The 57671-nt window shown below is 38.9% G+C and carries 51 protein-coding genes (1 of these 51 only partly in view); 31 read left to right on the top strand and 20 right to left on the bottom strand.

From position 1 onward, the window contains the following. Positions 1 to 69: 69 nt before the first annotated feature. From OK18_RS17105 to OK18_RS17150, 11 genes are all read left to right on the top strand, one after another. Positions 70 to 666 carry a Crp/Fnr family transcriptional regulator gene (locus OK18_RS17105; RefSeq protein ID WP_050021073.1) on the top strand — a complete coding sequence of 199 codons (597 nt, stop codon included), beginning with the start codon at positions 70 to 72 and terminating at the stop codon, positions 664 to 666. 469 nt (positions 667 to 1135) lie between these two features. Next, a complete protein-coding gene (locus OK18_RS17110) occupies positions 1136 to 1414 on the top strand; it encodes a hypothetical protein (RefSeq protein ID WP_050021072.1) in 279 nt (92 codons plus the stop codon). A gap of 126 nt (positions 1415 to 1540) precedes the next feature. Further along, complete coding sequence (locus tag OK18_RS17115; RefSeq protein ID WP_082129222.1) at positions 1541 to 2131, top strand: YciE/YciF ferroxidase family protein; 591 nt, start codon at positions 1541 to 1543, stop codon at positions 2129 to 2131. 62 nt (positions 2132 to 2193) lie between these two features. After that, positions 2194 to 2496 (top strand): hypothetical protein, encoded by a 303-nt coding sequence (locus tag OK18_RS17120; protein WP_053328796.1) that lies wholly within the window; start codon positions 2194 to 2196, stop codon positions 2494 to 2496. Positions 2497 to 2509: 13 nt separating this feature from the next. Continuing rightward, positions 2510 to 2890, top strand: coding sequence for a hypothetical protein (locus OK18_RS17125; protein WP_053328797.1), 381 nt, complete (start codon positions 2510 to 2512; stop codon positions 2888 to 2890). 51 nt (positions 2891 to 2941) lie between these two features. Beyond that, positions 2942 to 5083: a catalase gene (locus tag OK18_RS17130; protein WP_053329412.1), complete on the top strand. Its 2142-nt coding sequence runs from the start codon at positions 2942 to 2944 to the stop codon at positions 5081 to 5083. Between the two features lie 112 nt (positions 5084 to 5195). After that, positions 5196 to 5696: a CinA family protein gene (locus OK18_RS17135; RefSeq protein WP_050021070.1), complete on the top strand. Its 501-nt coding sequence runs from the start codon at positions 5196 to 5198 to the stop codon at positions 5694 to 5696. A 17-nt stretch (positions 5697 to 5713) separates the two neighbouring features. Further along, a complete protein-coding gene (locus OK18_RS17140) occupies positions 5714 to 6460 on the top strand; it encodes an SDR family oxidoreductase (protein WP_050021069.1) in 747 nt (248 codons plus the stop codon). Positions 6461 to 6483: 23 nt separating this feature from the next. After that, positions 6484 to 6642: a hypothetical protein gene (locus OK18_RS21330; RefSeq protein ID WP_156173320.1), complete on the top strand. Its 159-nt coding sequence runs from the start codon at positions 6484 to 6486 to the stop codon at positions 6640 to 6642. A 27-nt stretch (positions 6643 to 6669) separates the two neighbouring features. Continuing rightward, positions 6670 to 8199, top strand: a complete 1530-nt coding sequence (locus tag OK18_RS17145; protein WP_053328798.1) for an FAD-dependent oxidoreductase — start codon at positions 6670 to 6672, stop codon at positions 8197 to 8199. Positions 8200 to 8229: 30 nt separating this feature from the next. Beyond that, positions 8230 to 8886 carry a DUF6766 family protein gene (locus tag OK18_RS17150; protein WP_053328799.1) on the top strand — a complete coding sequence of 219 codons (657 nt, stop codon included), beginning with the start codon at positions 8230 to 8232 and terminating at the stop codon, positions 8884 to 8886. Positions 8887 to 8890: 4 nt separating this feature from the next. On the opposite strand, the gene OK18_RS17155 is transcribed toward OK18_RS17150, so the two are convergent. Continuing rightward, positions 8891 to 9685 carry a helix-turn-helix domain-containing protein gene (locus OK18_RS17155; protein WP_053328800.1) on the bottom strand — a complete coding sequence of 265 codons (795 nt, stop codon included), beginning with the start codon at positions 9683 to 9685 and terminating at the stop codon, positions 8891 to 8893. 139 nt (positions 9686 to 9824) lie between these two features. On the opposite strand from OK18_RS17155, the gene OK18_RS17160 reads away from it, so the two are divergent. Continuing rightward, entirely contained in the window at positions 9825 to 10904 is a 1080-nt protein-coding gene (locus OK18_RS17160; protein ID WP_394331961.1) for an Atu1372/SO_1960 family protein, read from the top strand. A gap of 187 nt (positions 10905 to 11091) precedes the next feature. On the opposite strand, the gene OK18_RS17165 is transcribed toward OK18_RS17160, so the two are convergent. From OK18_RS17165 to OK18_RS17195, 7 genes are all read right to left on the bottom strand, one after another. Continuing rightward, entirely contained in the window at positions 11092 to 11598 is a 507-nt protein-coding gene (locus OK18_RS17165) for a pyridoxamine 5'-phosphate oxidase family protein (protein ID WP_053328802.1), read from the bottom strand. 286 nt (positions 11599 to 11884) lie between these two features. Beyond that, positions 11885 to 12529, bottom strand: a complete 645-nt coding sequence (pdeM, locus tag OK18_RS17170; protein ID WP_157837433.1) for a ligase-associated DNA damage response endonuclease PdeM — start codon at positions 12527 to 12529, stop codon at positions 11885 to 11887. 46 nt (positions 12530 to 12575) lie between these two features. After that, complete coding sequence (locus tag OK18_RS17175; protein WP_053328804.1) at positions 12576 to 13178, bottom strand: 2,3-bisphosphoglycerate-dependent phosphoglycerate mutase; 603 nt, start codon at positions 13176 to 13178, stop codon at positions 12576 to 12578. Between the two features lie 120 nt (positions 13179 to 13298). Next, a complete protein-coding gene (locus OK18_RS17180; RefSeq protein WP_082129223.1) occupies positions 13299 to 15731 on the bottom strand; it encodes a ligase-associated DNA damage response DEXH box helicase in 2433 nt (810 codons plus the stop codon). 1 nt (position 15732) lies between these two features. Beyond that, entirely contained in the window at positions 15733 to 17313 is a 1581-nt protein-coding gene (locus OK18_RS17185; protein ID WP_053328805.1) for an ATP-dependent DNA ligase, read from the bottom strand. Further along, positions 17310 to 18332 carry a ligase-associated DNA damage response exonuclease gene (locus OK18_RS17190; RefSeq protein WP_053328806.1) on the bottom strand — a complete coding sequence of 341 codons (1023 nt, stop codon included), beginning with the start codon at positions 18330 to 18332 and terminating at the stop codon, positions 17310 to 17312. The genes OK18_RS17185 and OK18_RS17190 overlap by 4 nt, the downstream gene beginning before the upstream one ends. Positions 18333 to 18456: 124 nt before the next feature. Next, on the bottom strand, positions 18457 to 18912 hold the full coding sequence (locus tag OK18_RS17195; protein WP_050021061.1) for a PPC domain-containing DNA-binding protein: 456 nt from the start codon (positions 18910 to 18912) through the stop codon (positions 18457 to 18459). Between the two features lie 194 nt (positions 18913 to 19106). On the opposite strand from OK18_RS17195, the gene OK18_RS17200 reads away from it, so the two are divergent. Beyond that, the gene (locus tag OK18_RS17200) at positions 19107 to 19736 is read left to right on the top strand and encodes a chloramphenicol acetyltransferase (RefSeq protein ID WP_050021060.1); all 630 of its coding nucleotides are present in this window, start codon (positions 19107 to 19109) and stop codon (positions 19734 to 19736) included. Positions 19737 to 19759: 23 nt separating this feature from the next. Here OK18_RS17200 and OK18_RS17205 read toward each other — a convergent pair whose 3' ends face one another. Both OK18_RS17205 and OK18_RS17210 read right to left on the bottom strand, forming a co-directional pair. Beyond that, positions 19760 to 20491: an MBL fold metallo-hydrolase gene (locus tag OK18_RS17205; RefSeq protein ID WP_050021059.1), complete on the bottom strand. Its 732-nt coding sequence runs from the start codon at positions 20489 to 20491 to the stop codon at positions 19760 to 19762. An 83-nt stretch (positions 20492 to 20574) separates the two neighbouring features. Then, positions 20575 to 21333: an NUDIX hydrolase gene (locus OK18_RS17210; RefSeq protein ID WP_316932798.1), complete on the bottom strand. Its 759-nt coding sequence runs from the start codon at positions 21331 to 21333 to the stop codon at positions 20575 to 20577. Positions 21334 to 21570: 237 nt separating this feature from the next. On the opposite strand from OK18_RS17210, the gene OK18_RS17215 reads away from it, so the two are divergent. The 5 genes from OK18_RS17215 (at position 21571) to OK18_RS17235 (ending at position 25670) form a co-directional block, all read left to right on the top strand. After that, positions 21571 to 22755 (top strand): MFS transporter, encoded by a 1185-nt coding sequence (locus OK18_RS17215; RefSeq protein WP_053328807.1) that lies wholly within the window; start codon positions 21571 to 21573, stop codon positions 22753 to 22755. 145 nt (positions 22756 to 22900) lie between these two features. Next, on the top strand, positions 22901 to 23602 hold the full coding sequence (locus OK18_RS17220; RefSeq protein WP_053328808.1) for a DsbA family oxidoreductase: 702 nt from the start codon (positions 22901 to 22903) through the stop codon (positions 23600 to 23602). A gap of 141 nt (positions 23603 to 23743) precedes the next feature. After that, positions 23744 to 24325 carry a 5'-methylthioadenosine/S-adenosylhomocysteine nucleosidase family protein gene (locus tag OK18_RS17225; RefSeq protein WP_050021056.1) on the top strand — a complete coding sequence of 194 codons (582 nt, stop codon included), beginning with the start codon at positions 23744 to 23746 and terminating at the stop codon, positions 24323 to 24325. 4 nt (positions 24326 to 24329) lie between these two features. Beyond that, positions 24330 to 24851, top strand: a complete 522-nt coding sequence (locus OK18_RS17230) for a GNAT family N-acetyltransferase (RefSeq protein WP_053328809.1) — start codon at positions 24330 to 24332, stop codon at positions 24849 to 24851. Positions 24852 to 24857: 6 nt separating this feature from the next. After that, the gene (locus OK18_RS17235; protein ID WP_053328810.1) at positions 24858 to 25670 is read left to right on the top strand and encodes an alpha/beta hydrolase; all 813 of its coding nucleotides are present in this window, start codon (positions 24858 to 24860) and stop codon (positions 25668 to 25670) included. Between the two features lie 60 nt (positions 25671 to 25730). Here OK18_RS17235 and OK18_RS17240 read toward each other — a convergent pair whose 3' ends face one another. From OK18_RS17240 to OK18_RS17265, 6 genes are all read right to left on the bottom strand, one after another. Continuing rightward, complete coding sequence (locus OK18_RS17240) at positions 25731 to 27077, bottom strand: MATE family efflux transporter (protein ID WP_053328811.1); 1347 nt, start codon at positions 27075 to 27077, stop codon at positions 25731 to 25733. Then, positions 27053 to 28390 carry a lysine N(6)-hydroxylase/L-ornithine N(5)-oxygenase family protein gene (locus tag OK18_RS17245; RefSeq protein WP_050021052.1) on the bottom strand — a complete coding sequence of 446 codons (1338 nt, stop codon included), beginning with the start codon at positions 28388 to 28390 and terminating at the stop codon, positions 27053 to 27055. Before OK18_RS17245 ends, OK18_RS17240 begins: the two co-directional genes overlap by 25 nt. A 98-nt stretch (positions 28391 to 28488) precedes the next feature. Continuing rightward, the gene (locus tag OK18_RS17250; protein WP_053328812.1) at positions 28489 to 30912 is read right to left on the bottom strand and encodes a GNAT family N-acetyltransferase; all 2424 of its coding nucleotides are present in this window, start codon (positions 30910 to 30912) and stop codon (positions 28489 to 28491) included. After that, positions 30890 to 32407, bottom strand: coding sequence for a pyridoxal phosphate-dependent decarboxylase family protein (locus OK18_RS17255; protein ID WP_053328813.1), 1518 nt, complete (start codon positions 32405 to 32407; stop codon positions 30890 to 30892). The genes OK18_RS17250 and OK18_RS17255 overlap by 23 nt, the downstream gene beginning before the upstream one ends. 118 nt (positions 32408 to 32525) lie before the next feature. Continuing rightward, the gene (locus OK18_RS17260) at positions 32526 to 34757 is read right to left on the bottom strand and encodes a TonB-dependent receptor (RefSeq protein ID WP_053328814.1); all 2232 of its coding nucleotides are present in this window, start codon (positions 34755 to 34757) and stop codon (positions 32526 to 32528) included. 292 nt (positions 34758 to 35049) lie between these two features. After that, positions 35050 to 36537 carry an aminotransferase-like domain-containing protein gene (locus OK18_RS17265; RefSeq protein WP_053328815.1) on the bottom strand — a complete coding sequence of 496 codons (1488 nt, stop codon included), beginning with the start codon at positions 36535 to 36537 and terminating at the stop codon, positions 35050 to 35052. A 65-nt stretch (positions 36538 to 36602) separates the two neighbouring features. On the opposite strand from OK18_RS17265, the gene OK18_RS17270 reads away from it, so the two are divergent. From OK18_RS17270 to bioA, 5 genes are all read left to right on the top strand, one after another. Further along, positions 36603 to 37226 carry a hypothetical protein gene (locus tag OK18_RS17270; protein WP_053328816.1) on the top strand — a complete coding sequence of 208 codons (624 nt, stop codon included), beginning with the start codon at positions 36603 to 36605 and terminating at the stop codon, positions 37224 to 37226. Beyond that, entirely contained in the window at positions 37219 to 38319 is a 1101-nt protein-coding gene (locus OK18_RS17275; protein ID WP_053328817.1) for an aminotransferase class I/II-fold pyridoxal phosphate-dependent enzyme, read from the top strand. Before OK18_RS17270 ends, OK18_RS17275 begins: the two co-directional genes overlap by 8 nt. 92 nt (positions 38320 to 38411) lie before the next feature. Further along, positions 38412 to 39023: a dethiobiotin synthase gene (bioD, locus tag OK18_RS17280; protein ID WP_050021047.1), complete on the top strand. Its 612-nt coding sequence runs from the start codon at positions 38412 to 38414 to the stop codon at positions 39021 to 39023. Between the two features lie 2 nt (positions 39024 to 39025). Further along, the gene (bioB, locus tag OK18_RS17285) at positions 39026 to 40009 is read left to right on the top strand and encodes a biotin synthase BioB (RefSeq protein ID WP_053329414.1); all 984 of its coding nucleotides are present in this window, start codon (positions 39026 to 39028) and stop codon (positions 40007 to 40009) included. Between the two features lie 106 nt (positions 40010 to 40115). Beyond that, positions 40116 to 41408, top strand: coding sequence for an adenosylmethionine--8-amino-7-oxononanoate transaminase (bioA, locus tag OK18_RS17290; RefSeq protein WP_053328818.1), 1293 nt, complete (start codon positions 40116 to 40118; stop codon positions 41406 to 41408). 95 nt (positions 41409 to 41503) lie between these two features. Here bioA and OK18_RS17295 read toward each other — a convergent pair whose 3' ends face one another. Next, entirely contained in the window at positions 41504 to 42709 is a 1206-nt protein-coding gene (locus OK18_RS17295; RefSeq protein WP_228377642.1) for a CynX/NimT family MFS transporter, read from the bottom strand. 70 nt (positions 42710 to 42779) lie between these two features. On the opposite strand from OK18_RS17295, the gene OK18_RS17300 reads away from it, so the two are divergent. The 6 genes from OK18_RS17300 (at position 42780) to OK18_RS17325 (ending at position 51850) form a co-directional block, all read left to right on the top strand. Next, positions 42780 to 43562: a helix-turn-helix domain-containing protein gene (locus OK18_RS17300; protein WP_050021044.1), complete on the top strand. Its 783-nt coding sequence runs from the start codon at positions 42780 to 42782 to the stop codon at positions 43560 to 43562. Positions 43563 to 44060: 498 nt separating this feature from the next. After that, on the top strand, positions 44061 to 44669 hold the full coding sequence (locus OK18_RS17305; RefSeq protein WP_053328819.1) for a hypothetical protein: 609 nt from the start codon (positions 44061 to 44063) through the stop codon (positions 44667 to 44669). 153 nt (positions 44670 to 44822) lie between these two features. Further along, positions 44823 to 45152 (top strand): hypothetical protein, encoded by a 330-nt coding sequence (locus OK18_RS17310; protein WP_053328820.1) that lies wholly within the window; start codon positions 44823 to 44825, stop codon positions 45150 to 45152. A 144-nt stretch (positions 45153 to 45296) separates the two neighbouring features. Beyond that, positions 45297 to 49634: a CusA/CzcA family heavy metal efflux RND transporter gene (locus tag OK18_RS17315; protein WP_053328821.1), complete on the top strand. Its 4338-nt coding sequence runs from the start codon at positions 45297 to 45299 to the stop codon at positions 49632 to 49634. A 6-nt stretch (positions 49635 to 49640) separates the two neighbouring features. Beyond that, positions 49641 to 50792 (top strand): efflux RND transporter periplasmic adaptor subunit, encoded by a 1152-nt coding sequence (locus OK18_RS17320; protein ID WP_053328822.1) that lies wholly within the window; start codon positions 49641 to 49643, stop codon positions 50790 to 50792. 113 nt (positions 50793 to 50905) lie between these two features. Next, positions 50906 to 51850 (top strand): aldo/keto reductase, encoded by a 945-nt coding sequence (locus OK18_RS17325; protein ID WP_053328823.1) that lies wholly within the window; start codon positions 50906 to 50908, stop codon positions 51848 to 51850. A gap of 98 nt (positions 51851 to 51948) precedes the next feature. Here the strand turns inward: OK18_RS17325 and OK18_RS17330 are convergent, their stop codons facing one another. The 3 genes from OK18_RS17330 to OK18_RS17340 form a co-directional block, all read right to left on the bottom strand. Continuing rightward, positions 51949 to 53796, bottom strand: coding sequence for a chloride channel protein (locus tag OK18_RS17330; RefSeq protein WP_053328824.1), 1848 nt, complete (start codon positions 53794 to 53796; stop codon positions 51949 to 51951). Between the two features lie 214 nt (positions 53797 to 54010). After that, complete coding sequence (locus OK18_RS17335; RefSeq protein WP_053328825.1) at positions 54011 to 55009, bottom strand: SDR family oxidoreductase; 999 nt, start codon at positions 55007 to 55009, stop codon at positions 54011 to 54013. Positions 55010 to 55066: 57 nt separating this feature from the next. Then, positions 55067 to 56332, bottom strand: coding sequence for an NAD(P)/FAD-dependent oxidoreductase (locus OK18_RS17340; RefSeq protein WP_053329416.1), 1266 nt, complete (start codon positions 56330 to 56332; stop codon positions 55067 to 55069). Positions 56333 to 56540: 208 nt separating this feature from the next. On the opposite strand from OK18_RS17340, the gene OK18_RS17345 reads away from it, so the two are divergent. Then, a complete protein-coding gene (locus tag OK18_RS17345) occupies positions 56541 to 57536 on the top strand; it encodes an aldo/keto reductase (RefSeq protein ID WP_082129275.1) in 996 nt (331 codons plus the stop codon). 57 nt (positions 57537 to 57593) lie between these two features. Beyond that, a protein-coding gene (locus OK18_RS17350; RefSeq protein WP_053328827.1) for a response regulator transcription factor crosses the window boundary here: on the top strand, positions 57594 to 57671 show its start. Its footprint extends 597 nt past the window's final position; only the first 78 of its 675 coding nucleotides appear in the window; its start codon is at positions 57594 to 57596; the stop codon falls past the right edge of the window.

Raw genomic sequence — 57671 nt, forward strand, 5'->3', positions numbered from 1 at the left:
AAATCAGTTCCCCAATATTTTTGCTAAGATAAAATAAGAGAAGAAGAATAACATTTAAAAACAACTATTATGGTTATTAATGAAAGCATTTTGCACTCAGCGGGAGCAGAAATTAAAGAATACCACCCGACAGAAAACCTATTCTGTGAAGGTGATTCCCCTCATTACTACTATCAGATTATTACAGGAGAGGTAAAACTTAATAATTATGATGAAGAAGGGAAAGAGTTTATACAGAATATATTATCAAAAGGGCAGAGCTGTGGCGAGTCTATCCTTTTTATAGACAAGCCTTATCCGATGAATGCTGAAGCCATCACTGAATGTAGTGTTTTCAAGCTTTCTAAGTCAACTTTCTTTGCCCTTTTGAATGAATCGCCGGAACTGTGTATGGAAGTGAACAGCTTTCTTTCTGAAAGACTTTACTATAAATTTATAATGATGCAGAATATATCCTCCCAAAGCCCTTCTAAAAGGCTTAAGGGATTAATGGATTATCTTAAAAGCTTTCAAATAGATGAGAGGCCCTATTCATTCATGATTCCGTTAACAAGACAACAAATGGCCAGTCTTACCGGCCTTTGTGTGGAAACCGCGATACGGACCATCAAACACATGGAAAGAAACAAGATTGTTAAAATCGAAAATCGTAAAATTTTGTATTAAACAGTAAGTTTTAATCAATTTATGACTATTGGTATTGAGTATAACCTTCTACTCATTGTTACAGGGGACAGGACTTATAAAGTTTGTGAATTCTGAAGGTAATTATAGTCCGTTTATACGAACAGTCAAGCAGCAGGCTACCTGAGTTTTGAAAATTACATTTTTTTAAGAAACTTCTAATATATATGAAAAATATTCTTTTCATTTCAAGGAAAACAGTAAAATCAAATCATATTATAATAAAAAAAATGTAAGTTTTATATTAAATTTGATGTACTATGACTCAGATCATAAAAAAGTGATTTATTCAATAGTATATTTGATTAGTTAATTGTATGATACAATTCTAAAATCTTAGCAGAAGGGACCAAGCCCTTTTATTCAGTTTGAAATTATCGATTCCATTTGGTTGCCTTCTGCATAAACCCGGCAAGGCATCATTATATATTTAACTATAAAAAAACTAATTATGAACACTAGAAATTCAAAAAGACATTCATCTGAAAGCCTTAAAGAAGTTTATCAATTAGGGTATGACTATGGTTATGAGGATATTTGGGAAAACGAAGATTATGATATTTTTCCAGAATATGATATTCATATCAATGACGCTAGCCATCAAAGAGTAGACAAAGAAAGACAGGGGCAGCTATGGGAGAATCGGGGAAAATTTATTTCAGCGAGAAGCGGATTTCATGAGAACTCCCGAAGCCATCTGCCCGGTCATTTTAACGCAAACCGGACGTAAGATTCAACAATAACAAATAAGATCTTCCGAAATCGGAGGCAGACGTAATTCATAATTCTTTTTCCATGATTGCCTCTTTAATCACCATAAAGGGGCAGTCTTTTTCAACTTTAAACACCTCACATTATGATTAGTAAAACCACAAAAACAACCGGCACTACGGCTTCTCCGGTAAAAGAAATGACTGTAGATAATGCATCTGTAAAAAAAGATGAAATGAAAAATTCGTCTCTGCATAAGTTCTTCATCAGTGCCCTTAAAGATATCTATTACGCTGAAAATGCCATCCTGGAAGCATTGGAAAAAATGCAGGATGCTGCTACTACTGATGAATTGAAGGAAGCTTTTGAAGACCATCATCTTCAGACTCAAAAGCATGTAAAACGGCTTGAAAAGGTTTTCGGGCTTATTGATGAAAAACCTGAAAAAAAAGAATGTGAGGCCATAAAAGGAATCATTAAAGAAGGTGAAGAGGTTATCAAATCTACTGAAGAAGGTTCCATGACAAGAGATGCCGCACTTATTATTGCTGCTCAGAAAGTAGAACATTATGAAATAGCTACTTATGGTGGTCTTGCACAGCTGGCAATTACCATGGGACATGATAAAGCTGCTGAACTTCTTGAGAGAACCCTTCAGGAGGAAGAAGATACCGATGAAGAGCTCACAGAAATTGCAGAAAACTTCATCAATTTTGATGCAGAAAAAGAAGGTTAGATGCCCACTTATGCCATCGATCTTGTGAGGGTGGCCTACCTTAATCATGAACTCAAGTATATATGGATTGTCAGAAAATAATAAAAACCCTGAGACATAAAGATTTTATAAAAATCGATAATAAAGGGAATTGGTTTGAAGAAGGAGCCGCTATCTATGCAAAAGAAATAAAAGATAATATTTTTTTATTATTTGTTATCCTTAAAGGAATACATATTGAAAATATTCAGGCATTGATTGCTCACTTTGATTGTTTCAGCAGCATTGGACTGAAAGAGCCGGAACAGATTATGTTTTATCTTTCTATTAAGGATAAGCAAGACCTCCATTATTTTGATCAATATTTAAAAACTTCTGATAATTAATACTTTTTTGAATATGATATTTGAAAATGACACTTTGCAGAATTCCGCACTGAATGATAAAAATAACGCACTGGAAAATGAAACCTTGTTTCCGCTTATGATTAATTCCTACGGAGTAACTGCTTTTTTGATCAAATCACTGGAAAAGATCAAAAAGAATGCACAATGTGAAATTCTTAGAAAAGTAATTGACAGATACATGGAAGAATACATTCTTCATCTTCAGGAATTTCATGTCAAAAATACAATGAATATAACCGATGAAAACACTGAAATAAGAATTGAATCGCCTTCTTTTACTTTATATGCTAAAATGGCCTACTATAAAGTATTAAAAGAAGAAGAGTATATCCATAGACTCCTTCATCTACTGGAGAATGGTAAAAGAGATTAATTTTTATCTGACTGCTTGAAATATATAAACCAATCCAAAATTTATGAATATATGAAAACGAATGAACAAAATAATGAAAAAGCAGACCAGCTGAAGTGGCACACCACTTATAATGAGAATGAAAAGCTAACCACGAATCAGGGGCTGAAGATTAACAATAACCAGGACTCTTTAAAAGCAGGAGAAAGGGGCCCGACTTTGCTGGAAGATTTTATTCTGAGGGAAAAAATCACCCATTTTGACCATGAAAGAATTCCTGAGAGGGTGGTACATGCCAGAGGCTCGGGAGCACATGGTGTTTTTAAGCTTACCAAAAGCCTTAAAAATTATACCAAAGCTAAATTTTTAACGGAGGTAGGTAAGGAAACTCCTGTCTTTATAAGGTTTTCAACAGTTGCCGGAAGTAAAGGAAGTACAGATCTGGCAAGAGATGTGCGCGGGTTTGCGGTAAAATTTTATACAGAAGAAGGAAATTATGACCTGGTAGCGAATAATATGCCGGTATTCTTTATTCAGGATGCCATTAAGTTTCCTGATCTCGTTCATGCTGTAAAGCCGGAACCCGATAATGAAATTCCCCAGGCAGCTTCTGCACATGATACTTTTTGGGATTTTATTTCATTGATGCCGGAAAGCATGCATATGATCATGTGGCTGATGAGTGACAGGGCTATTCCGAGAAGTTTCAGGATGATGGAAGGGTTTGGGGTACATTCTTTTAAATTTATTAATGATGAAGGAAAAGTACACTTTGTTAAATTCCATTTCAAACCTAGGCTTGGAGTACATTCGGTAGCCTGGAATGAAGCTCAGACTATTTCGGGAGTGGATCCTGATTTCCATAAAAGAGATCTGTGGGAAGCCATTGAAAACGGAGACTATCCTGAATGGGATTTGGGAGTACAGCTGATTCCTGAAGAAGATGAAGATCGTTTTGATTTTGATCTTCTTGATCCTACAAAACTGGTTCCCGAAGAAGAGGTTCCCGTAGAACTTGTAGGGACATTAACATTAAACAGAAATCCGGATAATTTTTTCGCAGAAACGGAACAGATTGCTTTTCATCCGGGACATATTGTTCCGGGAATTGATTTCACCAATGATCCGCTATTGCAGGGAAGATTATTTTCATATACAGATACCCAATTATCCAGACTGGGATCTCCAAATTTCCACGAAATCCCGATCAACAGATCTATCAATACCGTCCACAATAATCAGCGGGATGGCCATATGAGGCAGCAGATTGTCAAAGGGAAAAGTAGCTATGATCCTAATTCTATAGGAATGGGCTGTCCTTTCCAGGCTATGATGTCTGAAGGAGGATTTACTTCCCACGAGGAAAGAGTCTCCGGGGCAAAAATCCGACAAAGGAGCAAAAGCTTTGTAGACCATTATTCTCAGGCCAAATTATTTTATAACAGCCAGTCAACTCCGGAAAAAATACATCTACAGAATGCATTGATTTTTGAGCTTTCAAAAGTAACGCATCCTAAAATAAGAGAAAGAGTAGTAGGACAGCTTGGGTATATCGATATGTTCTTGGCATGGAGGGTAGCTGAAAAACTGGGGGTTGAAGTAAAGCAGCTGGAGTGGCCTAACCAAAGCATACCTGCCGATGCTGATCCTATAGAACTCCAAAGCCAGGAAAGAGAGCCTAATACCAAGGTTTCGGATGCCTTAAGTATGAAAAATACGGTTAAAAATACCATTAAAACCCGGAAAATTGGATTTATCATGGCCAATGGCGTAGAAGCAGGCACCATTTATGATCTTAAAGAAAAACTGGAGAAAGAAGGAGCCAAAACTGAGATTATTGCTCCCAGCTTAGCCCCTGTACGTACAAATGATGGTACAGATCTTATCCCAAAACATTCTTTAACCAGTATAAGAAGTGTTTGTTTTGATGCCCTTTATATTTGTGCCGGTGAAGACGCTGTGAAAGAACTTATGGCTCCTGACAATAAGCAGCATGTGCTTCACTTTATCAATGAAGCCTATAAACATTGTAAAGCTATTTATTTTGGTGAAAATACGGAGCCTCTTTACCAGAGTTCAAATGTTGCTTTAAGAAAGCATGAGGATCCGGGAATTATTACCTGGGATGATCAAAATCCTGCAGATAAGTTCATTAATGCCATAGCCCAACATAGGGTTTGGGATCTTGAACTGGAAAGGAACACCCAATCATAACAACATATCCTTCACACCATTTATTATTGAAAATGATAAAAAAAGCTGTCTGGATGTATAAAACAGCAGCTTTTTTATCCATTTTCCATCAATCACCTTAAAATAGAATATTATGGAATTTCAAAAGAATCTTCTGGAATATATAAGTCAATCTTTGATGACTACAGATGAAACGATCTCAGTGGCTGAAAGTGTTACTTCAGGGTGCTTACAGCTGGCTTTTTCACAAATGCCAAATGCCTCATTATTCTATAAGGGAGGAATGACAGCCTATACTTTACCTGAAAAGGTAAGATTATTACATGTAAACAGAAAGGAAGCCGAGGAATGTGATTGTGTTTCAGAAAACATCGCTGAAACAATGGCATTGAACGTGGCTTCCCTTTATGAATCGGATTGGTCCATTGCAACCACAGGTTATTGTACCCCGATCCGGAATTCGGCGTATAAAATTTTTGCCTATTTCTCATTTTCGTATAAAGGAGAGATTATCCTTACCAAAAAATTAGAATTACATCCTAAAACACAAGCTTTAAATGCCCAGTTATACTACACGGAATTTATTCTGGGCTGTTTTAAAAGCGAGATCAACAGACTGCTGATATTAAAGTGATGTAAAAAAGAATACACATGGGAAAATTAGAAAACAAATCAGCACTGATTACCGGTGCTGACAGCGGAATCGGGAGAGCGGTAGCACTGCTTTTCGCATTAGAAGGAGCCGATATTGCTATTATATATCATAGTAGTGATGATGATGCTGAAAAAACGAAAGCTGAAATTGAAAACCTGGGCAGAAAGTGCATCCTTTTTCAAGGAGATATTAATGATTACGAATTTTGCGAAAAGACGGCTAAGGATGTAGTTTCGGAATTAGGGAAAATTGATATTCTTGTCAATAATGCAGGCGTTCAGTTTCCATCAGATAATATTGTAAACCTGGAAGAAAAGAACATCCGGAAAACCTTTGATTCCAATATTGTAGGAATGATCTTACTCACGAAAGTGGTTTTCCAGTATATGAAAGAAGGAAGCTGTGTAATTAATACCACTTCTGCGGTTGCCTATCAGGGGCATCCTGAACTGCTGGATTATTCAGCAACAAAAGGCGCTATTGTCGCTTTTACGCGCTCGTTGGCTTTACAGGCAAAACCTCAGAACATCAGGATTAATGCTGTAGCTCCGGGGCCTGTGGCAACCCCGCTTACGGAAGAAACATTCAATGAAAAAAAAGAAAATCCCAATCTGCCCCCTTTTGAAAGAAACGCTACTCCTGAAGAGATTGCCTCAAGCTTTTTATTTCTGGCAAGCGATGACGCTGTACAGATTACAGGGCAGGTCATTCATCCTAACGGGGGATTAATTGTAAATGGATAATAAAAATTTTAAAATACTTCAGTATGAAAACAACAGCATTTATTTTAGGTATTATGGGCTTATTCACTTTTGTTTCCTGCAGATGCAACCTTGATGAAGATGAATCTGAAAAAAAACCGGAGACTGAAGAAAATAACCGGAAGACTAAGGAGTCTGAAAATGATACTTTACGCATACGATAAGAAGTTTAACCTTATAATTATTTGATCATGTACAGAGATGGAGCAAGAAAAAGCATATGGCAGGAGGAAATCAAAAAAAAGTCGACAGAAACGGATCTTTACCGGATGTTTGATGTCGTGATAGTAGGCGGTGGGATTACAGGGGTATCCACAGCTTTGAAACTTCAGGAATCCGGAAAAAAATGCCTTATTCTGGAAGCTGCCAACATTGGATTCGGAACAACCGGCGGGACAACGGCCCATTTAAATGATTTTTTTGATACTACCTTTACACAAGCCATTAACCGTTTCGGTTTAGAAAATGCCAAGCTATATGCAGAATCCGGAAAGGATGCCATTGATATTATTGAGGATAATATCCGGAAATACAATATCCAATGTGATTTTGTCAGGAAGCCGGCTTATCTTTTTGCTTTGGATGAGAAACAGGAAAAACAATTGAAAGATATTGTAGAAGGAGCTTCCCGGGTAGGACATGAAATGATGTATGTAAGTGAAATCCCGTTTCCTGTTCCTTTTAAAGAAGCCGTGGTTATTCCGGGGCAGGGCAGCTTCCATCCCATCAAATATATTAAAGGATTATGTGATGCCTTTATTCAATTAGGAGGTTCCATTGTGGAAGAGTGTTTCTGTGAATCGCATGAGAAGAAAGATGACAGTATTATTCTAACAACTTCCAAAGGAGAAATTAAAGCAGAATATGTGATTTATGCTACCCATATTCCTCCTGGAGTTAATGTTCTGCATTTTACCAATGCTCCCTACAGAAGTTATGCCATTGCTTTCACTCTGAAAGATGAAAACTATCCATGGGAATTGGGGTATGATCTGGAAGATCCTTATCACTATTACAGAATACAGGATGTTGATGGACAAAAATTACTGATCGCAGGAGGTGAAGATCATAAAACGGGGCATTCTGACGATACCGGGGAATGTTTTTCAAGGCTTGAAAATTATGTCCGGGAGTATTTTAATGTTGAAACGGTGTATTACAGCTGGTCAAGTCAGTATTATGAGCCTGTGGATGGATTTCCTTACATTGGAAAGCTTCCGGGAAATGATGAAAAAATATATGTGGCTACAGGTTTCAGGGGAAACGGGATGATATTCGGAACACTTTCTTCGCAGATTTTTCATGATCTGATTATTAACGGAGAAAGTAAATATGAGAAAATATTCAATCCTTCAAGAATAAAACCTCTGGCCGGATTTACAGAATTTGTAAAAGAAAATGCGTCCGTAGCTTTTGATTTTATAAAAGATAAGACTTTTATAGAGAAGATTGAATCTTTTTCAGAAGTGAGGGAGGGAGAAGCGAAAGTAATACGGTATGAAGGTAACTCTTATGCCTTATATAAAGAAAATAACGGTATGCTCCATCTGCTGAGAAGTACCTGTCCGCATGCAGGCTGTGAAGTAAGATGGAACAGTGCTGAATTAAGCTGGGACTGTCCTTGTCATGGATCCCGGTTTAATGTTAACGGAAAAGTACTTACAGGCCCTACTACTAAAAAACTAGAGAAGATATTCCCTTACCAGAGCAATAAATCATGAGTCTGTCTATCAAACAAAAAATCACGAAAAATGTCACAACCTGGTTTTTTTTACCGCAACAGCCTGAGTCTGGTTTTGTTTGCTTTAATGATGCTTTCCCTTACAGGACAGTTCTTTACAGGGTGGACTACAGAAAATAAAGAACTTATTGAAAACGGTATGCCTCCTTTGCGGTTAGGAGAATACCTGTATAGCGGACATTTTATTCAGGCTACTTTTGAGAATTGGGAAAGTGAGTTTCTGCAGATGCTGTTATATGTTCTGTTAACGGTTTCTTTAAGACAAAAAGGTTCCAGCGAGTCCAAATCCCTGGAAAAGGAAGAAGATGTTGATAAAGAACCCCGCCCGCATCCTAAGGCCCCATGGCCGGTAAAAAAAGGAGGAATATGGCTTGCCATTTATAAACACTCATTGTCCCTGGCTTTTGGGCTTCTTTTTCTTATGAGTTTTACACTGCATTTTTATGGAAGTTTTAAAGATTTTAATAATGAGCAGCTGATGAAAAAGCAGTCTCCGGTAACGATGATGCAGTATATTTCAGAATCAAGATTCTGGTTTGAATCTTTCCAGAACTGGCAGAGCGAATTTCTGGCGGTTGTATCCCTGGTCATTTTGTCAATCTGGCTCCGGGAAAAAGGCTCCCCGGAATCAAAACCCGTGGATATGCCTCATGATGAAACTCCCTGACTTTTTATATTTTGGGTTTTGTTTTCATCACGGCAAAATAAGCGGCTGTAAAGGCAGACAAGCTCTGATATCCCACTTTATAAGCAATTTCGCTTAATGTATACTGCCGGGTGTCGATCAGCTCAATACTTTTCAGAATTCTTGTCAGCTGAAGATACTTCTGTAAAGTAATTCCGGTTTCATGTTTAAAAATCCGCTGAAGGCTCCTTACAGACATTTGTGCTTTTTCAGCCAAAGAATCGATATTTAAATGGTATTTAAAATTAGAGCTGATGTCCTGGCAAACCGGGATAAGCCTCTTATCGGCAGGAACAGGGATCTCCAGTCCGTTACTTTCTTTGCAGAAATTGGGAAGGCTTCTCAATATCGCTCTGAAAAAAATATCCTGTTCATCATTTTCAGCTAATACTTTATTCCATTTCGAGGCATATAACAGCATTTCTTTAAGAACCGGAGGCGCTGCAAAAACATGTACATCCTGATAAAAATCTTCCGGGAAAACAGTTTTGAATAAAAAGACCATAAGCTCAACCGTCTGGGCTTCGGATGTTATTTTATGAGCCTTTTCAGACGGAATCCAGATAACATGGTGCTGGGGCACAAGATGAATCTTATTCTCTATGTGGAAATATTGGTAGCCCTCTTCTACAAAAGTAAGCTGCGAGCGGGCATGAATATGTTCATTATCATCATGCTTCCAGTTTTTTTCACACCATACATAGGCTTCTTTGGGAATAGTATCCACAAAATAACTGTTGTTTTTCCTGGTTAGTCCACATTTGATATTGTCGTTTTGCATATGTTTTTTGGCAAATTTAATAAAAACGCCAATATTAATTTTGTATCCTTAAAATGATTAATTATAAACCTATTCTTATTTCCCAATGAAAAAAATATGTTCTTTTTTTGTTTTAACTTTATTAACTAACATTTCAGTTATGGCACAAAATAAATCTAAAATATTGGTCCTCATCCACTCGGATAATGGAGGAACTTACGAATTGGCAAAGGAAATCGCCAAAGGAATTGAAAGTGAAAATACTGCAGTTTCTTATATCAAGCTGGTTAAGTCTTCACAAAATCCGCTCTTAAAAGATTTGCCGGTGGCCACTGTGGATGAGCTCACAGGCTATGACGGAATTGCTTTTGGTTCGCCGGTTTATTTTGGAAATATCAGCACGGGAATGAGTGAATTTTTATCTAAAACCGTTCAGCTATGGACAGCTCATGCCCTGGAAGGAGTTCCTGCGACAGTTTTTATGTCAGCAGGAAGCGGGGCCGGGAAAGAACTGGCTCTTCAGGCGTTCTGGAACACCCTCGCGGTACACGGGATGGTTTTGGTATCCAATGGGATCCGTGGAACGGAAGAACTCAACAAAGCTATTCCACAAGGAAATTCTGTTCTGGGAGTAACCAGCATGGCGTCGCTTAAAGATGTCGAGAGACCTACAAAAGGAGAAAGGCACCTGGCAGAGCTGCAAGGGAAAAATTTTGCTAAAGTAACATTGGCTTTACAAGGTACACATCCTCCAAAAACAACAGTACTTCATGAGCATCATGTCAACTTCAATGATGTTTTAAAACAAAAAAACATTGTTCTTCCCCAAGTTCCCAAACCTGCCGGAAATTATCAGCCGTTTGTACGTTCCGGAAATCTTGTGTTTATCAATCAGGTAGCCTTAAAAGATGGCAAAATCTTTAATGCCGGGAAGCTAGGGGTAGATGTTAATGAACAGCAAGTGAAAGAGGCAACGAAAGTGACTATGCTAAATGTTTTATCCGTTTTAAATGAAGCTGTAGGGGGTAATTTGGGTAAAGTAAAACAGTGTGTACAGTTAACGGGGATTTTCAATACAAAAGATGACTATACCCAACATGCCAACCTTATGAATGTGGCGTCTGATCTCACAGTTGAAATCTTTGGAGAAAAAGGAAAGCATGCAAGAGCCACTTTGGGAGCTTCTTCTATTCCTGTCAATTCTTCTGTTGAGATTCAGGCTATTTTTGAAGTGGAGTAAGGTATAGAATAAATTAAATATGATTTAACATTGAGTCTAAATGCAAGGCTTTCGCAGGTTATATATGCATAAAACTGAAAAAGAGGCTATCTCAAGTATTCATTTTTCAGGATTCCTGCCTGACAAAATTTGTCAGGCAGAAGATTTTCAGAGTATTAGTTTACCTTTTGAGACAACCTCTTTGTTTTTATATTAACGCATTACCCTCCACACCATCTGAATTATCAGTTTTATTCCCGGTAATAGCAGATGTTATAAAGTTAAACAGGCTGACAAGTTTTCCAGCTTTGGTATCCCAGTAATAGGTTTCTTTAGGCTCCACCCGGATAATGGTAACATTGGGATCGTCTTTTCCATCAAACCATGCTTTTGCCAACGGAGACCATTTTTCCTCTATCGTTGCCTTATCTTTGTAAACAGAAGCTTCCCCGTACACTGACAGATATTGGGAGTTACTATTGTTCATAAAAAACAACTGAACCCTACGATCCTCTTTTATTTCAAAATTTTTGTTGCTTGTGCCACTGCTGATGAACCATAAATTACCGCTGTCATCAGTTTCCTGTAAGGTCATTGGTCTTGCATTGACAGGAATGGTTCCAAGTTCTGTACAGAACATACATATCCTTGCATTTTCCGACAATTCTTTGATCTTTCTGATCGCTTCCAGATGGGTGAGATTTTGTGTTGACATAATATAATATTTTAGTGATTGTAGAATGAATAAAAGAAAATTATAAAACCGCTATATTGAATAGCACTAAATAATTTCCATTAAAACATTCAAATACCTGACCAAAAGAAGATAAAAGCGAAGTGTTATTATTTAAATTTTTCTTAAAATTAAAAGCTATGGCTTTTGATAAGGGCAATGTAAACATTCACAACTCTAAAGTCAGAAACCTGAACTGTACAGAAATATTATAAGGACAGGAGCATCAGTTGCCTGGCTGAATGAAAAATAAAGTCAGCTTTAAATATTAAATTTCGTAGATTTCCGAGTCTGTGAAAACAAAATACTTACCCTTTTGAGGAATATTCTTCGTATCCAATCCTGTAAATTCGCTGAAAGCAGGCAGCAATAATTGGTTGGAACTTAGCACAAAACAGGGAAGCCTGATGTTTTTTACGGAAGATGGCAGAATAATCCCGGGATGGATATGTCCTGTTATCTGAAATCCCGATTGTGCAGGATCAAAATGATGGATAAAATGAAACTCATCCAGATGTAAAGAGGTGGTTTTATGGTTCAGACAAAGCTTCTTTTCCAGGGAATCAGTGAGCCTGTCATGATTTCCTTCTACGAGATAAAGTTTAAGGTCAGGATATTGATTTCTCCAGGCACAGAATTCATCCACATCAGAATTGTCCCCGGCATGAAGAAGGTCACCAACTACGATAAATTTTTGGGGTTGAAAATATTCGATAAGTACGGACAATCTTTCCAGATCGCTTTTCATGATATGATTGGCTAGTGCAATTCCGTTTTTTCTGAAATGGGCTGTCTTTCCGATATGAAGGTCAGAAAGAATCAAAGCTTTTTCTTTTTCCCAAAATACAGCACGCTGATTGGTTAAAATAAAAACATTCTGCTGAACGGAGATTTCTTTGGTTACAATATACACTGTTGATCGTTTAGTTAAAGGTTGTAAATCAGGACTTTTTTTTAAATTAATTGACACTTCTGCTTATATGAAAATTTTCATCAAACAGATAGGTGAGCGGAATTCCTGTGGCTATTTCTCTTTTCAGAATTTCTTCAGGGGATAAATGTTCAAGATACATGATCAATGCACGGAGACTGTTGCCATGGGCTACGATCAATACATTTTTTCCTTGTTTCAGTAAAGGTACGATTTCTCTTTCAAAATAAGGAACTACCCGGTTGTAGGTGTCTTTAAGGCTTTCACCTCCCGGAGGAATCACATCATATGATCTGCGCCAGATATATACCTGCTCATCCCCGTATTTCTGTGCTGTTTCAGCTTTGTTGAGTCCTTCCAGACTGCCATATGAGCGTTCGTTTAATGCCTTATCCCTGATCACCGGAATATCAGGATGTCCTATTTCATCCAGGATAACGGACAAAGTATGCTGCGCCCTGATTAATACGGAAGTGAAAGCAATATCTATTTTTTCACCTTTTAAAGCAATTCCTGCTTTTCTGGCTTCTTCAATTCCTGTTTCAGTAATATCGATATCATGCCATCCTGTAAACCGGTTTTCCAGATTCCAGAGTGACTGTCCGTGACGGACAAGGAATAATTTTTCCATTGTTTTACCTTTGTTAATGGTAGGTGTTATTTCAAACTAAGTTACGGCGATTATTTAACCAGATCAAGCAAATTATTGATAAAAAATATGAGATTTGTGTAGCTTTGGAGGCAGGGTTCATCACAGTTTCAGCATCCGTTTAATTCTTGCATCCAATCCTTCACTGGAAAGGGTTTGCCTGAGACTGTCTACCTTTATAGGAAAACTTAAAGGAGTAAAGGAACGGGAATGTTTTAAAACAATCTGAGACTTTTCAATTCTTTTGAATGCTTCTACTAAACGCTGTTCCTGGAGTTGCATATTGAAGACTTCTGTATAGGCCTGCTTAATGAGAAAATGCCCCGGATCATAATCCTCCAATACTTTAAAGATCAACCCTGCGGAGCTTTGTAAAGATTTATTGGAGCGCTGCTGTCCTGCATAATTTTGAATGACCATTCCGGAAATTATGGCAATATCCCTGAATTTTCTCCTGGCCATTTCTGCAGAATTAATGCTGGCAATCACATCGGTCATTAAATGATCCCTGGTCAGAATCTGCTGGAGATTTTCTTCTGTCAAAGGAATTTCTTTATCACTGAACAATTCAAATCCATAATCATTCATCGCCATTGAAAAGGAAATGGGAGCGAGTTTTGAGATCCGGTAAGCAATTAATGCTGCCATAACTTCATGCACTAAACGGCCCTCAAAAGGATACATGAATAAATGATAACCTTCGCGGTTTCTGATCAACTCTACCAGAAATTCATCTTCTTTAGGAATGTGTGAATTTTCTTCCTGGTTAACAAGCAACGGATGCAAAAATTTCAGCTCTTTTTCTGAAGCTTTAGGATTTAAAGCATGGGAAAGCTTCTCTCTTAAAAAATGCCCGAGATCCGAGCTTAAAGGTAATCTTCCTCCCAGGTAACTTGGTACGAGTGCTTTTCCCTTTGCTGACCTTACATAAACCGTCATATCTTTAATCATGGCCACTTCAAGAGTGCGCCCCGCAAGGATGAATTTTTCTTCTTTTTTTAATTTGGAAATAAAATATTCCTCGATCATTCCTATGTAACCTCCCGAAATAAACTTTACCTTCAGCATGGCATCGCTTACAATCACTCCCATATTCATCCGGTGAAGCATCGCAATTTTCCGGGAAGTCACTTTATACAACCCATCATCCATAATGACAATTTTATGGAATTCCTCATAGTTTTTCAGAACATTTCCACCAATGGTAAGGAATTCCAGGATACTTTTCCATTCTTCATCAAGAATTTCCCGGAATGCAAACGTATTTTTGATCCTTGTAAAAGTTTCATCAGGGTAGAAGCCATCTCCAACGGCTAACGTCATAAGGAACTGAACCAATACATCAAAGCATAAAACCTGTGGTTCCCTGGGTTCTACTACTTTTTTCTTTACGGCTTCTTTTAGAGCTGATACCTCAATCAGTTCCAGGGAATGGGTAGGAACGCAATAAATTTTGGATGTTTCAAAAGGGGAGTGCCCGCTCCGTCCTGCCCGTTGAAGAAATCTGGCTACCCCTTTAGCCGATCCGATCTGAATGACAGTATCAACAGGCTTGAAATCTATTCCTAAATCTAATGACGAAGTGGAAACAACAGCCTTTAGTTTTCCGGAGCTTAAATTTTCTTCAATCCAGATCCGTAAATGCGCGTCTATAGAGCTATGATGAATAGCTATCTGGCCTGCAAAGTCAGGATAAGCATCCAAAAGCAGCTGATACCACATCTCACTTTGGCTTCTGGTATTGGTAAAAACAATGGTAGATTTTGATTCCAGGATGATCGGAACGACTTTGTCTGCCAGTTTGTGGCCGAGATGTCCTGCCCAGGGTAAAAGTTCAACTTCATCGGGAAAAACAGGAATAATATCGATTTTCTTATGTTCTTTAGCCGTAATTTTTGTCTTTTTGACAGGGTAAGGAATTAATACCTCCATAGCCTCGTCAAGATTTCCGATTGTTGCCGTAATTCCCCATATTTTTAATCCGGGGACGTATTTTCTAAGTTGTGATATCCCCAATTCTACCATTACGCCCCGCTTTGAACCCAGTAATTCATGCCATTCGTCAACAACAATACATTTCATATTCCTGAAAAATGATTCATGGTTCTTTTGTGCCAGGAGAAGATGAAGGCTTTCGGGAGTTACCACCAGGATTTCAGGCATTTTTCTAACCTGCTGCTGTCTCACTTTTGGATCAGTATCGCCATTTCGTACTCCTACAGCCCAGTCCAGCCCGATTTCATCGATAGCTTCCTGCATGGCTTTGGCAATATCTTTGGAAAGAGAACGGAGTGGAGTGATCCAGATCATTTTCAGGCCCTTTTTATACTCTTCAGGATGATTCAGGAAATCCGAAATCAACGCTAAAAAGACCGAGAAGGTTTTTCCGAAACCTGTAGGAGCAATGACCATTCCGCTATATCCTTTTCCGAATTTCTGCCACGTATCTACCTGAAATCTGAAAGGAGACATACCTTTATCCGCCATCCATTGCTGAATGATTGCAAACCCGTTCGTATGTTCAAAAGCTGTCAAATTATGAGATTAATTTTTTGATTTCTTCAAGGTTGTCAATATCATTAACTGTTTTGTCTTTCCGCCAGCGGACAATCCTGGGAAACCGCAGGGCCACACCACTTTTATGACGGTTGCTTAAAGCGATTCCTTCAAAAGCAATTTCAAAAACAAGTTCTGCTTTTACGGTTCGTACAGGGCCAAACTTTTCCAGTGCATTTTTAGTAACAAACCGGCTCACTTCCATAATTTCTTTATCTGTCAGTCCGGAATAGGCTTTTGCAATAGTCACCAGAGCATCTCCGTTTTTGACTGCAAAAGTATAATCCGTATAGTAGGCACTTCGTCTGCCGCTTCCTTTCTGGGCATAGATTAAAACAGCATCAATGGTAAACGGATTGACTTTCCATTTCCACCAGTCACCCTTTTTCCTGCCGGAATGGTACGGGGAATTTTTTTGTTTCAGCATGAGTCCTTCACTATTGATTTCCCTAGAGCTTTCCCTGATCTGATGAAGATCATCCCACTTTTCAAAATTAATATTCCGGGAAAGTTTTATATTTTTAGGAGCTTCATTTAATAGCAGCTCTTCAAGCATCGCTCTTCTTGCAGAAACCGGTTTCTCCCTCAGGTCATGTCCTTCAAGTTCCAGAAGATCATAAACAAATACCTCAGCCGGAATTTCAGCAAGCATTTTCTTACTTAAAGTTTTCCTGTTTAATCTTTTTTGTAAATCACTAAAATTCAATATGATATTGTCTCTTACTGCAAGTATTTCTCCATCTAAAACAAAATCGCTTTTCATTGCACTTACAGCCTCTTTAATTTCAGGGAATTGTTCCGTTACCAGTTCTTCACCCCGTGACCAGATAAAGACTTCATCATTCCTCCTGATAATCTGCCCACGTATCCCGTCCCACTTATATTCGGCTTGCCATTCATCAGGCTCACCAAGGTCTTTAAGCTCTTTTTCCAACGGGTATGCCAGGCAGAAAGGATAGGGCTTAGAATTATCCGGATTGATATTTTCTGCTGAAATGAGATCATTAAAAGACACTTCACCGGGTTGCCATTTTCCCATCAGGCTGTGCATCAGGGTGCTGGATTCCTGTCCTGAAAATTTTGTAAGGGCATTGATTAATGTCTTTGCTGATACCCCGATACGAAAGCTGCCGCCTATAAGTTTATTAAAGATCAAACGCTCTGTATAATCCAAACCGTTCCACGATTTCAATACAAACTCTTTTTTCTGAATTTCAGCTTTATTTTTTAAATCAACAATAGCATTCATCCATTGTGCAAGGGTATATTCAATTTTTTCCTGTGGTGGAGGGAGGATGAGTGACAAGGTCTCTCCAAGATCTCCTACAGAAGAATAACTTTCCTGAAACAGCCAGAACGGGAGTTTTGTGATTTCAAGTGCCCATTCTTTCATAGAGTTGGTACCTACATTCCTCTTAGGTCTTTTTCCTGTAAAAAGAGCGATAAACCAGACTTTATCTTCATCCGGAGCTCGTTCCAGATAATCAATAATAGCCTCAATTTTGGCGTTCGTTCTATTGGTAGTCTCCAGGGCATTGATAAGCTCTGCAAAATGTTTCATGATTCAGGGTTTTCAATGATTTCTTTTTCTGATTCTTCTTCATCCTCACCAAATAGCGTTTCTACTACATCTGCATTCACTCCGATTTCGTTCAGGTATTTTGAAAATATTTCAGTCTGACCATGAGTAACATGTACTATTTCAGCTTCTGTTGCTTTTACAGTCTCCAGGAGCCCTTTCCAATCTGCATGATCACTCATAGCAAAACCGGCATCTGCACTCCGCCATCTCCGGGCACCCCGTACCTGCATCCAGCCGGAACATATTGCCGTTGCATGATCCGGAATTTTTTTGATAGTATTACTGTCCAGCAAAGCAGGAGGAACTATTACAATTTCATGTTCCATTTCCTTTGGACGTTCTTTAAAGTCAGCGACGGTATAATCCGGGAGATCAATGCCCACTGTTTCAAAAGCTTCATTGAGCTTTCCGATGGATTGATGAACATATATTTTTCCCAATCCTTCTACAGCTTTCATAATCCGTTGGGCTTTTCCCAGTGAATAGCCGATAAACACAGATGTTTTATTGTTCTCGCGGTTTTTCAGTACCCAGTTTTGGAGTTTTTTGTTGAGATCTTCAACTTCCAGCCAGTTATAGATAGGCAGAGCAAAAGTACTCTCCGTAACAAATTCATTGCATTTTACCAGTTCAAAAGGAGTGCTCAATCCATCATGCTGAACTTTATAGTCTCCGGAAATCACAGTAATATATCCTTTATATTCAAGCCTTATTTGTGCTGAACCAATAATGTGGCCCGCCGGATGAAGAGAAAGCTGAACACCGTTTACCATTATTATTTCACCATATTCCACACTCTGGCATTGGATGTCTGTTCCAATTCTCTGATGCAGAATAGGCTTGGTAAAATGGTGGCAGAGGTATTTTTTCATTCCCCACCGGGCATGATCTGCGTGGCCATGGGTAATGACTGCCATATCGACAGGCCTCCACGGGTCTATATAGAATTTTCCTTGGGGACAATAAATACCTTTATTAGTAAGTGTGATTAGTTTCAATGGTGTGATTTGTTTTAATTAGCCTTCAAAAACTTCACCAAATTACGATAAACTGTTGATTTTTTTTAAATTTTAGACAAAGTCGGCGATGATCAATTCGTTATAAATAAAGAACTTTTCTGAATTACTTTTCAAAATCATAGAGGTTGATCCCGGTTTCTTCATCTTTCACTTTTATAACTCTTGTATTTAACGGGTAAAAAATAAATTCAGCTGCTCCCCGGACTGTAGCGTCTAAAAGGTGACCTGCGAGGGCAGTGTAATCTTCTCGTCCCAGGGTAATATGCAAGTGAAGCAGTGGATTGCCTTCTATTTCAGAAACATTTCCGGAAATATTGGTCACTTCCATTTGCTCTTTGAAAGTTTTGTCTACATAATTTTTTGTAGAAGGATTAAAAAACCTTAAGGTTGCTTCACTTACGGCACCAATTCCTGTTACTTCACCTGCTGTAATGTGTTGATTTTTAATAAAATCCGTTAATGTCTCAACGATTTTGGATTTATTTCTGACACTTACGATATATGCAAACTCTACTTTTCTTGCGGACCAATTATTTCCTTTGAGGTTTTGTGTATTCATGATGAACGATTTATAGTTAAAAATAAGCCGTAAAACAGACCGAAACATTTACAGATGAAATCTCCGGTAAATGCATGCAATAATTATGCTTTATTACTGGTTTAAACAAAAAATACTGTGTCAATACAAAGTTTCTATGACCGGAACACCGGAAATTAATGAAAATTACGGAAATTTGCAGCAAATAAGAAGTAATGAAGATTGTAGACATTGAAAGCTGGAACAGGAAAGAACACTTTGAATTTTTTTCCGGTATGGCAAACCCATACTTTGGATTTACAACTGAAGTAGATTGTACAAAGGCCTATGATATTGCCAAAGAAAAAGGATATTCCTTTTTTGCGTATTACTTTCACAAGTCCATGGTGGCTGCTAATTCTGTAGATGAATTAAAGCTTAGGATTCTGGATGGCCAGGTAGTTCAGTTTGATACCGTTCATGCCGGAAGTACAATCGGAAGGCCGGATGGAACATTTGGCTTTTCATTTACCCATTTTTCGGCAGACTTTGAAGTTTTTAATACTTCTTTGCAGAAAGAAATACAGGAGGTACACGCATCTACGGGATTAAGGTTAAGCAACAACAGATTGGGCAAAGACCATATCAGGCATACAACAATTCCCTGGAACTCCTTTAGTGCTATTGTCCATCCTACTGATTTCAACACGAATGAATCCGTACCCAAAATATCCTTTGGAAAATTTAGTATCCGGGATGGAAGGAAATATCTTCCGGTTTCCATTGAAGCCCACCACGGGTTGGCAGACGGAATTCATCTCGCAAAATATGTGGAGGCATTTCAGAAAGAGCTCAACAGAGAATGATGAGCCAGATTTGAATTCTATTGTTAAAATTCAATAATCGCTTTATCAAGATCATGATAAAGCAGTATTTTCCAATGGTTTTCCCTGGCTTCTTTTTCCCACTGCAGCCTCAGTGACATTGCTTTTCTTCCGTCAAAATCAGTTTTATACGCCAGATGGTATTTTAAGTAAGAGGCCTGTGGAAGATCATCAGCCCCATAGAATACGGTTTCCCCGTCTTCTCTGATCCAGAAAACCTGCATGAAAGGCGTATGTCCTCCTGCCACTTCATAGGATATTTCGTCTGTGATCTGCCCTTGATCTTTCTCCATCCAAACAACATTGGGTAATTGAACCAGTTTTTCCAGTATATCAAAATCAAAAGAAGGATTTCCTTTATTTTCCATGGCAAAGTCCAGCTCTCTCCTCTGTATGTACATTTTTGCATTGGGAAAGGCAGCTTCAAAGCCATCAGTCGTAATTTTTACGGCTCCTTCAATATGGTCTTTATGCAGATGAGAGAACAGGATCTTCGTAATCCGGTCCGGATTTATTTTTTCCTTTTCAAGAATTCCGGAGATCACTGAAGTTCCATCATTATTTTTCCAGCCAATGCCTGCGTCCAAAAGAATATAATCGTTTCTGGTGATGATAAGGAAGGGCTGTACAGCCATTTTAATTCCTGTAACAGTTTCAAAGTTTTCTTCAGTTAAAAGAGTAAAATCTTTGGTTTTGCTTGTTGAGAAATTGCCTTCTTTGAGTGGAATGATTTTCATGCTGCAAATTTCTTTAATATTTCTAAAAATCAACCCATTTTTCATCAATATAAATGATCAACAAAAACAATCAGACAAAAGGTTTACCAGCTATTCAGGCCATCTTCCAGGGCTCTGGTATAATTGATCTGATCAAAAGAGTAGAGATCAGGGGACTTATGAGCACCGCCCCGTCTTTGTTCATCAAGTTTTCTCAGGACTCCTGAATTTTTGATCTTTTTATAAAAGTTTCCACGATTGAGTTTTTTACCTAGTATGGCTTCATATAATTTTTGCAGTTCAGGAAAGGTAAACTTCTCGGGCAGAAGATTGTAGCCAATGGGTTTATACGAAATCTTTTCACGTAAAGTAAGCAAAGCCTTTTCGATTATTTCCCTGTGATCCATGGCAAGCTCAATCTCCGGAAGCTGTTTTAAATAAATCCATTCGCAGGTTTCGCTGATTTCATCTGCAACAGGATAGATTTCGGAGGAATTGTACAGGGCATAGTAGCCCACAGAAATAAATCTTTGTTTCTGAAACAAGGTATCATCAAAATCTTCGAAGTAATATTCACTTCTGTTTTTCTTTCCGAATATTCCAAATTCTTCAAGAAAAACATTAGTTACTCCCGTTCTGGATTTTAATATTCTGATAACGGCTTCATCCAGGTCTTCATCTTTTCTTACATAGCCGCCCGGAAGCATCCATTGTTTTCTGTAATGCATTTTTGCCAGCAGCACTTTCAGTTCGTTCTGATCAAAGCCAAAAACGACCGGATCTGCAGAAATATGAGGGAGGTAAATTTCTTTTGCTTCAACAGATCTTTTGAGAATCTGTTCTTTAGAATCCATTTCATTCATAAAAAACTGTGTTATTACAAATGTAAAGAAAATGAAATAACAATTTGAAAAATACTTGATTGAGGTGTAGTAAAGAAAAAGATATTTTGTTGCCCGACATTAATTTTGTGTTACAGCCGGTTATTTTTTGTTAAAATGATTACCTTTGATTCCTTAAAATCAGTAGATTTTGAATAGAAGATTTATTGATATCAACTATTCAAAATACTTTTTATCCAATAAAATTTTAAATGTAACATGCAGGTGAATTCTTCCAACGGTATTTCCCGGACTGTAATCTGGTTGATGGCCATTATTTCAGGACTTGTAGTCGCAAACAATTATTACAACCAGCCTTTACTGGCTCTTATTTCCGAAGATCTTAAGGTTTCTGAAAGTGCGGCAAGCCGGATTTCCGTACTTACGCAGATTGGGTACGCGCTGGGATTATTGCTGATTGTACCGCTCGGGGATAAATTTTTCCGTAAGAAATTAATTCTGATAGACCTGTTTCTTGTCTTCGGTTCCCTGCTATGGATGACTTTTGCCGATCAGTTATGGATGCTGTATGCTGCCAGCTTGTTGATTGGAGCTACTTCTGTTATTCCACAGCTCTTCGTTCCCATTGCTGCCGAATTATCAACAGATAAGGAGAAATCCTCCAATATCGGATTGGTGATGTCCGGACTGTTGTTAGGGATTCTTCTTTCCCGTTTCATAGGAGGGATAGTAGGGGAAATCTGGGGATGGAGAGCTATGTTTGGTATTGCCGCAGGACTCATGGTCCTGGTATGGCTGGCAGTGTATAAAATGCTACCAGAGCTGCACCCTAATTTCAAAGGAACCTACAGAGAATTAATGCAATCTGTGATTCATCTTGCCAGGACTCAGCCTATTCTTCAACTGGCATCTTTCCGTGGGGCTATGGCTTTCGGATCCATGTGTGCTTTATTTACGACATTGGTATTTCATATGGAGAAGCCACCGTTTAACGCAGGATCTTCCGTAGTCGGAAGTTTTGGACTGGCAGGAGCTGTGGGGGCATTGGCAGCGGCAAAAGTGGGTGCACTTCAGAAATACTTAGACCTTAACAGGATTATCTTGTATTCTTTATTGATTGTGATAGGGAGCTGGGGCTTTACTTATTTTGCAGGAGAAACCTATTGGGGACTTATTGTAGGAGTTATCCTTGTGGATCTCGGGGTACAGTCAAGCCATATTATGAATCAAACCAATTATTTCCTGATTAAATCCAATGCTGTCAACAGGTTGAATACGGTGTATATGGTTTCTTATTTTATTGGAGGTTCACTGGGGACCTGGCTGGCTTCTATTGCATGGCAAAAGGCACAATGGCCAGGAGTATGTTTTGTAGGGGCAACTTTCGGGGTATTGGGGCTTATTGCACACATCGTGTTCTGTAACAAGGTAAACAAAGCATAATGGCCTTGATTTTTGCATATAAATAGGTAAATAATCATAACAAAACGAAGTAAAATAGGTGAGACACTTAATTGTAATAAAACTTGTTACATTAAATAAAATGCACTAAATTTGCAGGGTAAATTCGTTAATACAATATTCAATTATGAAAATAGAAATCTGGTCGGACATCATGTGTCCGTTTTGTTATATAGGAAAAAATAATTTTGAACAGGCCTTACAGCAGCTTCCTTTCAAAGAAGCTGTGGAAGTAGAGTGGAAGAGTTTTCAGCTGGACCCAGGTTTAGATCCTGAAGAAACGCAAAACACGATTCAATACTTTAAAGAAAAAAAAGGATTTCCCGAAGCTCAGGCCAGTCAGATGATCAGTCAGGTGACTCAAATGGGGAAAGGAGCGGGAATTGATTTTAATTTTGAGAAAGCATTAATCACGAATACGTTCAGCGCTCACAGACTGCTTCATCTGGCTAAAAAGTACAATTTATCGAATGAAATGGAAGAAGCATTGTTTATTGCTCATTTCATCGATGGTAAAAACGTGGGAGATACGGATGTCCTGGTTGCTCTTGCTGAAAATCTTGGAATTGACAAAGAGGAAGCCCGAAAGGTAGTTTCTTCAGAGGAATTAGATTATGAAGTGCATCAGGATATTCAGGAAGCCAGGAATAACGGTATTTCCGGAGTGCCTTTTTTTGTATTGAACGGGAAATATGCGGTTTCGGGGGCACAACCGGTAGAAGTATTTAAAGAGGCTCTCGAACAGACCTATAAAGAAACTGTAAATCCTTTTAAAGATTTGTCCGGTGGCAGTGGTGCCTCATGCGACGCTGACGGCTGCAGCATTTAATATAAAACCCCGAATATCTTGATTATTTGGGGTTTTTATTTTTTTTGACAACAGGAGTATTTTCAGTATAGGGCAAAATATTACAGGAAACTGTTATATCTTTGTTATACACTAAACAAGCTATATAAATCTAATTTTTCAATGATAAAGATTAATGAAGAACTTCAGTTCCCGGTTTCAGATACTCTTTTTGTATTTGCCTTGGATTCGGAGGCAGGAACTGTATTTGACGGGAAAAATAAATTGATAACAGGTATCGGAAAAGTAAATGCTGCGATAGAATTAACCAAAGAAATTCATCAGAGGAAGCCTAAGTTAATTATCAATTTAGGTTCGGCAGGCAGTAAAGAGTTTCGTAAAGGAGAAGTTGTATGCTGCACAAAATTCATTCAGAGGGATATGGATGTCAGAGGGCTGGGATTTAAAATGTATGAAACGCCCTTATCCGGAATTCCGCCTGTTCTGGAATATGGCCTCAAAATGGACAAGCTGAAAGAAGGGATTTGTGGAAGTGGGGACAGTTTTGAAATGAATCATTCCGAAACGGATTACAATATCGTAGATATGGAAGCATACCCTTTAGCACTTATTGCCCGGAAAGAAAATATTCCGTTTCTGTGCCTGAAATATATCTCCGACGATGCAGGAAATGATGCCGCAGATGACTGGAGCGTTCAGGTACATTTGGCTTCTGAAGCATTTAAAACCATTTTATTTTCATAAAAAAATGACATCAATTATTATCAACAAAGCATCCCCGGAAGATTGGGAGATCATACAGGAACTGGGCATTCTTACTTTTACTGAAACCTTTTCTGAAGATAATTCTGAAGAAGCAATGGAAAAGTATCTGGAAGAAAGCTTCAATACTGAAAAAATAAAGTCGGAGCTGAATAACTCTGATTCGATTTTCTATATTGCCTGGGAAGAAGATGATCCTGTAGGATATCTTAAGGTAAATTCAGGAAATGCACAAACAGAGTTGCAGGATAACAACAGTCTTGAAATTGAAAGGATCTATGTAAAGAAAAGCCATCATGGGAAAAAAGTGGGACAACTTTTATATGACCAGGCTGTGGATACTGCAAAAGCTTTACAAAAATCTTATGTATGGCTGGGAGTTTGGGAAGAAATCCTGCGGGCTTTACAATTCTACAGGAAAAATGGTTTTGTAGAGTTTGACAAGCATATTTTCAGGCTTGGAGATGAAGAACAGACGGATCTGATGATGAAGAAAATACTTGATTAATACAGCATGAAAAAGTTTATCAGCATTGTACTTATCCTGACAGCTTTTGTACAGGTTTCAGCCCAGAAAATTATTCATCAGGAAGTTTTCAGTCCTAAAATGAATAAAAAGATCAAAACAATCATTATTACTCCCAATCTTCTGCCTGATACCACGTATCCATCAGTATATATTCTTCATGGTTTCAGCGGTAATCCGGATAGAATTATCAAAGAGGATATTCCTGATCTGGTACAGAAAGCACAGGAATATAAAACCATTTATGTACTGCCGGATGGAGATTACAGTTCATGGTATGTAGACAGTCCTATTATGAGGGATTCACAATATCAGACTTTTATCGGGAAGGAGCTGGTAGATTTTATTGATAAAAATTATCCCGTAAAGGCCGAAAAAAAGTCCAGGGGAATTCTGGGATGGAGTATGGGAGGGTACGGAGCTACCAATATCGGGGTTACTTACAACAAAACATTTGGAATTGTCGGAAGCTCATGCGGTGCTCTTGATTTTAATTCTCTTAAGGAAGGATATCAGAAATATATGGTGAACAGGGTATTGGGACCGTTAGAGTTTTTAAATCCCAATTTCCTTACAGACAGCAAAATAAAATTAATGGCCGGTGCTGATCAGCAATACATTTTTGATTGTGGTACAGATGACAGCCAGATGATCACTATGAACCGGAACTTCCATAAAAAGCTTACAGAAGCCAGAATTCAGCATTTATATATAGAATCTCTGGGTGGCCATGTCCCTGAATACTGGAGCAGGTCATTATCTGAACAGCTTGCTTTGTTTGAAAGATTTTTTAAAAAATAACAGCGGCATACCAAAAAACAGCCTGGCCAATCTGCCGGGCTGTTTAACAAAAATATAAATCTAATTAATTCTAACTTCATTCCCCCTCATCTTATAATTCTTAAGTAAAAACAGTGTAACAATTCCCACTACAAGCTCTATCATGGCACTTCCCCAATAAATACTCTTTACTCCAAAATAATGAGGCAAAATCAACATCAGTGGGATATAAAGAATAATCTGACGAAGGAAAACCAGAAAGCTCGCTTTTTTACTCTGGTTGACCGCCGGATAATAGGAGAGTGCTAATACCGTTACCGGCAATAAAGGCAAAACAGAAAAAAATAGCCTGAAGTCGAGAATCTGATGCTGCTCCGCAGAATATCCCGGAAGCATCAGGGCGATCAGCTTTTCAGGGAAAAGCAAGGCAACCAGGAAAAATGGAGCCAGTATTGCCACTCCCGCCATAATATAGGTCCTGAGAAATTTTCCTGCCCGATGAAACTGTCCTGCTCCGAAATTGATTCCCACTACTGGCTGCAAGCCCCTCATTAGTCCAAATAAAGGAGTAAGGAGGAAAAGAAAAAACCTGTTCAGTACCGTGAAGAAGGAAATATCTTTCTCCGTTCCATAGGCAGCAATCGCATTGAAAATAATAATACTCTGAATGACACTCATTATAGAAAGTATCATTTCAGGAAGCCCCAGTTTTAAAATCCTTTTCCCGATTACTTTATCGTAGGAAAATGATTTCCATTGCGTAGAAAAAGAGCTTTTACCTCTGGCATAATAATAAAAACCTAAGAGGGAATATATAAGCATTCCACAATTGGTAGCCCATGCGGCACCTGCAACACCCCATCCGAATCCTGATATAAAAACAGGTTTAAGAATGATATCAATAACAAGACCTGCAGTGATCATGGCTGCTGCAGTTTTCATCTTTCCTTCGGCCCTGATCAGCATATTCAATGCCAGTCCATAGATCCAGAAAACAGTTCCGATAAGGGTGACACGAAAGTATTCTACGGCAATCATCTGAAGATTTCCCCTCGCACCCATCATTGCCATAAGCTCATGAGCAAACATATAAGCAGGAACAGCGCATAAGACGGAAAAAAAGATACACAGGAAATTGAAACTTCCGAATAAACGGTACAACCGGTCTTTATTATTCTCTCCGATCCATATGCTTACGGCTGCTCCGGCTCCCGTTCCGGCCCATCTCCCAAATCCCAGCACAATCTGGGACAGGGGATAAGCCATTCCTACTGCAGCCAAAGCCTGGGTATTGATAAGATAACCTACAAAAATAGCATCCAGAAAATTATTGATTCCATACAGGACAATAGCGGCAACGGCAGGCCATGAGGTTTCCCACATAACCGTTTTCATATCACCTTCTAAGATGAATGTTTTGCGGTCCATGCTTTCCGGGTATTAAACTCCTGGAAAGCGATTCTTTTTTCTACCTTGTAAACCTCTTTTCCAGCAATAGTATTAATAATCAAAGCATTCCGGTAGGCGCCCATCCCAAGGTCAGGTGTAACAAAACCGTGGGTATGAAGCTCTGCGTTCTGCACAAAAATATTCCCAGCCTGGTCAATTGTATAGTAACGGCTTACTTCAAAGAGACCTTCTTCCGTTCTTTGAATAAGTTCCTCAATTCCCTTCAGGAACTTAGGTTCTTTATACTTATAACCTGTGGCCAGAACAATATAATCCGAAATGTGAGTAAATGTAATGTGTTCCTGAACATGAGTGAAATTCAGCGCATATGAATTTCCTTCAGGGGAAATACTGTCTAGCTGGCAGCTGGGTTTTAAGGCAACATTCAAAGGAGCATTTCCTACACTCATTTCATATAAAGTATCGAAAATATCATTGATCAGATCAAAATTGATTCCCTTATAAAGCGGGGGTTGCTTTGCCAGAACTGCTTTGCGCTGGGATGGAGGCATATTGTAGAAATGATCCACATATTCCGGTGAAGTCAGTTCCAGCGTCAGTTTTGAATATTCCATCGGGAAAAACCGGTCCGGTCTGGTAAACCAGCTCATAAAAAGCCCATTATCAGTTTCAGGAAGAAGATCCCGGAAAATTTCTGCTGCACTTTGCCCCGATCCGATAATGGAAACAGAACCCGCATCCAGGATGCTTTCTTTATGTTTCAGATACTCTGAGGTATGAATGACATTGGGAAAATTTTTATCCTCCATAAATGCAGGAAGATTCGGTTGTGTTCCGGTTCCCAGTACTATTTTTTTTGCGTAATATTTTTTGACATCATTATTTTTCAGATCCAGGACATCAATAGTAAATAGCTGTTCAGGTCCGTTAAAAATAATATTCTCAACTTTTTTTCCGAACTGGCAATTTTGCAACTTCCTTGCTACCCATTGGCAATAAAGGTTGTATTCTTTTCTTAAAATGTAGAAGTTTTCTCTGATGTAAAACTTATACAAACGATCTGTTTCTTTTAGAAAATTAAGGAAACTGTATTGGCTTTTGGGGTCTGCCATCGTTACCAGGTCTGCCATAAACGGAACCTGCAGTGTTGCATTATCCAGCATCAGTCCCGGATGCCAGTCGAATCCTTCCGCCTGGTCAAGAAATAGTGCCGAAATACCTTCCACCGGTTCAAGAAGCGCGGCCAGTCCTAAATTAAAAGGACCAATCCCGATCCCGATAATATCATATATTTTATTATTTTCCAATGTATTATATTTTAAATGTTTCATTGAGAAAGACTTCAACTCCGTTTCAGACTATTGCATGGATATCTGTTGTCAAGCAACCGGAGCCGAAGTTCTGATTATTTATTCCGTTTAGTATAGTTTTAAGCATTATTCGTCTCCAGCCTGCTTTCCGGACATTTCTCCCAATAATTCTCACGGGTACAGAAAGTAAGGTAAGCTGTTTTATGAGGCATTGTGATCACTCCTTCTCTTGTATATCCTAACCGGGTAATCAGCCTGTCGGTAGGAACAGCCTCTATTGATGCTTCTCCAATACATTTCCCAACTTCCGGAAGGGAAAATATATAATCCAAGGCAACCTGGAAAGACTGGAAAGAAAACTTCTTATCCTTGCGTGTTTCTGCTACAAAAAAATGAGTTCCATAGTCCGTAGGAAGTGAGTCGTAATAAGCACCAACAATATCCCTCATTGGCCAGTACGGTTCAAAGCTGAATTGTGCCACTCCATTCACTTCTCCTATAAAGCTGTGCTGCTCATCACTTGGAAGGATAGTTCTGAACCAAAGCTCAAGGTCACGTTTAGGTCCATCCATTTTCCAGAAAGGTTTGGCATGTTCCCTGTTGAACCATTCGTGAACCATTTCAAAATCCCGGTCAAAGTCGAAAGGTCTTATACTTATGTCTATGTTTTCTTCCTCAAAACGACGGGAATATACTGTTCCTGTAGTTTGAGGCTTTATAAGCCTGTGGCTGTAAAAGTACTTGTTAAGAGGATTGGGTGTATCCAGGAAAACGGCAGGATATTCCATTGATTCATCGGCTTCATTAATATTTTGTAAACTGGTGATCAGATTTCCTTTTGTATACCAGTTTCTTGTATTGATGATATAGTTTACCAAGCCGGTTTCATCTTCATTTTCAAGTTCTTTAAATGCTTTGTAAATAAGGTTGATCAGCTTGTTTTCATCCGCTAACCTGTTGCATCCTAAAGCATTAACAACTCCGAGAATGTTGTTGGTTACCAGATAATACGTGTATTTTGGAGCTAAGGATTCCTCATCTATAATAGACTGACTCTCATCTGCAATTCCCGGAAGAGCCTGAGAAACCATTTCTTTTCTCCCTTCCCTGAAAAAGAATCCCTGATTATCCCTGAAGTAAATCTTGGCCGGGAAACCTTTTTTATCCAGCTCTACCATAACATTTTGCTGATGGAATTCACAGGCAAGCCCATAGGTATTCAGAATTCTGACAATGGGTCTTACACAGAGATGCAGATATTGCCTGAACCATTCCAATGCAATTTTTTCTATTGGCTGATTTAGCTTTTCCGCTGTATTGGTTATAATATTCTGAAGTCTGGAAGGTTTCCCAAGAATTCCATCCTGACATAAAGCTGCCAGAAGGGTTACGTTTTTATTCTTATTTTCTCCCTGGAAAAGATTTCTTCTGATACTGATGTTGAATCCGTTAATTATTTTCCCGTTGAATGTAACGGCCATAAAAGCAGGATCTACCATAAAATCTATTTCAGGAAAATCTCTCTGAAGATTTTTCCCCCATTCGGTTTTCAACAGCATGCTGATGTCATGACCACGGTGAAGTTCCGGGTACAGATTAATTCTTTCTGAATTGGTAATCTTTACATGCAACGAAAATTTAAACATCCATTTATAATCCTCATTGTAAACTGTTCTTACTGAAGAAGTAGGAGTGAAGAAGTCTCCATAATGGCCTAGTGCAAAAAGGAGTCCCTGCTCCTGTATAATCTGCACGTTTTCCTGTGCCAACAGATAATCTGCCTCCCATGGGTGCATTGGAAGGATATGGTACTCCGGATGCTGATCCCAAAGTTTTTTATGCTCAGGGTTCAGAAGTGGATAGACTTTTTCCGCCAACTCTTTACTTACCCATTCTCCGTCCGCATTTTTTTCGATCATGTTTTCAGGATGTACCAGGAAATAAAATAGCTGAAATCTTCCGGAGGTTTCCGGAGAATATTTTAATAAATCTTCACCCGTAAATCCTTGCTTGGATTTCGGTACGGGATGAAGGATATGCCCCAAAATAAGAGATTGTTCCGCTTCAATGAAAGACATTTCAAGATCATTAACCGGCTTTTTACTATGAATGGAGTGGTACAGGTATTCTGAAAGGTTTTCAATGCTGTTGTTAAGCCTTTCCAATATGGTTGAAACCTCAATGCCAGGATAAATTCCTTTTGCATATTCAGCAGTTAAGGCCATGAAGCCGTAAACATCCAGTTCTGAAACTTCATCTGTAGCCAGAACCCTCATTAATACAGGAAAATCAAAAAGATGTCTTCCACTTTCAGAAAAGTAAGTCACAGGAACATACACATCACATCCTATGGAGGAAAAATCTATTCTGATATGAAGATCAGTGGGTGTTTTTTGGAGATAGGCGGCTATTCCCTGGTCGTATTTGGGGATACCAAGATAGCGGCTCCAATTGGTAAATTCTTTCATATAGCAGTTGATAAGGGCAGTATAGTTTATCCTTTCTGCATAGTCAGGGATATTAGTTGATTGCAATGTATTCATTTCCGTATTTTTTAATGATGATAAGTATAGATTTAATGTCTTCAATGGTGGTTAAAGGATTCAGGATGGTAAACTTCAGATAAAACTGTCCGTTTACTTTGGTTCCTGCTGTAAGGGCATTCCCTTGTTTATAAAGCTGTGATTTGATATAAGTATTGATCCTGTTCAGGTCAAATGTTTTAAAAGGATCTGCCGAATACCGGAATACTAATGCTGAAATATCCGAATGGTTTAATAATTCGAAATGCGGATCCTGTTCCAGAACTTCTGCAGCTTCAGCGGAGACCCGGATAATTCTGTCAATGTAATTTCCTAATCCTTCCTTTCCGATGATCCTGAGGGTAAACCAAAGCTTCAGGGCATCAAAGCGCCTGGTTGTCTGTATTGATTTATTGACCTGGTTGGGAATTTCATCTTCATCATGATCTTTGGGATTTAAATAATCGGCATAATGGGTGATCAGCCTGAAATAATTTTTATCCTTAACCATAAATCCGCTGCTGCTTACGGGCTGGAAGAAAGCTTTGTGATAGTCTACCGTCACAGAATCTGCATCCTCAATACCATTGATTAGATGGCGATATTTTTTTGTTAAAAGCAGGGCACATCCATAGGCTGCATCCACATGGAACCATAAGCTGTATTTTTTTGCAATTCCCGAAATATTAATCAATGGATCAATATTTCCAAAATCAGTAGTTCCTGCGGTCGCTACAACAGCAATAGGAATATTTCCGTTCTCAATTTCCCTTTTGACAGCATCTTCCAGCAATATACTGTTCATTCTGAAAGAACGGTCTGTTCTGATCTTAACAATTGCCTGCTCTCCAAGTCCTAAAATAGATGCACTTTTCTGAATGCTGAAATGGGCCGCTTCGGAAACAAATATTCTGAAACGGTGAGCTTCTTCAGGCAGGCCGTCCTTCTTGATGTTATGATTCAGAAAGGTCATCGAAAAATGATCCCTCGCCAAAAGCATTCCCATCAGGTTACTTTGGGAGCCGCCACTGGTAAAAATTCCATCCGATGATTCACCGAAACCTATTTCTTTACAGGTCCATTCAATGAGTTTTTGTTCCATCAGCGTTCCCCCGGCACTCTGATCCCATGTATCCAGGGAAGAATTAACAGAGCTGATCATCGCTTCTGCTGCAACGGCAGGAATAACCACCGGACAGTTGAGATGAGCAACATATTTGGGATGATGGAAAGCTATGGCATGCTTGGTATAAAGGTTGTTTACTTCTTCGAAAAGCGCTTCGTAACTTACGGGAGGAGCATTGAGATCAACAGATTCAAACTGTTTTCTCAGCTCTTCAGGTGAAACTCCACTGAAAGGCTGGCGACTATTCTCCAAAAATGCAATAACACTTTGTTGTGTCCTGTACATTGCATTTTGGTATTCGTGAATATTGATATCACAGAATAAATGTTCCAGATTTGGGAAAAGACTATCCTTTTCCGAAGCAATCTGCCTGGTAATGACCGTATTCATAATATATTGAATTTGTGTTCTTTTTACTCTCTTATATTATCGCTTTAATGAAGAGATGAATAATAGTTTCTGGTAAATACCCGTTAATTTTAGGGTAATTAAATTGAATTCACACCTGTTAATAGGTTATCGTGTAGCCGACGGAAAATGTAGTTCCCCGGCCCTGATAAGCAAATGCTTTTTGAGGAGCTCCGTAGAAAAAAACGGAACGTTGCCCCCAAATGGAAGTATATTGCTTATTAAAAATATTCTGGATTCCGAAATTAAGGGTCCCTTTATTCAGCTTGATGTCACCTACAAAATCGAATAAGGTGTATCCGTTAATTTTCATATCAGCCAGATCCGTATAGTTCATAGAATTCTGCATCTGTAATCTCAATGAGAACTTTTTAGCATTCCAGCCTGTAAAAATCATAAATTTTGACGGATTGGTAGTATAAACCGACTGATTTTGCCACCCCTTATCTACGGTTTGAGTTTCGGATGCCATGAGCAAAATATTTCCTCCTAACTCCAGACCTTCAATAAACCGGTAGCCTAAAGCTCCTTCAAAACCATAATTTCTAAGTTTCTGATCGAGCAGGGAAACGGTAAAAGCAGCATTGTCGATTTTCAAAGTCTTGCTGGAAAGTGCGTAGAAAAATGATCCCTGGGCATACCAACCGCTTTCTGAAGTCCTGTTATGTCTGAAGCCCAATTCGATCTGATCCGTTTTAATACCACTTAGAGGCTGCTCGGCAATGTTTATACTGTTCAGGAGGTTCCAATGGTTGTTCACCAGTTCATATTTTCCGAAACCATAGGATTTTGCTGCATCAGGTACCGCAAACCCCTGGGAAAAACTGAACCATGTCTGCCATGATGGAGTTATTTTGTACAATAAACTTCCGTTAAGCAATGTCACCTCATAATTATTTTTCCCTCCTTTTACCACATCGGCTGAGTTACCATAGCCGAAATGCATATAAACCTGTTCTTTAAATCCTACAAAATCTTCCAGTTTTACATTGATGAACTGTTGTCTGATGCCGCCGGAAAGGATGAGTTCTTTCGTAATGTTCCAGTCTGCCTGGATAAAGCCTGCCAGTGTAAATATTTTTGTATCGGGGTATCTTCCTACAAAAGCGTCCGCTTTATTGATCAGGCCTCCGGATTCGCTGCTTATTTTAGGATTGAAGATCGCCTGATCTCCGTTGAATTTCTCATAATCAATGTCTGTTCCGTAGGTAAAATTAAAAGCATTCCACTTTTTGGATAGTACGGCTTTCGCTCCATATACATCTGTATTTCCTCTCCCTGAGGATAGAAAAACAGGGAGAATCACTCCTGCCGGAGGTTTGGGGATTTCTGCAAAAGAAGCACCGAAATCTGCCTCTTCTCTTCTTCCATAGGCCTGAAGAAGCAAATGATGTCCTCCTAAAATATTTCTGAGGTTGTATTGCAGGTTGGCCATAAAGCGCTCTGTCCGGGGTACCACATCCGATTCAGCTCTTCCTGCTACATTGATTAGATCAGGATTCTTTGTGGTAAATCCTGCAAAATTTTGTCCGAAGGAAAGCCATTTTTTGTTTCTGACCTTTGAATTATAGTATTGAAGATCCAGACTGATATCCTGATCAGGACTGAGCCTTGCGCTGAGTCCTCCTAAGATGTCAATAGAACGGTTATATTGAAAATCGGCCTGCTTCACATCGGTAATAATCTGGTCTCCATTGGCATCAAAAGCCCCTTCATTTTGGGTGAATGCAGCTCCGAGCCTGAACTTTACCACGTCATTTCCCCCTTCCACAGATTGGGCGATCCTTTTATCCAGGTCGTCTTTGTGAAATCCTGTTTTAAGGCCTGCAGAAGTTTCGAAAGCCAGGGTCTTGGATGCTGGTTTTTTGGTGATGATATTAATAATACCTCCTGTTGCATCTCCTCCGTAAATGGCAGATGCTCCGGATAAAACTTCAATTCTTTCAATGTTAAAAGGATCAATGGCATCAAATTGTCTGCTTGCAGCCCTTGTACTGTTTAATGAGACCCCGTTGAGCATTACCAGAACATTTCTTCCCCTCATATTCTGGGCATAATTGGTTCTTCCCTGATTTCCGAAATCAAAACCCGGAATCATATTCCCTAATACTTCTTTCAATCCGGTGCCACCTCTTATTTGGCTCTGAAGTTCTTTTTCCCCGATAACCCAGACTGTACCAGGAATTTCACTGATCTGTTTGGGAGAACGGGAAGATACAAGAACAACTTCATTGATATCTTTTGTAGTAATACTGTCCTGCTTGTTTTGAGCAGAAGTATGTGCAGACAAGGCAGCCAATAGAAAGACTGAAAGTACATATTCTCGTTTCATTTATTTAGAACAATTAAAAATAATGAAGTAAATATAAAATAATATTGTTCAAAAAATCAAAATGATATTTGTCACATATTTCAAAACAAAGTGAGTGCGGTCAGAAAAAGAAGCTAAAAAAGAATCTCCTGTTTTTAAAAAAGTGGAGTACCGCTCATTTCTTTTCAGTCTCAAAATGAGACATAAAAAGCCGGCTATAAAGATAAAATTAACAAAAAAATAATACGAGTAGCTATGAAAAAAGGAAAAAAATAGTTCAATTTATTGCTGAAAAAATCCCCAAAATGATGAGTTAGATCAACAATTTTAAATTTTTCGAAAAAATATCAATACTTTTCTCCATCTCTCGGAAGTCGAGATCACCAAATCCTATTCTCATGGCGGTAAGTCCTTTGTTTTGGTAGAGAAGGGTTTTAGGAATAAAAAGATTATCCCGGGAACAATTTCTGCTAAGCTGCATCAGATTTACAGGAACGTTCCATTCCATCCAGATTGCGAGTCCTCCTGAAGGTTTTTCAAAAGTAATAAGGTCACTTAGCGTTTCATGAAGTAATAAAGCCAGATAATCACGCCTTTCCCGGTACACTTTTAGAGACTTTTTCAGGTAACGGTTAATTTCTCCTTCTTCAATCATTTCCCCCAATGCCCTTTCCATCAGGATATCTCCTTGCCGGTCAATAATCCCAAGGTATTTCCGCATTTCCGCCATAATATTCTCCGGAGCTACAATAAAGCCTGTCCTGAATCCTGGAGCAAGCGATTTTCCGAAAGAGCCGATATAGATTACCATTCCGTTAGTATCAGCACTGGCCAGGGGAAGAATAGGGCTTTTATCATAATGGAATTCATAGTCATAGTCATCTTCAAGAATAACGAACCCGTACTCATTGGCTAATTCCAGGAGCTCAAACCTTCTCTGGGCACTTAATGCTACGGTGGTGGGATAATGATGGTGCGGAGTCAGGTACAGCATTCTTATTCTGTGCTTCTGGCAGGCTTCTCTTACACTTTCTACGATAATTCCATCTTTATCAATGGAGATAGGCATCATACGGACCCCGGCTTTCATGAAGATCATATTGACTGAAAAATAGCTTAAAGCTCCCACCAGAACAATATCTCCCGGAGAAAGAAGTATTTCGGAAACAATATAAATACTCATTTCCGTACTCCGGGTAATCAGAAGATTGTTTTTGGATATAGGAAGCCCGCGGGAAAGATTCAGATAACGGGACAGATGTTCCTTAAAAAACTCACTTCCGTCATGATTATAATGTCCCAATGCTTTTTGATTGGATTTCCGTTTGAGAATTGAACTGTAAAATCTCGAATGCTGGTCGATCTGTGTCAACCTGATATCCGGAATCCCGTCATTAAATACATATTCACAGTCTGAATGTTCAAAAGGGTTATCCAGAATATTTGATGTTTTAAAAGAAAAACCGGTAATTTTAGGATATTGCTGAAGATTATTCTCTTCAAAATCTTTTACTTTTACAGGAATATCCTGATCTTTCCCGATGACAAAAGTACCTTTATTGGGGAAACTTTGTGTCCAGCCCTGTGCTGACAATTCATCATATACGGCAACTGCAGTATTGCGGTGTACATCCAGTATTTCACTAAAGGTTCTTGTGCCCGGAAGCTTTGTTCCTAAAGGAAGGTATCCTCGCTGGATGGCATTCACCAGCTGATTGGCGATCTGTAAATAAATTGATGTTTCAGATTTTCTGTCAATTTTGATAAAACTTTCATAAGGAATCTTAACCGGACTATCCATAATATTAAAACTGGCACCATATAACCATCCGGCAATATACTACATTTGACATCAAAATAAAAATTATGGAATTTCATCATCTGCTGCTAAAAATTGTGCAGGATAACAGTACTCATGCCAAATGGCTGAATACTTTATCTTTTATGGAAAATGCCGGAGCAAGAAAAATATCAAAATGCGAACATTCGGTTTCTGTAACATTGATTCAGCTGAAGCATGCTGCTGAAGAACATCGTCATGCCTATTACCTGAAAAAACAGATCGCCAAGATACATCCGGAACTCTGCAAAACTTATAAAAGTGAAGAGCTTATGGCTCCCATTGCAACCAGGCAGTATCTGCATTCTTTGGATACTAAAGCCTGCAGGTATCTCCGTACTGTCTTTCAGCTGAATCAGGAAGAACTGAAATATGCAGCGTATCTGTTTGTAACCTATGCTATTGAAGTCCGTGCTGATGAATTGTATCCCGTCTATCAGGATATTCTTACCAAAGAGGCTTCAAAGATTATGGTAAAATCAATTATTCTGGAAGAAGAAGGTCATCTTGAGGAAATGATCAACCAGCTGAACGAGTTTTCCGGTGACTGGCAACAGCATGCAGAAAATATATTGAAAATAGAAAAAGCCTTATACAATCAATGGATTGATGCCATAACTGAAGAAGTATCACAATTGGATTATGCTTAAGAATTTTCAGGAGATCCTCGGGAAAAGAATGCAGGAGGGAACATTCAGAAGCTTAAAAACACGATCCGAAGGAGTGGATTTTTATTCAAATGACTATCTGGGGTTTGCAAGAAATAAAGAATTACAGGATATTCTTTTGAAGGAAGTTATGAAACATCCTCACTTCCTGTCCGGCAGTTCTGGTTCAAGATTGATTAGCGGGAATACAGATACCGTTACTGTTATAGAAAATGATATTGCTCAGAAGCACCGGTTTTCATCAGCCTTACTTTTTCCGTCAGGGTACAATGCCAATCTTGCCTTGTTTTCAACATTGCCAGACCGACATGATGTTATTCTGGTAGATGAACAAATTCATCGTTCCGTACATGACGGATGTATATTGTCAAATGCCCGAAAATTAAAATGGAAACATAATGATCTGAAGGATCTTGAAAATTTGTTGAAAAAACAGACTTCTCATTGCTATATTGCTATTGAAAGCCTTTATTCGATGGAAGGGGATTTTGCTCCTATCCAGGAAATTGCAGCACTTGCTGAACAATATGAGGCTGATTTAATCGTGGACGAAGCCCATGCATTGGGAGTATTGGGATATGGATTGGTGGATAAGCATCAATTACAAAACCAGGTTTTAGCAGCAGTTATGACGTATGGAAAAGCCCTGGGAGCTCATGGTGCAGCCATTCTTTGCAATGATACCGTGAAATCCTACCTTATCAATTTTGCTTCTCCATTTATTTATACTACTTCAGCGCAGGATTTTCAATGGATGGCTATCAAAGCAGGATATGAGTTTTTAGATCATAACAAAGAGCTTTCAAAAAAACTTCAGGAGAATATTAAGGTTTTCAGAGATCAGAATTTACGGTCACCTTCTTCAGAAATCAGTCCGGTTCAGGCCATTCTAATGGAAGATAATGAGCAGCTGAAAGCTCTTCAGGCCCACCTGTATGACCATGGATTTTTAACATCGGCCATTTATAGTCCTACAGTAAAAAAAGGAACCGAGAGACTTAGGATATGTCTTCATAGCTTCAACACAGAAGATGAAATCGTAAAACTTACGGCCTTAATTAAAGAATTTATTTAAAACAAAAAGTAAAAAGATGCAAGAGCTAAAAATGGAGAAATGACCATTCGCTTTTGCCGCTCGAAAACTTGCTTTTTACAGTCACAACTCATATGAAAATATTTATAACAGGAATTGGGACAGAAATAGGAAAAACCGTTTGTTCGGCTATTTTAGTCCAGCATTTTAAAGCAGATTACTGGAAGCCGGTACAGTCCGGAGACCTCCATAATACAGACAGCAATAAAATTAAAAACTGGACAGATTCTCCTTTCTGCCATCCGGAAACATACCGTCTTCAGCTGGCGGCATCACCCCATCAGTCTGCACGTGAAGAAAATGTACACATTAAACTGGATGATTTCCGGCTTCCCGATACAGAAAATATATTGATTGTAGAAGGAGCAGGAGGATTGATGGTTCCGCTTTCAGACAACAGGTTTATGATTGATCTTGTAGAAACCCTGAACCTGCCGGCAGCACTGGTAATCAGAAACTACCTGGGATGCATCAACCACAGCTTGTTATCAATCATGGCTTTACAGCAAAGAAATATACCGCTGGAATATCTGATCCTGAATGGTGAATTCCCTGAAGATACTGAAAGAGTGATTTGCAGCTTCATTGAAAAGGATACAAAAATCATCAGAATTCCTGAAATCGGGCAGCCAGACAGGCAAACCATTACAACCGCTGCCAAAGCATTAACAATAACAAATTTATGATTATGGATACGAAAACAAAAACCAGACACGACTGGACAAAAGAAGAAATTGAGGAAATTTATCATTTACCCCTTATGGAGCTGATTTATAAAGCAGCTACCGTACATCGCGAATGGCACAATCCTTCCGAAGTACAGATCTCTACTTTATTGTCAATTAAAACAGGAGGCTGCCCGGAAGACTGCTCTTATTGCGGACAGGCTGCCCGTTATCATACCAACATTAAAGTACAGGCTTTATTGCCTACAGAGACTGTTATCGCCCATGCCCGAAAGGCAAAAGAAAGTGGATCATCCCGTTTCTGTATGGCGGCAGCGTGGCGTGAAGTACGTAATAACAGGGATTTCGACAGGGTGATTGATATGGTGAAAGGAGTCAATGAATTAGGCCTTGAAGTGTGCTGTACCCTGGGAATGCTTACTGAGGAACAGGCCGTTCGATTACAGGAAGCAGGTTTATATGCTTACAACCATAATCTCGATACTTCCGAGCAATACTATGAAGAAATCATTTCTACCAGGACATTCGACAATAGAATCAATACCATCAATAATGTAAGGAAGGCGGGAATTACAGTATGTTCCGGAGGGATTATCGGATTAGGCGAAACACATAGAGACAGAATTTCAATGTTGCTGACCCTGGCTACTATGCCTAAACACCCGGAATCTGTTCCGATCAATGCATTGGCAAGGGTAGAAGGAACTCCACTTGAAAATAAAGAAAAAGTAGATACCTGGGAAATGGTAAGGATGATTGCTACTGCAAGAATTGTAATGCCGTCTTCAATGGTAAGGTTAAGTGCCGGACGTATAGAAATGACCGAAACAGAGCAGGCATGGTGTTTTATGGCCGGAGCTAATTCTATTTTTACGGGAGAAAGAGAAACTTTGCTCGTTACACCTAATCCGGGGGTATCAGAAGACATGCAGATGCTGGAAACCCTTGGCCTTAAGCCGATGCTAAAAAAAGAAACCTGTTGCTAGAATAGAGTATAATAATACCTTATGAATTAAAGGTATTCTAACCGTATTATCAACCTGATAGCTGATTGATAAATATCGGTTATCCATATATTTTTTAATCAAATACATGAATACAATAACACAAACCGGTCTTCAACAAAGGGACAGGGCAGTCAACTGGCATCCCTATACCCAAATGAAAACTGCTGACGATATTATTCCTGTTGTAAAGGGGGAAGGAGCTTATCTGTATGATATTGAAGGGAAAAGATACCTGGATGTGGTTTCTTCCTGGTGGGTTACTTTACACGGACATGCTCATCCTTATATTGCGCAAAAGGTGTTTGAACAGCTTACTACTTTGGAGCAGGTAATATTTGCAGGATTTACCCATGAGCCGGCCATACAGCTTTCTGAGAACTTACTGAAACTGCTTCCTGATAACCAGGGAAAAGTGTTTTATTCTGACAATGGCTCTACCGCAGTAGAAGTTGCTTTAAAGATGTGTATTCAGTACACCTACAATCAGGGGAAGAAAAAGAATAAAATCCTGGCTTTTAAGAATGCCTATCATGGTGATACCTTTGGGGCGATGTCTGTAAGCGGGAAAAGCTATTGGACCCGGCCCTTTGAAAATATGCTGTTTGAAGTCGTTTTTATAGATACACCTCATGCCGGGAATCTGGAAGATTTAAAACGACAGATTGAAAATATAGCTGATGAAGTGGCCTGTTTTATTTATGAACCACTAGTCCAGGGAGCGGCCGGAATGCTGATGCATCAGGCCCGGGATTTGGATGAATTGATGAAATATTGCAGGGCTCAAGGCATTTTGATGATTCAGGATGAAGTTTTTACGGGTTTCGGAAGGACGGGGAAACTTTTCGCTGCCCGTTATCTTTCAGAGCAGCCTGATATCATGTGTTTTTCAAAAGGACTAACAGGAGGTACCATGCCTATGGGAATCACTACCTGTTCCGAACAGGTTTATGAGGCTTTCTGGTCGGATGACCGGCATAAAACACTATTCCACGGCCATTCTTTTACAGCCAACCCGCTGGCCTGTGCGGCTGCTTTGGCCAGTATGGAACTATTACTTAAAGAAGAAACCCAGATGAATATCAAACAAATCACCCGACAGCATTCCGTTTTTGTAAAAACGCTGGAATTGCATCCGAAAGTTGAAAATGCCCGCCATATCGGAACTATTTTAGCATTTGATTTTAAAACAGGATATGGCACCTCCTATTTTAATGAGGTAGGAAAAAAGCTTTATAACGAGTTTTTACAGAGAGGTATGATCATGCGTCCACTGGGAAACGTGATTTACCTGGTACCTCCTTATTGTATTACTTCTGAAGAGCTGGACTACGTTTACCGGAATATCACAGAAGTCCTTGATCAGTTTAAGGATCAATAGCCACAGGAAAGCCCGAGTCATTTGACTTTCCGGGTATAAAAAAAGGAAACATTTCATTAAGAAAGGTTTCCTTTTTATTAAAAATCCCATAGAAGTTAGTCTTCCACATATTTATTTCTCGCTGCTTTCATGCCAAAGTAAAGCATAAACAGTACAGCAATACTCAGAAAATAGAATGACATATTCCATGAGCTATCCCAATCGTGAAGCTTTCCAAAAACAGGCGGGCCAAAGGCTGCTATCAGATATCCTACTGATTGAGCCATACCGGATATTTTTACAGCATTGATACTGCTCTTCGTTCTTGCAGAAAAGAACAGGATTGATAAACTGAAGGATAAACCATTGGAAATACCGATGATGACAGCATTTACATAAATCCATTGGGATTTAAACCCTGCAAACATCATGGTACTTCCAAACATTAATGCACAGATAAACAAAATCAGTATTCGCTGGTCCTTCATTTTGCTGGCAATAATCGGACTGCAAAATGTGACCGGAATCATCGTAATCTGGATCACGAATAAAACCCATCCGGTACTTTCCTCCTGCATATTATAATTCGTAAGAAATGAAGGAAGCCAGGCTACCATACAATAATAAAATAAAGATTGCAGTCCCATGAAAATGCTGATATTCCATGCCTGTGGAGATCTGAAAATATTGAAACCGGAAGTGCTTAGTGCTGTGCCGGAATTTACAGGATTCTTTTTATTAATGATAAGTTCCAGGAGTAAAACCAAAAAGCCCAGTCCTGCAATGATAAGCCATATTCCTAAAGAACCACGCCATCCGAATCCTGTCCATTCACCGATTTTTACACTGAATCCTGAAGCCAGAGCTGCAGTAAGGTTCATTGAAACTGCAAAAATGCCTGTCATTAAACCGATTTGCTTCGGAAAGTTATTCTTAACATAACCCGGAGTCACCACATTTCCTATACAAATTCCCAATCCAATCAGTATGGATCCTGAGAACAAAGCCCAAAGCGAGCCTGTAATACGGAGAAACAACCCAACGCCTAAAATAATTAATGAATATACCAGTAGTCTGCTGATGCCCAATGTATTGGAAAATCTACTGACCAGCACTGAACAGGCAGCAAACATAAAAAGTGGAATAGATGTCAGAAGGCTGACCTGAAAGTTATCAAGCTTCAGGGCTTCCCTTATCTCCCCAAGTACAGGTGCAACAGCAACAATAGGGGACCTGAGATTACTCGAAACCAGGATAACCACCAATATATTGATCACTAATAAAACATAAGAAGCATTCTTTTTTATTCCATTCTTCATCATAATAAAACTTTTGTGCAAAATTAGCATAGGAATTTTGTTTAATTTTGCCAAAATTTTAACCTGAAACGACATGGAGCCCCATAATACTATTGATATAGATAAGCTCAACAAACCTTATTTTGTCTGGTTTGAAGAAAACTGGACTCATGATGATGTTCTTCATCAGCATAATAAAGGACAACTCGTATACGTAGAAAGTGGTTTTCAATATATCACCATTGAAGAAAGGATTTATCTTTTACCTCAGAACCATGCCGTCTGGATTCCTCCCAATACCATCCACAAAACCAATTCACATTCTGAAAGGATAAAACTCATGATCATGTTTGCAGAGGTGGATCAAAAAAAATCATTTTATCGCGAGGTCAATGTATTTTCCGTTCCTCCTGTATTAAGAGAAATGATAAAATATGCGGAGAAATGGTCTAAACTGTTGGACACGAGAACTGATGAAACTTTATTTTTACAGGCACTTTTTAATGAGCTTCCTCATTTTGTAGAGCAGTCCCTGAAACTTCATATCTGCCTTCCCAGAGATAAGCGTTTAGCCAAAGTTATTGAATATCTGCATGATCATTACCGGGAAGAATTTAAAATAAATGAGCTCAGCGATATCGCAATGCTGTCTTCCCGTACGTTGGAACGCATTTTTAAAAAAGAAACGGGATTAACTTTAAGTAAGTACCAGCAGATGCTTAAGATCATTAAAAGCCTGGAATTGCTAAGCTCAGACTATATGACGATCTCGGAAACAGCTTATGAAGTGGGGTATAAGAGTGTTCAGGCGTATACCAGAAGTTTCCAGACAGTTTTACAATTCCGTCCGTCCGATTTTATCAAAAATATAAAATGAAGAAAATCAAATGTAAAAGTGATTTATTTAAACTTTATATTGAAAATATTCACCTGCACCAGAGAAGTTAAAGTCTGATTAGTCATATTTAATTCACATTTTTCGTGTTTTTCCACTTCAATAGGGAATAATTATTTATAGAGATATTAAAGATAAAAAGGCCTCCATGTATGGAGACCTTAAAAAAACACAAATGATGAAAAAAAATTATTTCGATTCACAAATATAAGCAAAAAAAATATTATGCAAAGCATTATATGGGTATTTTTTTTAAATATTATTTATTTTAAGTAAAAATAGCTATTCCACAAATGATTTGAGTTTTCTTTAAGATTATGGAATTTAAACTTTTTATAACTACACTCATTTAAACAGAATATGGTTTAAATTTTCAAATTATTACTAATTACATTCCTGTGCTGCTCAGCCATTCTTATTATGACCCTACTCATAAATAATCATCTTTGATTTTCGCTACCTTGCTTTAAAGAATATGCTATGAAACCGAAATCAATTAAAGGAGTACCCCGTCAGATATCCGGAGGCTTTCATGATACTGAAAGTGAAAAACAATTTGCCCCTGAATTGCTTCCCTTAAAGTTTGAAATATTAAAAAGAAGATTTTTTATGATTAATCATTGGCAGAGCTATTGCGGAAGTGCCTTTGCTGCCTTTAAACTATATGATTCCAATGCCGGGCCTGTTGATCGTGATCCTCAGAAAGGAGACTTTATAAGAATAGATATTCCCGGACCCGGTGAACCCGAAGCGAGAGGGTATGACTGGGTTGAAATTTTAGAGATCTGCTATTACCAGGATTCTTTCTCAGAAACTATTATGATAATCTGTAAACCCAGCAGAGATCCGAAGAATAAAAAAAGCAGTCATATTGCTCATTTTTACAGTTCCAAAGCCACATCTACCTTTATGATCTCCAAAACTTCTTCTCATTTAAAAACTGCAGTATACGGCCGGAATGAGTCTCCCAATTTTAAGGCTAAGTTTATTGATGTCATCAGGAATCTTCTTGTGGCAGCAGGCGGAATTATGGGAATTGCCAAAATCCAGTGGAAAGTGCTCACAGACGGTTTTTTAGATTTTGAATAAAAAATATTTCTTTTAATCTGCATCAAAAGTAATCATCAGCGAATCTATTCTATAAAAATGTTGAAAAAATTAATATAAGAGCCATTTCAGGAAAAATTTAAGCCTTATATTTGCAGTACAATGTTAAAATGGTTCTCTATATTATGTTCGATAATGTATGCATTTGCTACCACCAACACGGCGGAAGTTCTTAAAGTGCCTATGTTTGTAGAACATTTTATGGAATATCACGGAAGTTTTTCAGAATTTGTCATAGAACATTACGATAATCATAAAAAGGATGCTGATTGGGATACCGATCAAAAACTGCCTTTTATCAATCCACCTATAGTACTCACTGTATATGCCCAGCTTCCTGAAATCAGTTTTGAAATAAAAAAACCTAAGGAAGTTACGGTTTCTCAGAAAAACAGTATTTACCAGGAAAAAGACTTTTCCAACCTTTACCTTTCCCGGATTTTCCAGCCACCACGGTTTTCTTGATTTAATCTATATTGAAAATCAATGTGTTAAGCTCTTCTTAATGCAAAGAAATCGTATTTTATATCCATTAATCTTTTGTGTATTATAAATGTAATCATTGTTACTTTTATAAAAACACTTCCGATTATCAATTAATTTTTTTTCATGTTAAATAAAATTATTGAGTTTTCTGTAAAGAATAAACTCATCATTGCCTTGTGTACAACAGGTCTCATTCTTTTTGGAGTATATGAGACTACAAAACTTCCTATTGATGCGCAGCCTGACATTACCAATAACCAGGTGCAAATTATTACTACAGCCCCTTCTTACGGAGCAGCCGATATAGAACGTCTTGTCACCTTTCCGATTGAGCAGGCTACAAGCAACATCAGCGGAATCACCGAACTCCGTAGCTTCTCGCGGTTCGGGCTTTCCCTGGTAACGGTAGTTTTTGATGACAATACAGATGTTTACTGGGCCCGTCAACAGGTTCAGGAGCGTTTGCAGCTTGTTCAGGAGAATATTCCCGAAGGAATCGGAAAGCCCGAACTAGGACCTATTTCCACCGGATTGGGTGAAATCTTCCAATATGTGGTAAGGGCTAAAAAAGGCTACGAAAATGTCTATGATGAAACAGCGCTGAGAACCATACAGGATTGGGTCGTGAGAAGGCAATTGCTTGGGACCAAAGGAGTAGCAGATGTCAGTAGTTTCGGAGGGAAGCTGAAACAATATGAAATTGCCATCAACCCTAATCAGCTGCAGGCTTATAATATCAATATCAATGATGTTTTCGCTGCACTGGAAAAAAATAACCAGAATACCGGCGGAGCCTATATTGAAAAGCAGGAAACGGTTTTGTTCATCCGGAGTGAAGGGCTTTTGGGAAGCACTGAGGACATAGGAAACATTCAGGTTTCCGAAACAAAGGATGGCATCCCCGTTCTTATTAAAGATGTAGCTTCCGTTAAAACAGGGTATGCAACCAGATATGGAGCAATGACTTATAACGATACGGGGGAAGTATCCGGAGCTATTGTATTAATGCTTAAAGGTGAGAATGCTAATAAAGTGATTGCCAACATCAAGCAAAGACTGGAAAAAATCCAGGACTCTTTGCCTGAAGGAGTGGTTATTGAACCTTTCCTTGACCGGGCCAAAATGGTCAACAATACCATAAGTACCGTAAAAACAAACCTGATGGAAGGTGCTTTAATTGTTGTTTTTATACTGGTGGTATTCCTGGGAAATTTCAGGGCAGGATTATTGGTGGCTTCGGTAATTCCCTTGTCGATGCTTTTTGCCATCATTATGATGAATATTTTTGGAGTGGGAGGAAACCTGATGAGTCTTGGAGCACTGGATTTCGGCCTTATTGTAGATGGTGCCGTTATTATTGTGGAAGCGGTGCTTCACCAGCTTGCTCATAAAAAGCATTTCGGACCGGATAACAGGCTTACCAAAAAAGAAATGGATGGACAGGTGTCTGGTTCTGCAACTAAAATGGTGAACAGTGCCGTTTTCGGACAAATTATTATCCTGATCGTTTATCTTCCTATTTTTACCCTTCAGGGAATTGAGGGGAAAATGTTCAAGCCCATGGCGCAGACTGTTGCATTCGCCCTGATCGGAGCTTTCCTGCTTTCTTTAACGTATATTCCCATGATGAGCTCTTTGGTTCTGAGCAGAAAGAAAAAGGAAAAAGAGAATATCTCCGACAAAGTAATGGCAAAAGTAGAAGCAGGCCATCAAAAGCTTCTGATGAAAGCCCTTAAATACAGAAAAACCATTATTTTGAGTGTGCTGGTCCTTTTTGCAGGAGCAGTGTTTACACTTTCCAGGATGGGAGGAGAGTTTATTCCATCGCTTGAAGAAGGTGACTTTGCTGTCGAAATGAGGATCCTCCAGGGAAGCAATATCAACGAAACTAAAAAAGTAACGACTCAGGCTGCCAATATCCTTCTAAAGCAGTTTCCCGAGATAGAAAAAGTGGTAACCAAAATCGGAAGTGCAGAAATTCCTACAGAACCAATGCCAATGGATGCGGGAGATATGATCATTGTCCTGAAACCAAAGAAAGAATGGACCTCTGCAACATCGTTCCCTGAATTATCCAAGAAAATGAGTGATGCCTTAAAAGTTATTCCAGGACTGACTACCGGATTCCAGTTTCCGGTACAGATGCGTTTTAATGAGCTGATGACCGGCGCAAGACAGGATGTGGTATGTAAAATCTATGGAGAAGATCTGGATAGCCTTGCCTCGTATGCCAGGCAGCTTGGGAGCATCATCAATACGGTAAAGGGTGCTCAGGATCTGTATCTGGAACCGGTAGTTGGAGCACCACAGGTTGTTATTGATTATAACCGTTCAGAACTCTCCCGTTACAATATTTCCGTAGCGGAAATCAACAGGGTTATCAATATGGCCTTTGCAGGACAAACTGCCGGAGCCCTGTATGAAGGAGAAAAGAAGTTTGATATCGTGGTTCGTATGGATAATGCGTACAAAAAAGATATTAACAGTATCCGCAATTTATTGGTACCCACTTCTTCCGGAGAACAGATTCCATTATCTCAGCTCGCAAAAGTAGAGCTTAAAAACAGTCCCAATCAGATTCAGCGGGAAGATACCAAAAGAAGGATTGTTGTAGGCTTTAATGTAAGGGGCAGGGATGTTCAGAGCATTGTAGAGGAACTTCAGCAGAAAGCAGGTAAAAAGCTGAAACTTTCTCCCGGCTATACCATTTCGTATGGAGGAGCTTTTGAAAATTTAAATGAGGCCAAAGCGAGACTGGGAGTAGCTGTTCCGATTTCTTTGGTGATGATTTTCCTGCTCTTATTTTTTGCTTTTGGATCTGTGAAACACAGTTTACTTATCTATACGGCAATTCCGTTATCAGCGATTGGAGGAGTCTATTTCCTTGCGTTAAGGGGAATGCCATTCAGTATCAGTGCAGGAGTAGGATTTATTGCCTTATTCGGTGTTGCCGTACTTAATGGAATTGTTTTGATATCAGAATTTAACCGGTTGAAACATAATGGCATAACCAATACCGGCAGAATTGTACTGATGGGAACAAGAATCAGGCTCCGTCCGGTTTTAATGACAGCTTTTGTAGCTTCATTAGGTTTTTTACCTATGGCCCTGAGTAACGGAGCGGGTGCTGAAGTTCAGAGACCTTTGGCTACGGTAGTAATCGGAGGACTGATGCTGGCAACCCTTTTAACCTTATTTGTACTTCCCATCCTTTACGTTGTATTTGAACATATTAATAAAGACAAAATGAAATTCCCTAAAACAACAAACTATAAAAAACTATCTGTCTTCCTGTTGCTGATGTCTTTCGGAGGAATGCAGGCCCAGGAAAATATAAGCTATGGACAGGCGCTGGAAAAAGCGTTACAGCAAAACGGCACCCTTAAAACAACAAAATTGATTTCCGAATATCAGGAAAAATTAAAAGCAAGTTACCTGGATATTCCCCAACTGGAAGTGACTGGAGGATTCGGCCAGATTCAGGGGGAAGAAACGGATAATTCATTAGCTATTTCCCAAAGGTTCAGTTTTCCAACCGTATATTCAAAGAGAAAACAAATGCTGGATGCGGAATGGACGGCAAGTGTTATCAATCAAAATCTTACAAAAGCGCAGTTGATAAAAGAAGTAACAGATGTTTTTTACAGAATCCTGGTCCTTCAGGAAAAGAAACAAGTACTCGGATATATCAGTCAATTATACAATAATTTTGCTGATAAAGCAGGGCTAAGACTTAAAAAAGGAGAAGCCAATATTTTAGAAGAATCAACCGCTGAAATTCAGAAAGAACAAATAAAAATACAACTGAACAATCTGGAAAATGACCTGAATATTGCCAGACTGCAGCTCCAGTTACTGCTTCAGTCTGAAAAAGCTTATCAGCCTGTTTCAGACAAAGCGGTTATGGATATTAATCTTCAGATTTCTGAAGACATGGTAAAGCAACATCCCGAACTTCAATATTTACAACAGCAAATTAAAGTAGGGGAAGCCGAAGTTCAGCTCGAAAAAAGCAAATTACTTCCTGAACTTCTTTTAGGGTATACCAATCAGAGTATGAAAAATATTAATAATAACCGCTTTAACTCTGTCCAGATTGGAGTGGGGATTCCATTATTTACCAAAGGTCAGCGGGCTTTGGCGAAAGCTGCACAGGCAAAAATAGCGATCTCGGAAAATGAATATCACCGGAAAGAAATTGAACTTAAAAACCGGTTGAGCCAACAGGTCAGCAATTATGCCAACCAGCAGAAAATCATTGAAAATTATGAGCAGAAACAACTTCCAAAATCTGAAACGATCTTAAAAACAGCCCAGAAGCAAATGGATGTCGGTGAAATTGATTACCTGAGCTGGGTAATATTGGTAAATCAGGCTGTAAAAACCAAAGCTGATTATATCGATCAATTGGAAAAACTGAATCAAATAGGGGCAGAGCTTAATTTTTTACTTTCAAAATAATACAGAATGCAATTCAGAAAAATATCAATATACAGTCTCGCTGCAACACTTGTTTTATCTTCATGTTCAGGAAAGAAGGAAGAGGAGAAAACAGTATATGAAAATACGAAATTTACCAAAAACAGTGAAAATACGCTTCATCTGGCAGAAAAACAGGTTCAATCGGTAGGGCTGACTACAACTACCATCCAGAGCAGGAATATGGAAAAACTGGTAAGATTGAACGGTAAAGCGGAAATTTCGCCCTCCCATATCAGTTCCATTTCCAGTATTATGGGCGGGCATATCAAGTCGATCAATGTGATCAACGGGAGCCACTTCAATAAAGGCCAGGTATTGGCAGTTGTGGAAGATCCACAATTTATACAGCTGCAGCAGGATTATCTTGTCACCAAAGCACAGCTTGAAGCCGCGAGGCTTAATTACAACCGTCAGAAAGACCTTAATACCAGCAAGGCAAGCAGTGATAAAACGCTGCAGGCCGCCCAGGCTGATTATTCTACCCTGAATGCTACTTTAAAAGGACTGGAAGAGAAGCTACGCATTATCGGGATTAATGCAAAAGGATTAACAGCTGGAAATATCAGGAGTAAAATTAATATATATGCTCCTTTCAGTGGTTTTGTGAGTAAAATTCTAGTTAATAACGGGCAGTACATCAACCCGGCTGATACTTTATTTGAGCTGATCAATCCTACGGGGTTGCTTCTGGAATTAAAAGTTTTTGAAAATGATGTGAATGATATCAAAACAGGTCAGGAGATTGTAGTTTACAACAACCGGAATCCTGATGTGAAATCCAATGCCAGGATTGTAAGTGTTGTTCCAAGTATTGAGGCTGGCGGGGCAGCGATTGCTGTGGCTCAACTTTCATCTCCCCATTCAGAATTTATAAAAGGAATGTATGTGAATGCTGAAGTGAATATCAGCAGCAGATATACACAAGGATTGCCTAACGAAGCCGTAGTCTCTTTTGAAAATAAAAACTATGTTTTTGAAGATCTCGGAAAATCAGATTATAAGATGGTCCAGGTTACTACCGGGATTTCTGATGATCAGTTTACTGAAATATTAAAACCGGAAATATTAAAAGATAAAAAGATTGTGCAGAAAGGAGCCTATAGCCTTCTGATGATGCTTAAGAATAAAGCAGAGTAATAATATAGTTTTATTTATAATAACTATAACCGGGATGCCTATTTTGAATCAGGAATCCTGCGCTATATTGCTTACCTTAGGGCTTCCTTAGTATTTATAATAACAATTCATTTATGGAAAAAAGAAAAATCAAAAATACTGATTTAACAGTAGCACCTGTTAATTTCGGAGGAAATGTTTTTGGATGGACGCTGGACGAAAAACAGTCTTTTGATATATTAGACCGGTTTACTGCAGCGGGATTTAATTTTGTAGACACTGCAGACACGTATTCATGGTGGGTAAACGGTAAGGGCGGACAATCTGAAGAAATCATCGGTAAATGGATGAAAAACCGCTCCAATCGTAATGATATCGTATTGGCTACCAAAGTAGGATCAGAAACCAAAGAACATGGTTTTGACATCAGCAAAAAACATATCCTTCAATCGGTAGATGAGTCTCTGCAAAGACTCCAGACCGATCATATTGATATTTATTACACACATTTTGATGACAATGTTACTCCTGTAGAAGAAACACTTTCGGCATATGATGAAATTATCAAAGCTGGTAAAGTGCGCTATATTGCGGCCTCCAATCTTTCCCCGGAACGCTTGAGAGCTTCTTTTGATGCTGCTGAGAAAAACAATCTTCCTAAATATGTGGCTTTACAGCCTCACTACAATCTGATGGAAAGAGAAGGTTTTGAAAAAAATTACGCTCCTTTGGTAAAGGAATTTGACCTGAGTGTATTTCCATACTGGTCTCTTGCAGCAGGCTTTTTAACAGGTAAATATCGTGAAGAAGCAGACTTTACCAAAAGCCCGAGAGGTGAAGGGGTAAGAAAATATTTAACTCCTAAAGGGCGTGATGTTTTAAAAGCATTGGATCAGGTCAGTGAAAAGCATCATACACAGCAAAGCACAGTCGCCCTGGCATGGCTATTAGCTAATCCTTTGATCACAGCACCCATTGTAAGTGCTACGAGTGCAGCTCAGCTTGATACCCTGTTCAATGCTCCCAAACTGGTTTTAGATCAGGAAGATCTTGATTGCCTTAATAAGGCAAGCCATTAATTTTCCAAAGATTTCTATATAAGGCGAAATCTTCACTGGCAAATTTTGTAGGTCAATATAAAAAAATCCGTTCTGATATTGAACGGATTTTGTCATTTTTAGTCTGAATATTCTTTCAGCAGTTGTCTGTAGCTCATAAGAATAGACGACTTTGAAATAAATCCGATGAAATCATTATCCGTACTTACTACCGGAAGGTTCCATACACCGGTATCATCAAAAGTCTGGAGGATATCCAGCGGTTTATTTTCACGGTGAAGAATAGCAGGCGGTGCTTTCATAATTTGAGATACCGTTTGCAGCGGATCTATCTCCTTATTAAAAAGATAAGGCCTGATATCATCTAATGTAAGCACACCTTTCAGTTTCTTATGTTCATCTGTTATAGCAAAAATGTTTTTATTTCCACTTTTTACAAGCTCAAACAGCTCCGTGACTGTCGCATTTTCATAAATCATCTGGGAATACTGATCGATAAAATCTTCTGTTCTTAAGGCAAAAAGAAGGTTCTTGTCGTGTTTATTCGTGAAAATTTTACCTTCATCAGCCAGAGATTTCAACTCCGGAGAAATAGGAGAGAACCATTTGGCAATAAGGTACGACATTACCGCTACAATCATCAGGGGAATAAACAGGTCATATCCAAAACTGGATTCTGCAATCAGGAATATGGCTGTAAGCGGGGCATAGAGTACACCGCTCATGGCGCCCGCCATTCCTACAAGAACAAGATTTGTTACCGGAACATCTGTAAACCCCAAATGCTGACAGACCAGAGCAAATAAATAGCCCAATGTACCCCCTGCAAAAAGAGAAGGTGCGAAATTTCCACCATTCCCACCACTGAATATGGTAAAAGAGGTAGCAAAAGCTTTTAAAAGCAATACCAGAATTAAAAATATAATGATTGTCCAGTCTCCGATTTCAAAATACCTGAAAAGGCTGTTTTCGATAATAGAATAAGTATCACCGTTGGTAAAAGCTTTTACCGTTTCATAACCTTCCCCAAATAATGGCGGAAACAGAACACACAGAAGGGACAATACAGCTCCTCCGAACATAGCCTTACGCATCCTTGAAAGCCGGAGTCCTTTTATAAAATGCTCCACCTTTTGGGAAATAACAACAAAATAACGGGCATATAAGCCGGTGACTATCCCCAGAATAAGGTAATAAGGAACGTTTTTGTAATTAAAAGGATCTCTTGTATAAAACCTGAAAAGGACATCTTCCTGAAGCAAAACCCGGGATAGAAGACTTCCACAGACTGCGGCCACCACTAACGGGATAAAGTCTGTAAAAACAACACCGGTCAGCAGGATTTCAAAAGCAAACATAATCCCGGCAATAGGAGCATTAAATGCAGAGGCTATCCCAGCCGTAGCGCCGGCTGCCAGTAACAGGGTGCGTTCTTTATAGTTCAGTCTGTAGGTCTGGGCATAATTAGAACCAATTGCAGCTCCCGTAACGGCGATAGGACTTTCGAGTCCGGCAGAGCCACCTAACCCAACCGTAACCGCACTTTGTATGACCTGTGAATACATTTTCACAGAAGCTACAATGCTGGAGTTTTGTGCAATTTCATATAAAATCGCTCCAATTCCTTTACGGTCCTGCCCTTTAAACAAAGTTATAACAATCAAGGTGGTAAGCACTATTCCTAAAAAAGGAAAAACAATATAGAATAATATCTGATATTCAAAGTGAACTTTATTCGTGATAAAATAGTGTATATTATGTACGAGGGTTTTCAGAATAACTCCTGCCAGCCCTGCAGTACACCCTACCAGAATACCCGATAGAACAAGAAACTGATTCCTGCTCAGTCTATTGTTCAGCCAATGCAAGATAAGTTCATAGCTGCGTGCTTTTTCCAGTCCGTATTTCTGGAAATCTCTTTTAAATTTAAGGAAACTCAGGTATTTTTTTTTGTTGTGAATTTTCACTTGGAAAGAATTTTAATGTTGCAATAATCTGATACAACACTGTAAATTTATGAAATATCTGTCAAAAAAATTCATGCTGGGTTCCTTTATACTACACTTTTCGTTTTGGGTTACCTTGGGTAACTTTATAATTTACAGCAGATTAGGGTGTGGATTATTAATTAAAATAAGGTAATATGTTTATATATTGTATGCTCGAAATCTGTTGCAGTTTTTACGGTTTAACCAATTTTTTTGATTTTCCTGAAAACAGGAATCCGGCTGCAATGAGGCCTATAATTCCTGCAGCAGCCCAGGTTAATGTCCCGGAAGAAACAGAAACAAGACTTTTCCCGTAAATTCCCGTATTTCCTTTTGAAGCCTCCAAAACATTACCTTCTGTATTTTCTCCTTTATGTGCCTTCTTCATAAGCAGCCTTACTGCAGCGGAAGAAACGTACCGGATGACGCCAGGACAGATTTCATATAAATTTTTAAAGACTACTGCAGACCAGTCCGGATAAGAGGCCTCTACAGGATTTTTAGCTGTTCTTACGATGGCTGCAGCTAAACGACGGGGATCAAATGATGGGGGAGGTGTGCTTAATTGTATCCCTGAATAATTGGCTGCATGTCCTATTCCTGATGATCTTTGGAATCCGGGATACAGTGCACAAATGTGAATATTGGGAAAATCAGAAACCTCACCCTGCAGGGTTTCCACCATTCCGCGGATTCCATATTTTGATGCGGTATAGGCTGTGCCATAAGGAGCAGGCATCCATCCGCCAATTGAGATATTATTCAGCAACACTCCTTTTTTCTGTCGTTTAAAAACAGGTAAAACAGCATGTGCTGAGTGCATATAGCCTAAGAGGTTTGTTTTTATAATCTGATCGGTAACCTCTGAAGGGATCTCCTCAAATTTCCCAAAAGCTAAAACGCCTGCATTATTAACCCAATAATCAATTTTTCCACTGAAAGCAAGGGCTTCTTCTACAAGACGGTGAGCCTCTTCGGCCACAGAAATGTCAGTAGGCACCACAAGTACTTCTACTCCAAATTTCCTGCATGTCTTTGCTGTTTCATTAAGAGCCTCCTCACCCCGTGCCGCAAGAACCAGATCTGCTCCTTGTTCTGCAAAAGCTTCCGCAGTGGCCTTACCGATTCCACTGGATGCTCCTGTGATCACTACTGTTTCTCCAAAAAACGGAGGTTTTCTTTGATTTTTCATATCAGTTGGATTTAAGGTGTTCTGTTATTATTGTTATTATCTGAAATATTCTTCTGATCAGTTTCCGGTATTCCTTTTAGGAAAAAGAATAAGCCTTATGGAAGGATTATTGGTAATAAATAATCGTAGCCAGTCTAAAGCGAGCCGGATTTTACTTCCAAAACCAACAAGGGGAATGATATGGATAAAAAGCCAGGTAAGCCATGCAATAAACCCTTTAAATGAATATTTGGGAAGGTCTACTACTGCATTATATTTTGAGATTATAGCCATGCTGCCTTTATCATTATACCGGAAAGGTTCCAGGACTTTTCCGTCTTCTATCCGTTTAAAATTGGCAGCTAGATTTTTTCCTTGCTGAATGGCAACCTGCGCAAGCTGAGGGTGTCCTTTCGGATATTTTTCTTCAGAAAGCATCAGGCAAAGGTCTCCTACTGCATAGATATTTGTGGTTTCTTCGACCTTATTGTAAGCATCCACCAGTAAACGTCTTCCTTTTCCTATACTTGTTTCCGGCACACCATGAACTTCCCTGCCAATCACCCCTGAAGTCCAGATCAGTGTTTCTGTTTCAATAGACCGCCCGTCACTTAAAATGACTTTACCGTCTACATAGTCTTTTACTGAAACGTTTAAAAGAATTTTTACCCCAAGTTCTTCCAGGGTCTGATAAGCGGTTTTCTTGGCAAGATCGCTCATCGGGGAAAGCAGGGAAGGCAAGGCATCAATAAGGTAGAGATGGGAAAGTCCTAATTTAATTTCAGGATATTCCTTCTGTGCAATATATTTTCCCATTTCAGCAAGCATTCCCGCAAGCTCCACACCAGTAGGACCGCCACCTGCAATGACAATATTCTGAAGCCGCTCTGCTTTTTCCATATCTTTATTCCGGGAAGCTTCTTCAAATGTTAACAGGATATGGTTTCTCAGATAAAGCGCTTCTTCTATAGTTTTCATAGGTAAGGCACATTTCTGAACGTTTTCCATTCCAAAAAAATTGGATTCTGTGCCCATGGCTAAAACAAGATAGTCATAGCTTAATGTTCCGGTATCTGTTTCTATGGTCTTTTTGTCAGGATATACCTGAACAAGTTTACCCATATGATAATTTACATTCTTACTCTCAGAAAATAATTTACGGAAAGGATAGCTGATATTGGAAGCTTCAATAAAAGAAGTAGCCACCTGATAGATAAGTGGTGGAAAAAAGTGATAGTTATTTTGATCTACCAGCGTTATTTTAAACCTTTTGTCATTTTTGAGAGATTTGATAAGGTTAATGCCGGCAAATCCTCCTCCTACGACCAGAATATGCTTTTTCATAATAATTTGATTGAAATGGTGTCTTATATTCATTCAAGAACAGGACCAAATAAGGTATAATACAAATATTTAACATAACATAAGGGAATATAAAAATATCTGTATTTATCCGGACAAGCCATAGCGTAAAGACTTCCGGCCGATTCTGTTTTACCGATATCTGCACGATGTTTGCAGGTTATCTATGACCAACATCAAAAATATACATATGAAACCACAGATTTTAACAGAAAGCCACAGACTGGGAATAGGGGGCGTAGCAATAGGTACAGCTTTTGAAGATGTAACCGATGAACAGGCCCGCAAAATACTGGATGCCGCATGGAATTCGGGAATCAGATACTATGATACTTCCCCCTGGTACGGGCTCACGAAAAGTGAAAGAAGGTTCGGAGATTTTCTGAAGAGCAAAAACAGGAAGGATTTTATATTTTCAACAAAAGTAGGAAGACTTTTTCATGAAGTTCCCGAATCGGAAGTTCCTCCGACGATGTGGAAAAACCCTTTGAATTACGATTTCAAACATGATTATACGGCTGATGCTATCAAGAAATCAATTGCAGACAGTCTGCAGAGATCCGGGTTGGATTATATTGATATTGTTTATATTCATGATTTGTCTGAAGATCAGGTAGGAGACCGCTATCCGTATTTTCTGAAGCAAGCCAGGGAAGGGGCTTTTAAAGTGCTTTCTGAGCTTCGTGACCAGGGAATTATTAAAGCCTGGGGAATGGGAGTAAACAAAATTGAACCGATTCTGGATTGTATTGAATCTGCAGATCCGGACATTTGCCTTTCTGCCACCCAGTATTCGATATTGGAACATGAAGATGCGGTCGACAGACTTCTTCCTGCGGTTAAAAAAGCAGGTGTGAAATTAGTTTCAGGAGCAGGATACAATTCAGGATACATAGCAGGAAGGGAACGTTATAATTATAAGGACGTAATTCCGAAAGGAATGGCTGAAAAGCGATCACGAATTGCTGCTATAGCAGAGAAATATAATATTGATCTCATCAGTGCGGCTATCCATTTTGTGCTTGCAGCCGATGAATTTGTTTCCATTATTCCGGGAGCCAGCACTCCTGAACAGGTACAGCATAATATGAAAGCTTTTGAAACGCCTATTCCTTTTGATTTTTGGAAGGAATTAAAAGCTGAAGGCCTGATCTATGAAAAAGCTCAGGTTCCATCAAGGGAATAACGTATCATGAAAATCTTTCTTCAAAATTTCTTCAAAATTTAAAGCTAATTTACAAGGATGAAAATTTTAATTGTTGAAGATGAAACACAGCTTGCCAGAAGTATCTCAGAATATCTTTCTGAAGAGAGTTATCTC

Origin of the sequence: Chryseobacterium gallinarum (genome assembly GCF_001021975.1) — a bacterium.
GTDB classification, from domain to species: domain Bacteria; phylum Bacteroidota; class Bacteroidia; order Flavobacteriales; family Weeksellaceae; genus Chryseobacterium; species Chryseobacterium gallinarum.

Bases quoted from the DNA above. Each gene is read 5' to 3' on its own strand.
- OK18_RS17105 (WP_050021073.1), top strand. From the start codon at position 70: ATGGTTATTAATGAAAGCATTTTGCACTCAGCGGGAGCAGAAATTAAA.
- OK18_RS17110 (WP_050021072.1), top strand. From the start codon at position 1,136: ATGAACACTAGAAATTCAAAAAGACATTCATCTGAAAGCCTTAAAGAA.
- OK18_RS17115 (WP_082129222.1), top strand. From the start codon at position 1,541: ATGATTAGTAAAACCACAAAAACAACCGGCACTACGGCTTCTCCGGTA.
- OK18_RS17120 (WP_053328796.1), top strand. From the start codon at position 2,194: ATGGATTGTCAGAAAATAATAAAAACCCTGAGACATAAAGATTTTATA.
- OK18_RS17125 (WP_053328797.1), top strand. From the start codon at position 2,510: ATGATATTTGAAAATGACACTTTGCAGAATTCCGCACTGAATGATAAA.
- OK18_RS17130 (WP_053329412.1), top strand. From the start codon at position 2,942: ATGAAAACGAATGAACAAAATAATGAAAAAGCAGACCAGCTGAAGTGG.
- OK18_RS17135 (WP_050021070.1), top strand. From the start codon at position 5,196: ATGGAATTTCAAAAGAATCTTCTGGAATATATAAGTCAATCTTTGATG.
- OK18_RS17140 (WP_050021069.1), top strand. From the start codon at position 5,714: ATGGGAAAATTAGAAAACAAATCAGCACTGATTACCGGTGCTGACAGC.
- OK18_RS21330 (WP_156173320.1), top strand. From the start codon at position 6,484: ATGAAAACAACAGCATTTATTTTAGGTATTATGGGCTTATTCACTTTT.
- OK18_RS17145 (WP_053328798.1), top strand. From the start codon at position 6,670: ATGTACAGAGATGGAGCAAGAAAAAGCATATGGCAGGAGGAAATCAAA.
- OK18_RS17150 (WP_053328799.1), top strand. From the start codon at position 8,230: ATGTCACAACCTGGTTTTTTTTACCGCAACAGCCTGAGTCTGGTTTTG.
- OK18_RS17155 (WP_053328800.1), bottom strand. From the start codon at position 9,685: ATGCAAAACGACAATATCAAATGTGGACTAACCAGGAAAAACAACAGT.
- OK18_RS17160 (WP_394331961.1), top strand. From the start codon at position 9,825: ATGGCACAAAATAAATCTAAAATATTGGTCCTCATCCACTCGGATAAT.
- OK18_RS17165 (WP_053328802.1), bottom strand. From the start codon at position 11,598: ATGTCAACACAAAATCTCACCCATCTGGAAGCGATCAGAAAGATCAAA.
- OK18_RS17175 (WP_053328804.1), bottom strand. From the start codon at position 13,178: ATGGAAAAATTATTCCTTGTCCGTCACGGACAGTCACTCTGGAATCTG.
- OK18_RS17185 (WP_053328805.1), bottom strand. From the start codon at position 17,313: ATGAAACATTTTGCAGAGCTTATCAATGCCCTGGAGACTACCAATAGA.
- OK18_RS17195 (WP_050021061.1), bottom strand. From the start codon at position 18,912: ATGAATACACAAAACCTCAAAGGAAATAATTGGTCCGCAAGAAAAGTA.
- OK18_RS17200 (WP_050021060.1), top strand. From the start codon at position 19,107: ATGAAGATTGTAGACATTGAAAGCTGGAACAGGAAAGAACACTTTGAA.
- OK18_RS17205 (WP_050021059.1), bottom strand. From the start codon at position 20,491: ATGAAAATCATTCCACTCAAAGAAGGCAATTTCTCAACAAGCAAAACC.
- OK18_RS17210 (WP_316932798.1), bottom strand. From the start codon at position 21,333: ATGAATGAAATGGATTCTAAAGAACAGATTCTCAAAAGATCTGTTGAA.
- OK18_RS17215 (WP_053328807.1), top strand. From the start codon at position 21,571: ATGCAGGTGAATTCTTCCAACGGTATTTCCCGGACTGTAATCTGGTTG.
- OK18_RS17220 (WP_053328808.1), top strand. From the start codon at position 22,901: ATGAAAATAGAAATCTGGTCGGACATCATGTGTCCGTTTTGTTATATA.
- OK18_RS17225 (WP_050021056.1), top strand. From the start codon at position 23,744: ATGATAAAGATTAATGAAGAACTTCAGTTCCCGGTTTCAGATACTCTT.
- OK18_RS17230 (WP_053328809.1), top strand. From the start codon at position 24,330: ATGACATCAATTATTATCAACAAAGCATCCCCGGAAGATTGGGAGATC.
- OK18_RS17235 (WP_053328810.1), top strand. From the start codon at position 24,858: ATGAAAAAGTTTATCAGCATTGTACTTATCCTGACAGCTTTTGTACAG.
- OK18_RS17240 (WP_053328811.1), bottom strand. From the start codon at position 27,077: ATGGACCGCAAAACATTCATCTTAGAAGGTGATATGAAAACGGTTATG.
- OK18_RS17245 (WP_050021052.1), bottom strand. From the start codon at position 28,390: ATGAAACATTTAAAATATAATACATTGGAAAATAATAAAATATATGAT.
- OK18_RS17250 (WP_053328812.1), bottom strand. From the start codon at position 30,912: ATGAATACATTGCAATCAACTAATATCCCTGACTATGCAGAAAGGATA.
- OK18_RS17255 (WP_053328813.1), bottom strand. From the start codon at position 32,407: ATGAATACGGTCATTACCAGGCAGATTGCTTCGGAAAAGGATAGTCTT.
- OK18_RS17260 (WP_053328814.1), bottom strand. From the start codon at position 34,757: ATGAAACGAGAATATGTACTTTCAGTCTTTCTATTGGCTGCCTTGTCT.
- OK18_RS17265 (WP_053328815.1), bottom strand. From the start codon at position 36,537: ATGGATAGTCCGGTTAAGATTCCTTATGAAAGTTTTATCAAAATTGAC.
- OK18_RS17270 (WP_053328816.1), top strand. From the start codon at position 36,603: ATGGAATTTCATCATCTGCTGCTAAAAATTGTGCAGGATAACAGTACT.
- OK18_RS17275 (WP_053328817.1), top strand. From the start codon at position 37,219: ATGCTTAAGAATTTTCAGGAGATCCTCGGGAAAAGAATGCAGGAGGGA.
- bioD (WP_050021047.1), top strand. From the start codon at position 38,412: ATGAAAATATTTATAACAGGAATTGGGACAGAAATAGGAAAAACCGTT.
- bioB (WP_053329414.1), top strand. From the start codon at position 39,026: ATGGATACGAAAACAAAAACCAGACACGACTGGACAAAAGAAGAAATT.
- bioA (WP_053328818.1), top strand. From the start codon at position 40,116: ATGAATACAATAACACAAACCGGTCTTCAACAAAGGGACAGGGCAGTC.
- OK18_RS17295 (WP_228377642.1), bottom strand. From the start codon at position 42,709: ATGATGAAGAATGGAATAAAAAAGAATGCTTCTTATGTTTTATTAGTG.
- OK18_RS17300 (WP_050021044.1), top strand. From the start codon at position 42,780: ATGGAGCCCCATAATACTATTGATATAGATAAGCTCAACAAACCTTAT.
- OK18_RS17305 (WP_053328819.1), top strand. From the start codon at position 44,061: ATGAAACCGAAATCAATTAAAGGAGTACCCCGTCAGATATCCGGAGGC.
- OK18_RS17310 (WP_053328820.1), top strand. From the start codon at position 44,823: ATGTATGCATTTGCTACCACCAACACGGCGGAAGTTCTTAAAGTGCCT.
- OK18_RS17315 (WP_053328821.1), top strand. From the start codon at position 45,297: ATGTTAAATAAAATTATTGAGTTTTCTGTAAAGAATAAACTCATCATT.
- OK18_RS17320 (WP_053328822.1), top strand. From the start codon at position 49,641: ATGCAATTCAGAAAAATATCAATATACAGTCTCGCTGCAACACTTGTT.
- OK18_RS17325 (WP_053328823.1), top strand. From the start codon at position 50,906: ATGGAAAAAAGAAAAATCAAAAATACTGATTTAACAGTAGCACCTGTT.
- OK18_RS17335 (WP_053328825.1), bottom strand. From the start codon at position 55,009: ATGAAAAATCAAAGAAAACCTCCGTTTTTTGGAGAAACAGTAGTGATC.
- OK18_RS17340 (WP_053329416.1), bottom strand. From the start codon at position 56,332: ATGAAAAAGCATATTCTGGTCGTAGGAGGAGGATTTGCCGGCATTAAC.
- OK18_RS17345 (WP_082129275.1), top strand. From the start codon at position 56,541: ATGAAACCACAGATTTTAACAGAAAGCCACAGACTGGGAATAGGGGGC.